The 56,318-nt window shown below is 72.6% G+C and carries 50 protein-coding genes and 1 tRNA gene (1 of these 51 running past the window's edge); 28 read left to right on the top strand and 23 right to left on the bottom strand.

Going from position 1 to position 56,318, the window contains the following annotated elements; genetic code table 11:
• Positions 1 to 774, bottom strand: the 5' portion of a protein-coding gene (locus ACWCXC_RS22505) for an MHYT domain-containing protein (protein ID WP_450681069.1). It extends 105 nt beyond the left edge of the window; 774 of the gene's 879 nt are visible here — the first part of the coding sequence; its start codon is at positions 772 to 774; its stop codon lies beyond the left edge, outside the window.
• Between the two features lie 230 nt (positions 775 to 1,004).
• On the opposite strand from ACWCXC_RS22505, the gene ACWCXC_RS22500 reads away from it, so the two are divergent.
• The 3 genes from ACWCXC_RS22500 (at position 1,005) to ACWCXC_RS22490 (ending at position 4,059) form a co-directional block, all read left to right on the top strand.
• Positions 1,005 to 1,976 (top strand): glycerophosphodiester phosphodiesterase, encoded by a 972-nt coding sequence (locus tag ACWCXC_RS22500; RefSeq protein ID WP_450890361.1) that lies wholly within the window; start codon positions 1,005 to 1,007, stop codon positions 1,974 to 1,976.
• Positions 1,977 to 2,027: 51 nt separating this feature from the next.
• On the top strand, positions 2,028 to 2,588 hold the full coding sequence (locus ACWCXC_RS22495; RefSeq protein WP_450681067.1) for a methylated-DNA--[protein]-cysteine S-methyltransferase: 561 nt from the start codon (positions 2,028 to 2,030) through the stop codon (positions 2,586 to 2,588).
• Positions 2,589 to 2,775: 187 nt separating this feature from the next.
• The gene (locus ACWCXC_RS22490) at positions 2,776 to 4,059 is read left to right on the top strand and encodes an MFS transporter (protein WP_450681066.1); all 1,284 of its coding nucleotides are present in this window, start codon (positions 2,776 to 2,778) and stop codon (positions 4,057 to 4,059) included.
• A 56-nt stretch (positions 4,060 to 4,115) separates the two neighbouring features.
• Here the strand turns inward: ACWCXC_RS22490 and ACWCXC_RS22485 are convergent, their stop codons facing one another.
• On the bottom strand, positions 4,116 to 4,478 hold the full coding sequence (locus tag ACWCXC_RS22485) for a cupin domain-containing protein (RefSeq protein ID WP_450681065.1): 363 nt from the start codon (positions 4,476 to 4,478) through the stop codon (positions 4,116 to 4,118).
• 153 nt (positions 4,479 to 4,631) lie between these two features.
• Here ACWCXC_RS22485 and ACWCXC_RS22480 point away from each other — a divergent pair, with 153 nt between their 5' ends.
• Together ACWCXC_RS22480 and ACWCXC_RS22475 are read left to right on the top strand one after the other, a co-directional pair.
• A complete protein-coding gene (locus ACWCXC_RS22480) occupies positions 4,632 to 5,576 on the top strand; it encodes a pseudouridine-5'-phosphate glycosidase (protein WP_450890360.1) in 945 nt (314 codons plus the stop codon).
• A complete protein-coding gene (locus ACWCXC_RS22475) occupies positions 5,573 to 6,484 on the top strand; it encodes a carbohydrate kinase family protein (RefSeq protein WP_450681063.1) in 912 nt (303 codons plus the stop codon). The genes ACWCXC_RS22480 and ACWCXC_RS22475 overlap by 4 nt, the downstream gene beginning before the upstream one ends.
• A 62-nt stretch (positions 6,485 to 6,546) precedes the next feature.
• Here the strand turns inward: ACWCXC_RS22475 and ACWCXC_RS22470 are convergent, their stop codons facing one another.
• Positions 6,547 to 7,200, bottom strand: coding sequence for a uridine kinase (locus ACWCXC_RS22470; RefSeq protein WP_450890359.1), 654 nt, complete (start codon positions 7,198 to 7,200; stop codon positions 6,547 to 6,549).
• Positions 7,201 to 7,346: 146 nt separating this feature from the next.
• Here ACWCXC_RS22470 and ACWCXC_RS22465 point away from each other — a divergent pair, with 146 nt between their 5' ends.
• The gene (locus tag ACWCXC_RS22465; protein WP_450681061.1) at positions 7,347 to 7,712 is read left to right on the top strand and encodes a nuclear transport factor 2 family protein; all 366 of its coding nucleotides are present in this window, start codon (positions 7,347 to 7,349) and stop codon (positions 7,710 to 7,712) included.
• Positions 7,713 to 7,767: 55 nt separating this feature from the next.
• On the opposite strand, the gene ACWCXC_RS22460 is transcribed toward ACWCXC_RS22465, so the two are convergent.
• Positions 7,768 to 8,259, bottom strand: a complete 492-nt coding sequence (locus ACWCXC_RS22460) for a cupin domain-containing protein (protein ID WP_450890358.1) — start codon at positions 8,257 to 8,259, stop codon at positions 7,768 to 7,770.
• A 123-nt stretch (positions 8,260 to 8,382) separates the two neighbouring features.
• Positions 8,383 to 9,054 (bottom strand): winged helix-turn-helix transcriptional regulator, encoded by a 672-nt coding sequence (locus ACWCXC_RS22455; RefSeq protein ID WP_450890357.1) that lies wholly within the window; start codon positions 9,052 to 9,054, stop codon positions 8,383 to 8,385.
• A gap of 84 nt (positions 9,055 to 9,138) precedes the next feature.
• Between ACWCXC_RS22455 and ACWCXC_RS22450 the strand changes: the two genes are divergently transcribed.
• A complete protein-coding gene (locus tag ACWCXC_RS22450) occupies positions 9,139 to 10,350 on the top strand; it encodes a pyridoxal phosphate-dependent aminotransferase (protein ID WP_450681058.1) in 1,212 nt (403 codons plus the stop codon).
• A 452-nt stretch (positions 10,351 to 10,802) separates the two neighbouring features.
• On the opposite strand, the gene ACWCXC_RS22445 is transcribed toward ACWCXC_RS22450, so the two are convergent.
• Positions 10,803 to 11,534, bottom strand: coding sequence for a DUF7873 family protein (locus ACWCXC_RS22445; RefSeq protein WP_450681057.1), 732 nt, complete (start codon positions 11,532 to 11,534; stop codon positions 10,803 to 10,805).
• 170 nt (positions 11,535 to 11,704) lie between these two features.
• On the opposite strand from ACWCXC_RS22445, the gene ACWCXC_RS22440 reads away from it, so the two are divergent.
• A complete protein-coding gene (locus tag ACWCXC_RS22440) occupies positions 11,705 to 12,229 on the top strand; it encodes a DUF3574 domain-containing protein (protein ID WP_450681056.1) in 525 nt (174 codons plus the stop codon).
• 119 nt (positions 12,230 to 12,348) lie between these two features.
• On the opposite strand, the gene ACWCXC_RS22435 is transcribed toward ACWCXC_RS22440, so the two are convergent.
• Complete coding sequence (locus ACWCXC_RS22435; RefSeq protein WP_450890356.1) at positions 12,349 to 12,891, bottom strand: HXXEE domain-containing protein; 543 nt, start codon at positions 12,889 to 12,891, stop codon at positions 12,349 to 12,351.
• Between the two features lie 112 nt (positions 12,892 to 13,003).
• Here ACWCXC_RS22435 and ACWCXC_RS22430 point away from each other — a divergent pair, with 112 nt between their 5' ends.
• Together ACWCXC_RS22430 and ACWCXC_RS22425 are read left to right on the top strand one after the other, a co-directional pair.
• The gene (locus ACWCXC_RS22430; RefSeq protein WP_450890355.1) at positions 13,004 to 13,606 is read left to right on the top strand and encodes a TetR/AcrR family transcriptional regulator; all 603 of its coding nucleotides are present in this window, start codon (positions 13,004 to 13,006) and stop codon (positions 13,604 to 13,606) included.
• 68 nt (positions 13,607 to 13,674) lie between these two features.
• Positions 13,675 to 13,983 (top strand): hypothetical protein, encoded by a 309-nt coding sequence (locus tag ACWCXC_RS22425; protein WP_450681053.1) that lies wholly within the window; start codon positions 13,675 to 13,677, stop codon positions 13,981 to 13,983.
• A gap of 27 nt (positions 13,984 to 14,010) precedes the next feature.
• Here the strand turns inward: ACWCXC_RS22425 and ACWCXC_RS22420 are convergent, their stop codons facing one another.
• The 3 genes from ACWCXC_RS22420 to ACWCXC_RS22410 all read right to left on the bottom strand — a co-directional run bounded on the left by ACWCXC_RS22420 (position 14,011) and on the right by ACWCXC_RS22410 (position 19,457).
• Positions 14,011 to 15,297 (bottom strand): SWIM zinc finger family protein, encoded by a 1,287-nt coding sequence (locus ACWCXC_RS22420; RefSeq protein ID WP_450681052.1) that lies wholly within the window; start codon positions 15,295 to 15,297, stop codon positions 14,011 to 14,013.
• A complete protein-coding gene (locus ACWCXC_RS22415; protein ID WP_450681051.1) occupies positions 15,294 to 18,242 on the bottom strand; it encodes an SNF2-related protein in 2,949 nt (982 codons plus the stop codon). Before ACWCXC_RS22415 ends, ACWCXC_RS22420 begins: the two co-directional genes overlap by 4 nt.
• 186 nt (positions 18,243 to 18,428) lie before the next feature.
• Positions 18,429 to 19,457 carry an SPFH domain-containing protein gene (locus ACWCXC_RS22410; protein ID WP_450890354.1) on the bottom strand — a complete coding sequence of 343 codons (1,029 nt, stop codon included), beginning with the start codon at positions 19,455 to 19,457 and terminating at the stop codon, positions 18,429 to 18,431.
• A gap of 269 nt (positions 19,458 to 19,726) precedes the next feature.
• Here ACWCXC_RS22410 and ACWCXC_RS22405 point away from each other — a divergent pair, with 269 nt between their 5' ends.
• Positions 19,727 to 20,071, top strand: coding sequence for a hypothetical protein (locus ACWCXC_RS22405; protein WP_450681049.1), 345 nt, complete (start codon positions 19,727 to 19,729; stop codon positions 20,069 to 20,071).
• A gap of 31 nt (positions 20,072 to 20,102) precedes the next feature.
• On the opposite strand, the gene ACWCXC_RS22400 is transcribed toward ACWCXC_RS22405, so the two are convergent.
• Together ACWCXC_RS22400 and ACWCXC_RS22395 are read right to left on the bottom strand one after the other, a co-directional pair.
• A complete protein-coding gene (locus ACWCXC_RS22400) occupies positions 20,103 to 20,798 on the bottom strand; it encodes a class I SAM-dependent methyltransferase (RefSeq protein WP_450681048.1) in 696 nt (231 codons plus the stop codon).
• Between the two features lie 78 nt (positions 20,799 to 20,876).
• Complete coding sequence (locus tag ACWCXC_RS22395; RefSeq protein ID WP_450681080.1) at positions 20,877 to 22,088, bottom strand: PucR family transcriptional regulator; 1,212 nt, start codon at positions 22,086 to 22,088, stop codon at positions 20,877 to 20,879.
• Positions 22,089 to 22,271: 183 nt separating this feature from the next.
• Here ACWCXC_RS22395 and ACWCXC_RS22390 point away from each other — a divergent pair, with 183 nt between their 5' ends.
• The 3 genes from ACWCXC_RS22390 to ACWCXC_RS22380 are packed head-to-tail and all read left to right on the top strand — an operon-like array spanning position 22,272 to position 26,296.
• The gene (locus tag ACWCXC_RS22390) at positions 22,272 to 23,186 is read left to right on the top strand and encodes an SGNH/GDSL hydrolase family protein (RefSeq protein ID WP_450681047.1); all 915 of its coding nucleotides are present in this window, start codon (positions 22,272 to 22,274) and stop codon (positions 23,184 to 23,186) included.
• A 3-nt stretch (positions 23,187 to 23,189) separates the two neighbouring features.
• Positions 23,190 to 25,181, top strand: coding sequence for a hypothetical protein (locus ACWCXC_RS22385; RefSeq protein WP_450890353.1), 1,992 nt, complete (start codon positions 23,190 to 23,192; stop codon positions 25,179 to 25,181).
• A gap of 38 nt (positions 25,182 to 25,219) precedes the next feature.
• Positions 25,220 to 26,296, top strand: coding sequence for a tyrosine-protein phosphatase (locus ACWCXC_RS22380; RefSeq protein WP_450890352.1), 1,077 nt, complete (start codon positions 25,220 to 25,222; stop codon positions 26,294 to 26,296).
• Between the two features lie 54 nt (positions 26,297 to 26,350).
• On the opposite strand, the gene ACWCXC_RS22375 is transcribed toward ACWCXC_RS22380, so the two are convergent.
• Positions 26,351 to 27,469: an ADP-ribosylglycohydrolase family protein gene (locus ACWCXC_RS22375; RefSeq protein WP_450890351.1), complete on the bottom strand. Its 1,119-nt coding sequence runs from the start codon at positions 27,467 to 27,469 to the stop codon at positions 26,351 to 26,353.
• A gap of 81 nt (positions 27,470 to 27,550) precedes the next feature.
• Between ACWCXC_RS22375 and ACWCXC_RS22370 the strand changes: the two genes are divergently transcribed.
• Positions 27,551 to 27,853, top strand: a complete 303-nt coding sequence (locus tag ACWCXC_RS22370; protein WP_450890350.1) for a DUF6343 family protein — start codon at positions 27,551 to 27,553, stop codon at positions 27,851 to 27,853.
• A 33-nt stretch (positions 27,854 to 27,886) separates the two neighbouring features.
• Here ACWCXC_RS22370 and ACWCXC_RS22365 read toward each other — a convergent pair whose 3' ends face one another.
• From ACWCXC_RS22365 to ACWCXC_RS22355, 3 genes are all read right to left on the bottom strand, one after another.
• Positions 27,887 to 28,255: a tetratricopeptide repeat protein gene (locus ACWCXC_RS22365; protein WP_450681042.1), complete on the bottom strand. Its 369-nt coding sequence runs from the start codon at positions 28,253 to 28,255 to the stop codon at positions 27,887 to 27,889.
• Between the two features lie 112 nt (positions 28,256 to 28,367).
• On the bottom strand, positions 28,368 to 28,973 hold the full coding sequence (coaE, locus tag ACWCXC_RS22360) for a dephospho-CoA kinase (RefSeq protein ID WP_450681041.1): 606 nt from the start codon (positions 28,971 to 28,973) through the stop codon (positions 28,368 to 28,370).
• A 45-nt stretch (positions 28,974 to 29,018) separates the two neighbouring features.
• Entirely contained in the window at positions 29,019 to 29,957 is a 939-nt protein-coding gene (locus ACWCXC_RS22355; RefSeq protein ID WP_450681040.1) for a PAC2 family protein, read from the bottom strand.
• A 318-nt stretch (positions 29,958 to 30,275) separates the two neighbouring features.
• Here ACWCXC_RS22355 and ACWCXC_RS22350 point away from each other — a divergent pair, with 318 nt between their 5' ends.
• Positions 30,276 to 31,235: a right-handed parallel beta-helix repeat-containing protein gene (locus ACWCXC_RS22350; protein ID WP_450890349.1), complete on the top strand. Its 960-nt coding sequence runs from the start codon at positions 30,276 to 30,278 to the stop codon at positions 31,233 to 31,235.
• A gap of 100 nt (positions 31,236 to 31,335) precedes the next feature.
• On the opposite strand, the gene rpsA is transcribed toward ACWCXC_RS22350, so the two are convergent.
• Positions 31,336 to 32,847, bottom strand: coding sequence for a 30S ribosomal protein S1 (gene rpsA / locus ACWCXC_RS22345; RefSeq protein WP_450681038.1), 1,512 nt, complete (start codon positions 32,845 to 32,847; stop codon positions 31,336 to 31,338).
• A gap of 399 nt (positions 32,848 to 33,246) precedes the next feature.
• On the opposite strand from rpsA, the gene ACWCXC_RS22340 reads away from it, so the two are divergent.
• Together ACWCXC_RS22340 and hrpB are read left to right on the top strand one after the other, a co-directional pair.
• Positions 33,247 to 34,059: a class I SAM-dependent methyltransferase gene (locus ACWCXC_RS22340; protein WP_450890348.1), complete on the top strand. Its 813-nt coding sequence runs from the start codon at positions 33,247 to 33,249 to the stop codon at positions 34,057 to 34,059.
• Positions 34,060 to 34,111: 52 nt separating this feature from the next.
• Positions 34,112 to 36,631: an ATP-dependent helicase HrpB gene (hrpB, locus tag ACWCXC_RS22335; RefSeq protein ID WP_450890347.1), complete on the top strand. Its 2,520-nt coding sequence runs from the start codon at positions 34,112 to 34,114 to the stop codon at positions 36,629 to 36,631.
• Here the strand turns inward: hrpB and ACWCXC_RS22330 are convergent.
• The 3 genes from ACWCXC_RS22330 to ACWCXC_RS22320 all read right to left on the bottom strand — a co-directional run bounded on the left by ACWCXC_RS22330 (position 36,618) and on the right by ACWCXC_RS22320 (position 39,690).
• Complete coding sequence (locus ACWCXC_RS22330) at positions 36,618 to 37,613, bottom strand: DUF3068 domain-containing protein (protein WP_450681035.1); 996 nt, start codon at positions 37,611 to 37,613, stop codon at positions 36,618 to 36,620. The genes hrpB and ACWCXC_RS22330 overlap by 14 nt on opposite strands.
• A 55-nt stretch (positions 37,614 to 37,668) precedes the next feature.
• The gene (locus ACWCXC_RS22325; RefSeq protein WP_450681034.1) at positions 37,669 to 37,806 is read right to left on the bottom strand and encodes an SPW_0924 family protein; all 138 of its coding nucleotides are present in this window, start codon (positions 37,804 to 37,806) and stop codon (positions 37,669 to 37,671) included.
• A gap of 189 nt (positions 37,807 to 37,995) precedes the next feature.
• A complete protein-coding gene (locus tag ACWCXC_RS22320) occupies positions 37,996 to 39,690 on the bottom strand; it encodes a lytic murein transglycosylase (RefSeq protein ID WP_450890346.1) in 1,695 nt (564 codons plus the stop codon).
• 242 nt (positions 39,691 to 39,932) lie between these two features.
• On the opposite strand from ACWCXC_RS22320, the gene ACWCXC_RS22315 reads away from it, so the two are divergent.
• Positions 39,933 to 40,799 (top strand): DUF4184 family protein, encoded by an 867-nt coding sequence (locus ACWCXC_RS22315; RefSeq protein ID WP_450890345.1) that lies wholly within the window; start codon positions 39,933 to 39,935, stop codon positions 40,797 to 40,799.
• A 38-nt stretch (positions 40,800 to 40,837) separates the two neighbouring features.
• Here the strand turns inward: ACWCXC_RS22315 and polA are convergent, their stop codons facing one another.
• On the bottom strand, positions 40,838 to 43,549 hold the full coding sequence (polA, locus tag ACWCXC_RS22310; RefSeq protein ID WP_450890344.1) for a DNA polymerase I: 2,712 nt from the start codon (positions 43,547 to 43,549) through the stop codon (positions 40,838 to 40,840).
• 189 nt (positions 43,550 to 43,738) lie between these two features.
• Between polA and ACWCXC_RS22305 the strand changes: the two genes are divergently transcribed.
• The 7 genes from ACWCXC_RS22305 to ACWCXC_RS22275 all read left to right on the top strand — a co-directional run bounded on the left by ACWCXC_RS22305 (position 43,739) and on the right by ACWCXC_RS22275 (position 52,898).
• Positions 43,739 to 46,036, top strand: a complete 2,298-nt coding sequence (locus ACWCXC_RS22305) for an FdhF/YdeP family oxidoreductase (RefSeq protein WP_450890343.1) — start codon at positions 43,739 to 43,741, stop codon at positions 46,034 to 46,036.
• An 89-nt stretch (positions 46,037 to 46,125) separates the two neighbouring features.
• Positions 46,126 to 46,596 (top strand): PaaI family thioesterase, encoded by a 471-nt coding sequence (locus ACWCXC_RS22300; protein ID WP_450681029.1) that lies wholly within the window; start codon positions 46,126 to 46,128, stop codon positions 46,594 to 46,596.
• 649 nt (positions 46,597 to 47,245) lie between these two features.
• Positions 47,246 to 48,460: a branched-chain amino acid ABC transporter substrate-binding protein gene (locus tag ACWCXC_RS22295; protein WP_450681079.1), complete on the top strand. Its 1,215-nt coding sequence runs from the start codon at positions 47,246 to 47,248 to the stop codon at positions 48,458 to 48,460.
• Between the two features lie 100 nt (positions 48,461 to 48,560).
• The gene (locus ACWCXC_RS22290; protein ID WP_450681028.1) at positions 48,561 to 49,490 is read left to right on the top strand and encodes a branched-chain amino acid ABC transporter permease; all 930 of its coding nucleotides are present in this window, start codon (positions 48,561 to 48,563) and stop codon (positions 49,488 to 49,490) included.
• 5 nt (positions 49,491 to 49,495) lie between these two features.
• Entirely contained in the window at positions 49,496 to 51,286 is a 1,791-nt protein-coding gene (locus ACWCXC_RS22285) for a branched-chain amino acid ABC transporter permease (RefSeq protein ID WP_450681027.1), read from the top strand.
• Positions 51,283 to 52,185, top strand: coding sequence for an ABC transporter ATP-binding protein (locus tag ACWCXC_RS22280; protein ID WP_450681026.1), 903 nt, complete (start codon positions 51,283 to 51,285; stop codon positions 52,183 to 52,185). Before ACWCXC_RS22285 ends, ACWCXC_RS22280 begins: the two co-directional genes overlap by 4 nt.
• Positions 52,182 to 52,898 carry an ABC transporter ATP-binding protein gene (locus ACWCXC_RS22275; RefSeq protein ID WP_383643738.1) on the top strand — a complete coding sequence of 239 codons (717 nt, stop codon included), beginning with the start codon at positions 52,182 to 52,184 and terminating at the stop codon, positions 52,896 to 52,898. The genes ACWCXC_RS22280 and ACWCXC_RS22275 overlap by 4 nt, the downstream gene beginning before the upstream one ends.
• Before the next feature lie 65 nt (positions 52,899 to 52,963).
• Here ACWCXC_RS22275 and ACWCXC_RS22270 read toward each other — a convergent pair whose 3' ends face one another.
• On the bottom strand, positions 52,964 to 53,620 hold the full coding sequence (locus tag ACWCXC_RS22270; protein WP_450681025.1) for an ANTAR domain-containing response regulator: 657 nt from the start codon (positions 53,618 to 53,620) through the stop codon (positions 52,964 to 52,966).
• Positions 53,621 to 53,715: 95 nt separating this feature from the next.
• Between ACWCXC_RS22270 and ACWCXC_RS22265 the strand changes: the two genes are divergently transcribed.
• Positions 53,716 to 53,790 (top strand) — tRNA-Leu (locus tag ACWCXC_RS22265).
• Positions 53,791 to 53,899: 109 nt separating this feature from the next.
• A complete protein-coding gene (locus tag ACWCXC_RS22260) occupies positions 53,900 to 54,664 on the top strand; it encodes a transcriptional regulator (protein WP_450890342.1) in 765 nt (254 codons plus the stop codon).
• 7 nt (positions 54,665 to 54,671) lie between these two features.
• Here the strand turns inward: ACWCXC_RS22260 and pyk are convergent, their stop codons facing one another.
• A complete protein-coding gene (pyk, locus tag ACWCXC_RS22255) occupies positions 54,672 to 56,105 on the bottom strand; it encodes a pyruvate kinase (protein ID WP_450681023.1) in 1,434 nt (477 codons plus the stop codon).
• Positions 56,106 to 56,318 lie beyond the last annotated feature (213 nt).

Genomic DNA, 56,318 nt, shown 5'->3' with positions numbered 1-56,318 from the left:
GGCCCGCGCGGCCGCCGGATCGTCCCAGTCGGGCGTGCCCATGACGACCAGCGGATCGAACATCACGACGACGGCGGCGAGCAGCAGGAAGCAGACCGGCCCGATCAGCAGGGGCACGAGGACCGAGCCCGCGCTGTCGCCCGCGGCGGGGGCGGCGGAGGACGCGGCGGGGTGGAGGTGGACCCGGAGCGCCGCCATCCCGGTGTAGTGCATGCCGCTGACCGCGACGCCCATGACCACGGCGGCGCCGAGGCTGGGCAGGAAGCCGTGGATGGAGACGGCGGCCCAGAGCGCGGCGGTGGCGGCGACCACGGCGACGACCACGGAGAGCGACACGGTGAACGTGTCGTACTCGAACCGCCCATCAAGCCGCATGCCCGCCATGCCGAGGTAGTGCATGGAGGCCACACCGAGTCCGGTGATCGTGCCTCCCGTCACCAGGGCCATCGGGGTGGCGCCGCGGTACCCGACCAGGAAGATCCCCACACCGACCATGACGATCGCGACCGCGAGGCCGGCGAAGGTGATCGGCTTGTCGTAGCCGATCGTCGTCTCCTCGACGGTGAACCCCACCATCGCGATGAAGTGCATCGTCCAGATGCCCGACCCTATGGAGGTCGCCCCGAGAGCGAGCCAGCCGGCCTTGAAGGAGCGTTCGGTACGCAGGGAGCGGGTGGTGCACCGCAGGCCCAGGGCGGCGCCGAGGCAGGCCATGAGAAAGGCGGCCACGGGGGTGACCGCCCCATAGCCGAAACCGTCGACAGTGCCCTGCATGTTCGTACGCCCTTCGCAGTAGCCCGGGTTCGGACGACCTTAAGGCGCAGGGCCCGGCAAACAAACAGAAGAGCTGCATTTTATCGGCCGGGGCGGTGGTCGGTGACCCGGTCCCCGTGCCCCGTTCATGTTGTGGCCACGCTTCTCCGGTCCCCCGTTCGGCGGCGACTGGGACCCTCGGGCCGTCGTCGTCGCGACGGCCGTCCGCCCTTCCGACGCAAGGAGTCCACGTGTACGCAGGCACCCCCACCGCCTCCGTCGCCGTCGCCGCCCTGCTGGGCGCCGGAACGCTGCTGATGTCCGCCGCGCTGACCGGTGCGCCGGGCCCTGACACCACTGGGGCGCGCCGCCCCGTCCCCGTGGCGCACACCGCCCCCGGCACCGGGGTCGGGACGGTGGGCGACCCGTCCCGGCGCCCGGGCGGCGCCCCGGTCGTCATCGCCCACCGGGGTGCTTCGGCCTACGCCCCGGAGAACACCCTGGCGGCCGTGGACCGGGCCGACGCCCTGGGGTTCGACTGGGTGGAGAACGACGTCCAGCTCACCCGGGACGGGGTGCCGGTCGTCGTCCACGACACCGCTCTGGAGCGCACCACGGACGCCGAGGAGGTCTTCCCGGACCGCTCCCCCTGGGCGGTCGCGGACTTCACGGCGGCGGAGATCGCCCGGCTGGACGCGGGGAGCTGGTTCGGCGCGCGGTTCGCCGGGGCCCGGGTGCCCACGCTCCGGCAGTACCTGCGGCGCCTCACGGAGAACGGGCAGAACCTGCTGCTGGAGATCAAGAGCCCGGAGCGCTACCCGGGCATCGAGGACGCGACCCTGGCGGTCCTGGGCCAGGAGGGGTGGCTGGACGCCCCGCACGTCCGCGACCGGCTGGTGGTCCAGAGCTTCGACGCGGACAGCGTCCGTACGGTGCACGCGCGGCGCCCCGACATCGTCACGGGGGTGCTGGGGGCCCCGCCGAGGGAGGAGCTGCCCGCGTACGCGCGGTTCACGGACCGGATCAATCCCTCGCACTCCTCGCTGACCGCCGGCTATGTGGCGGCGGTGCACGCGCTGAAGGGGCCGCACGGCATCCCGCTCCAGGTCGACGCCTGGACGGTCAACGACGCGCGGGCGGCGCTCCGCGTGAGCGGATTCGGTGTGGACGGCATCATCACCAACGCCCCCGACGTGGTGCGCGAGGCGACGACCACCGGCTGATCCGGGGCCGGCCACCGGGCGTTGTCAGTGGGCGGCCGTACGGTGGGGGCCATGAACAGCAACGGGGGCGTGAACGGCAGCGGGGTCGTCGAGTGGGCCGTCGTCGACAGCGACATCGGCCCGCTGATGCTGGCCGCGACCGATGCCGGGCTGGTGGCCGTGGTCTTCCACGCCCGGCCCCCGGTGCGGGACCGGATGGTGGAGCGGCTGCGGGCCCGGCTGGGCGCCGAGCCCGTGGAGGCGCCCGGATCGGCCCGGCTGGCCGAGCCGATACGCCAGCTCGCGGCGTACTTCGCGGGGACGCTGCGGGAGTTCTCCCTCGATCTGGACTGGTCGCTCACCGGCGGCTTCAACCGCCAGGTCCTGCGCGAACTGGCGACGGGCGTGCCGTACGGCGCGGTCGCGGGGTACGGGGAGCTGGCCGAGCGGGTGGGGCAGCCCGGGGCCGCGCAGGCGGTCGGCGCGGCCATGGGGGCGAATCCGCTGCCCGTGGTCGTGCCGTGCCACCGGGTGGTGGAGAGCGACGGGGGTCTCGGGGGCTTCGGCGGCGGGCTGGAGACCAAGCGGCGGCTGCTGGCGCTGGAGGGCGTGCTGCCGCAGCCGCTGTTCTGACCCCGGGCCCACGATGGCGGGCCGTCCCGGACGCGCCGGCCGCCTCGCCCCGGCTGCGCACCAGCTGCACGGCGGCGCACACCCCCGAACGGCACGACCGGGTCGTCGAGGCCCTCGCCGCAGAGGTCCCGGCCGGCGGCGGGCAGCGGCGTACTCGTACGTGCGTGCGGGCTGGCACACTGCCTCGGTGACCCACACTCTCGACAGCTCCGGCGGGACGCTGCCCGCGCCGCCGGCCCCGGTGGCCGATCTGCCCGGACTGCGGCGCAGGACCACCGCCGTGCTCATCGCCGGACAGATACTCGGCGGCCTGGGCGTGCCGATCGGCATCGCCCTGGCACCTGTGCTCGCCACGGAGGTCAGCGGTTCCGAGGCGCTGTCGGGGCTGGCACCCACGGCGTCGGTGGCCGGGACGGCCCTGCTGTCGCTGCCCCTGGCCGCGCTGATGACCGCGCGGGGCCGGCGTCCCGGGCTCGTACTGGCGTATCTGATCGGTGCGCTCGGCGCGGGGCTCGTGGTGCTGGCGGCCGTGGTGGAGAACTTCCCGCTGCTGCTCATCGGCATGGCCGCGTTCGGCGCGGGCTCCTCCGCCAATCTCCAGGCCCGTTTCGCGGCGGCCGATCTGGCGGAGCCGGACCGGCGCGGCCGGGCGATCTCGACGGTCGTCTGGGCCACGACGATCGGCTCGGTGCTCGGGCCGAACATCGCGGCCCCGGCGGGCCGGGTCTTCCGGGGCGGCTCCGTGCCGGAGACAGCCGGCCCGTTCGTCTGGGCGGCCGGGATCTTCCTGCTGGCCGCGGTGGTGATCGCGGTGCTGCTGCGGCCCGATCCGCTGCTCACGGCGCGGGCCCTTGCACCCCGGGAGAGCGTGTCGCCCCGGGACCGTTCGCTGCGGGCCGGGATCGCGGCCGTCCGGGCCTCGCCGATGGCCCGGCTCGCCCTGGTCACCGTGGTCGTCTCGCACACCGCCATGGTGTCGATCATGGTGATGACCCCGGTGGACCTCGGGCACCACGGCGCGGACCTCCAGCTGATCGGCCTGGTGATCAGCGGCCACATCGCCGGGATGTACGCCTTCTCCCCGGTGATGGGCCGGCTGTCGGACCGCATCGGTCGGCCGGCCGTCATCGGCCTCGCGGTCGGGCTGTTCTCGCTGGCCGCGCTGCTGGCCGGGACGGCGGGCGACGCGCACGGCCGGACCGCGGCCGGGCTGTTCGTCCTGGGGCTCGGCTGGTCCGCGGGGATGATCGCCGGTTCGGCGCTGCTCACCGATTCCGTGCCGCAGCCCGCCCGCGCCGCCGTCCAGGGCCTGTCGGACCTCACGATGAACGCGGCGGCGGGCGTCGGCGGGGCGGTCGCCGGGGTGATCGTCTCCCGGGCGGGCTACGGCTGGCTCAATCTGGCGGGCGTCTGCCTGCTGCTGCCCATGGGCGCGCTGGCCCTGCACAGGTCGCTCGGCCGCTCCGGGTAGGGCGACGGCCGGTGCCGGCGGACCGGCGCCGGCGGCCGTCGCGGAGCCGCGTTCCCTCAGAGGCTGATGTGGTACGCCTTGCGCAGCGTCTCGTGGACGGTCCACGTCGTCCGGTCGCCCTCGCGCAGCACGCAGGCGTCGCCGGGGCCGATCTCCAGGGTGGCGCCGCCCTCGACCGCCACGGTGGCGCGTCCGCCGACGACCACGAACAGTTCGTCGGCCTCGGTGTCCGTGACGACGCCCGGCGTGATCTGCCAGATCCCGCGCACCTGCTTGCCGTCGGCCGACTCCCAGAGCACCTTGCCGGTGACCTCGGGGGTGCCCTCGATGATCTGGGACGGATCCAGCGGCTCCGGTTCCAGCTCGGCATCGGCGATGTGGACGGAGAACGACGCGGGGGCGTGATCATTTGTGGTCATGGCCGGTCACTTTAGCGATCGATTCAAAGGCTCCACCCCCGGGTCCGCCTTTCGACGCAGGGGCGCACCCCGGCGTGAGGGCTGAGCGTCGGACCGAACCGCCGCACGCCCGCGGACGTTTGAGCCCACCCCGCGTGCGACAGGGATGTGGACATGTCACAGACTGAGTCCTTCGATCCCGCCCCGTACGCCCCGGCCCTCTCCGCGGAGGTGCGGGCCGCTCTCGCCACGGACCGGCCGGTCGTCGCCCTGGAGTCGACGATCATCTCGCACGGTCTGCCCCGCCCCCGCAATCTGCGGGTCGCCGAGGAACTGGAGGCCGTCGTACGGTCGCACGGCGCCGTTCCCGCGACGATCGCCGTACTGGACGGCCGGGCCAGGATCGGCCTGGACAAGGCCCAGTTGGAGCGCGTGGCGGAGGACGAGGGGCTGCGCAAGCTCGGTCACCGGGACCTCGCCCCGGCACTGGCGAGCGGGGCCAGCGGGGCGACGACCGTCTCCGCGACCGCCTTTCTCGCGGCGCGGGCGGGGCTGCGCGTCTTCGCCACGGGCGGGCTCGGCGGGGTGCACCGGGGCTGGACGGAGACCCAGGACGAGTCCGCCGATCTGCGGCTGCTGGCGCGCACCCGGATCACCGTGGTCTGCGCGGGGGTGAAGTCGATCCTGGACGTGCCCGCCACGCTCCAGCGCCTGGAGACGCTGGGGGTCGGGGTGCTCGGCTACGGCACCGACCGTTTCCCCGGCTTCTATCTGAGCAGTTCCGGCGAACCGGTCGACTGGACGGTCCGCTCCCCCGAGGAGGTCGCCGAGGTGATGGCGGCCCAGGACGCGCTGGGCGGCCCGGCGTCCGCGCTGATCGTCGCGCATCCCGTACCGGAGGCGGAGCAGCTCGATCCCGCGCTCCACGACCGGGTGCTGGCCGAGGCGCTGGCGGCGTGCCGGGAGCGCGGCATCACGGGGCAGGCCGTCACCCCGTATCTGCTGGGCCATCTGGTGCGGGCGACGGGCGGGGCCTCGCTGGAGGCCAACCTGGCGGCGGTCCGCGGCAATGCGGCACTGGCCGCGCGGATCGCCGCGGCCCGCGCGGCCGCCCGATGACCAGCGGTTCCGGCGGCCTGCTCGTCGTCGGGGACGTGGTGACGGACGTGGTGGCGCGGCACGGGTCCGCGCTGGCGCGGGGGACGGACACGGTGGCCGGGATCCGGACCCGGGCGGGCGGCGCGGGGGCGAACGTCGCCTGCTGGGCGGCGCGTTCGGGTTGCCGGGACGTCCGGCTGCTGGCCCGCGCCGGGGCCGACTCGGCGGACTGGCACCGGGGGCTGCTCGCGCGGGCCGGGGTGCGGGAGCTGCTGACGGTGGACGCGGAGGCGCCGACGGGTACCGTCATCGCCCTGGTCGACGCGTCCGCCGAGCGCACCTTCCTCACCGACAGCGGGGCCTCGCTCCGCCTCTCCCCCGAGGACTGGTCGCCGTCGATGCTCGACGGCGTCGCCCGGCTCCACCTCTCCGGCTACCTCTTCTTCGCGCCGTCGAGCCGGGCCACGGCGCTGCTGGCGCTGCGGGAGGCGGTCCGGCGGGGCATTCCGGTGAGCGTCGACCCGGCGTCCACCGGGTTCCTGGCCCGGCTGGGGGTCGACCGGTTCCTGTCCCTGGTCGAGGGCGCCGGACTGCTGCTGCCCAACGCGGACGAGGCGCGGACGCTGACCGGGCTACCGGAACCGGCGGACGCCGCCGCCACGTTGAGCCGGCTCGTCGGGGAGGTCGTCGTCACGCTGGGCGAGGACGGTGCGCTGCTGGCCACGGCGGGGACGGTGACCGACCGCGTCCCGGGGAACCCGGCGGGGGCGGCGGTGGACTCGACGGGGGCCGGGGACGCCTTCACCGGCGCCTTCCTCGCGGCCCGGCTCGCGGGCGCCACCGGCCCGGAGGCCGCGGCGGCGGGGTGCCGGGCGGGGGCGGAGGCCGTCCTGACCGTGGGCGGCCGGCCGCCCCTTCCGCCCGACTGAGCACACGGGCGCACGCCGGGGGAAAGGAAGCCCGCAGGGACGGCGGGACCGCCCTCGCCCCCTCACCCGTCCTCCCGGTTCCGCACCCCCGTCCACGCCGGATGGTGCGGGTCGTCGGCGCGGACGACGGCGTCCGCGTGCTCGGCGGGCGCCACCTCGTCCTCGTACCGGGCGAAGGCGGGCAGTGTCCAGCGCTCGTCCTCGTCCGTGCGCCGGCGCAGCGCCCCCGCCGAGAGCCGGACGTGGACGCTCAGGTCGAAGGGGAACCAGTGCCCCAGCAGGAACGGCCCGTGCAGCACCAGCACGCCGCCCTCGGGCAGTTCGCGGTAGGCGCTGCGCGTGGCCCGGTCGGTCTGCGGGTCCCAGAGGTCGGGCAGGACGCGCCCGTCGCCGTCCGGCTCCAGCGGTCCGAAGACCTCGCGCCACAGCGCCCCGGTGTCGAACCAGCTGCCGTAGTACGAGTCCGGGTCGCTTCTGCCGTACTCGTACCGCAGGCTGGCCGGGCGCAGGAACCCCTCCGTGGACACCGTGAGCACGGAACGGCCGCGCAGCCGCAGCGCCTGGCCGACGGCGTCGGCCAGGTCTCCGGTGCGGGCGGCCGGGGCGCCGTCGACGGCCACCTTGAGCCAGGGCCCGCCGTCGGCCGGTGTCAGCGCCTCGGCGTGCGCGGCCAGCGCGTCGGCCAGCCGTTCCCGGGTGATCGCTTCGAATCGCACGCGCCCATCATGGCCTGCCGGCGGGGACGGTCCGGCGGCGGAACCTCGTGCTCCGCAGCCCTCCGGGACGTCCCGTCCGTCCCACGGGACGCTCCTGCCACCGAGAAACCTGGCCGCGCGCCACGCGTCCGTCTACGGTCGTCGTCATGGATCTCGCATTCGCCCGTTCGTTCGCCGCGACCTGGCAGGACGACTGGAACTCCCATGACCTGGAACGCATCCTGACGCACTACCACGAGGACGTGACCTTCAGCTCCCCGATGATCGCGCGGTTCACCGGGGACGCCTCGGGCACCGTGCGGGGCAAGGCCGCGCTGCGCGCGTACTGGGCGCGCGGGCTGGAACTGATCCCCGACCTGAAGTTCGAGGTGATGGACGTGCGGGCGAGCGTCGACACCCTCGTCATCGACTACCGCAACCAGATCGGCGGCCGGGTCTACGAGGTGCTGACCTTCCGCGACGGCCTGGTCAGCGCCGGTCTCGGGGCGTACGGGGAGACGCTCGCCCGCTGACGGGCCCGCACCGCCGCCCCGGACGCCCTTTCGCCGTACACCCTTTCGCCGTACGTCACTTCCGGGGGCCGCAGTCCGCCGCTTCGGCGTCGTCGGAGAGTTCACTGCCCTCGGGCAGCAGATACGTCACCCACAGGACGACGGGCTCGCGGCCCAGGTTCTGTCCGATGTGCCGGTGCTTGACGCCGGACGGTTCGATGAACGAGGTACCGGCGGGGCTCACCTCGACCGCGCAGTCGTCGAGGGTGCGGGTCAGCGTCCCCGACTTGACCACCGCGATCAGCTGGCCCCGGTGGGTGTGCCAGCCGGTGGAGCCGCCCGGCTCGATGGTGATGGTCCGGAAGGTGACGTCGGTCCGCCCCTTCGGCGTCTTCACCTTGAGCTTCCCCGCCGAGGTGCCTTCCGCCACCACGGTGCCGCTGACCCCGCTGCCGGGTGTCGCGACGGCCGACGCCGGCACCAGGCCGAGCGCCGCCACACAGCCCCCGACGACCAGTGCCGTGCCCAGCCGCCCCGGCCGGCCCCTCGTTCCGCTGCGCGTTCCCACGGGTCACTCCTCTGGCTCGTCGTCCCGGTCATCCCAAATGACCGGACACTACCCCGAGGCCCGTCGCTCGAATCACGCCATCACGCACGATGCTTTCCCGCCGCTCCCGGACATCCGTTCGCCTCAGTCGCCGCGCAGTGCGCCCGCCAGCGGCCCGTCGCCGGACACCTCGATGCGGCCGTCCTCGACGGCCTCCGCGAAGGTCAGTTCGCCCCGGCCCAGCGCCAGGCAGACCTCCGCGTCCAGCGCGATCCGGGCGTCGGCGCGGTCGGCCGGGCCGTCCCCGTACACCGGCTCACCGGCCGCCGGCCGCCCCGTACGGACATGGAACTCGCCCTCGTCCAGGTGCACGTCGACCACCCCGCCGACGGCCGCGACCCCCTCCAGGGCGCGGAGCAGCGGAAGCGCGAACCAGTGCGCCCGGACCGCGTCCGTGGGACGCCGCTCGGCGAGCGCGGGCGCCCCCCACTCGGCGAGCGCGGCGAGGACGGGCAGCAGTCCGTGGCCGCGCTCGGTGAGGGCGTAGACGGTGGCGGCGGCCGGCGGGGGCAGTTTGCGGCGGACGACGAGACCGCCCTGCTCCATGTCCTTCAGCCGCGAGGCGAGCACGTCCGTGCTCACGCCCGGCAGATCGGCGTGCAGATCGGTGTAGCGGCGCGGGCCCGCCAGCAGTTCACGGACGATCAGCAGGGTCCACCGGTCGCCGACCGCGTCCAGGGCCCGCGCGCCGGCGCAGAACTGGTCGTAACTCCGGCGGCGGGCCGGGCGGGTGGAGGGCTGTGGCTGACGTGGCATGCGACGCAGTCTAGACATGTTGTTGGACTTTCCAAGCCCGAGCTTGGTAAAACCAAGTATCGCAATCGGGTCGGGAGGCACGGCATGGAGTTCCGCCAGTCCAGCAAGCTCAACGAGGTCTGTTACGAGATCCGGGGCCCGGTCATCGAGCACGCCAACGCGCTGGAGGAGGCGGGCCACAGCGTGCTGCGCCTGAACACCGGCAATCCGGCGCTCTTCGGCTTCGAGGCGCCGGAGGAGATCGTCCAGGACATGATCCGGATGCTTCCGCAGGCGCATGGCTACACGGATTCGCGCGGCATCCTCTCGGCCCGCCGGGCCGTGGCGCAGCGCTATCAGGCCATGGGCCTGACCGATGTCGGCGTCGACGACGTCTTCCTCGGCAACGGGGTGTCCGAGCTGATCTCGATGGCGGTCCAGGGGCTGCTGGAGGACGGCGACGAGGTGCTGATCCCCTCCCCTGACTATCCGCTGTGGACGGCGGTGACGACGCTGGCCGGCGGGAGGGCCGTGCACTACACGTGCGACGAGTCGGCGGACTGGAACCCGGATCTGGCCGATATGGCCTCCAAGATCACCGACCGCACCCGTGCCGTCGTGATCATCAATCCGAACAACCCGACCGGAGCCGTCTATCCGCGCGAGATCCTGGAGGGCATCCTCGATCTGGCCCGCCGGCACGGTCTGATGGTGTTCGCCGACGAGATCTACGACCAGATCCTGTACGACGACGCCGAGCACCACAGCGTGGCCGTCCTCGCCCCCGATCTGGTCTGCCTCACCTTCAGCGGACTCTCCAAGACGTACCGCGTGGCCGGGTTCCGCTCCGGCTGGATGGTGGTGTCCGGTCCCCAGCAGCACGCGCGCAGCTATCTGGAGGGGCTGACGATGCTGGCCTCGATGCGGCTGTGCCCCAACGCGCCCGCGCAGTACGCGATCCAGGCGGCGCTCGGCGGCCGGCAGTCGATCCGGGAACTGGTGGCGCCCGGGGGCCGGCTCCACGAGCAGCGCGACCGGGCCTGGGAGAAGCTGAACGAGATACCCGGGGTCTCGTGCGTGAAGCCGAAGGGCGCGCTGTACGCCTTCCCGCGCATCGATCCGCAGGTGCATCCGATCGTCGACGACGAGAAGTTCGTCCTGGACCTGCTGCTGCGCGAGAAGATCCAGGTCGTCCAGGGCACCGGCTTCAACTGGCCGCGGCCCGACCACTTCCGGATCCTGACCCTGCCGCACGCCGACGACCTCGACGCGGCGATCAGCCGTATCGGACGCTTCCTGGCCGGATACCGGCAGTAGGCGGGGGCGGGGCGCCCGCGCGGCGGCCGGGAAAAAGGAGCGGACCCGGGGGCGTAGCCGGCCCCCGGGCCCTGTGATTGCCGCCTGATTCGCACGCCGGCACTTTTAAGGGTCCGTGTCAGGTTGATGTCGTCGCGTCCTGCCTTTAGACGACCGCGGACCGAAGCTCCACGGGCCGGAGTCGAACCGGCATCTCGACGCCCACGGGCACGGGCCCGATTGATCCGGCGATAGGCGGCGCATGCTGAATCTGGAGCAAGAGTCTGAGATTGATCGCGGCCCGCCTCTGCCAGTTGGGCCACCCCGGCCCGCATCCGTACGGGGTACGGAAGTGCCGGGGGGAGGACTCGAACCTCCAACCGCACCGCGTCGTCACGACAAACTTCAGTGTCAGCTTTGCGCTCCTCGCGCACCCCGGTGGTTTCGACAGCCACCGGGGAATCCATGGTCGGTCACCCGAACAGGTAACCGAAGACCGCGTCACCCACCCGTCGGTCCGTCACCTCCACACCGTTGGCCTCCTCGCGGGCGAACTTGACCGCCTGCTGGAGCTTCTCCACCCGGTCGAGCAGCTCGTTGATCCGCCGCGCGGGCAGGGCTCCGGAGAACTTCACCGTCGTCCAGTAACCGATCGGGACGTCCTCGTAGTAGACCTCGACCTGGGCCGGGTGCTTCTCGGTGGCCTCCGCCTTCACGTGGTTGCGGGGCACCTTCTTCGTCCGCAGGGTCCGCACCGGCTCGGTCTTCCAGGCGTCCGTCGACGGGTCCTGGCTCCACGCCTCGGAGGCGTCGAGCACCGGGAGCTTGCGCACGAAGGTGTTGAGGTCCGTGAGCTGCTTCTCCAGGAAGAGGAGGTACGAGACGGGGACCCCGCTCACCAGCACCCGTCCCTCGACGGTGATGTCGGCGCGGGCCTCGCAGTTCGCCCAGTCCTTCGTGGCGGTGACGTCGAAGAGCCGGGTCAGGGTCGCCGCGGTGTCCCGCAGCACGTCCTCGGCCTTGATCTGCACCAGCGTCGACTCGGGCGGAAGCTGCTCGCCCTCCTCGTCCTTCGGCTGGTACGTCCGGGAGATCCCGGCCAGCAGACCGGCCTTCTGGAGGCCGTGATGCGCCGCCGTCAGGTCCTGGTGAGCCTTGGACTTGACGCCCTTCTCCACTGCGATGATCTGATTGAGTTTCGCCACGTCGGGGACGCTAGCAAGGCCAACCGACGCCCCACCAACGGTTTTTCCCGCCCGATCGGGTGGATCGGCGTGCGCCGCCCCCGCCGCGGCGCCCTCGGGCCGGTGCGGCTTGCCACAGTGGGCCGCGCGCCCGCGCGCACCGCCCCGCACCCGGAACGAAGGGTTCCCCCATGCCCCGTCCCCGTCTCCTCCCCGGCACCGGAGTCCCGGCCGACAGCCGTCCCCGTACGCGCCACCGCACGGCGCTCGCCGCAGCCGCGGCCGGACTCGCGGTCCTGGCCGCCGGCACGCCCGTCGCGTACGCCACGCTGGGCGCCGACTCCCCCGCCGATCCCCGCCCGGCGACCTCGACCGCCTCGCGCGGCAAGGCGTACATCGAGACACGGCTGCTGTTCGGCACCGAACGACCGGACGGCGGCCCGGCCGTGACGGACCGCCAGTTCATGGCCTTCGTCGACGCGGAGGTCACCCCGCGCTTCCCCGACGGACTGACCGTCCAGGACGGCCGGGGCCAGTGGCGGGACTCGCACGGCGTCGTCGAACGGGAACGCAGCTATGAACTGACGCTGCTCTACCCGGCCTCCGAGGCGCGGCAGCGCGATCCGCAGATCGAGCGGATCCGCACCGCCTACGAGGAGGCGTACGCGCAGGATTCGGTGGCCCGGCTGGAGGAGCGCACGACGGTCGACTTCTGAGCCCCGGGCGAGCCGGCCGCCGCCGCGCCCGCCCGCCCGCATCCGGGCGACCGGCCCCGTCAGGCGGCCCCTCCGCGTCGCCGACCCCGTCAGGCACCCCGGCCGCGTCGCCGGCCCCGTCAGGCGTTCCCGCCGCGCGGTCCGCTCAGCACGCGGGCCGCGGCGTGCGCCCCCAGGACCGCGACCGGCAGGAGCGCCAGCCCGGCCGCGCTCCGGCCCCCGCCGACCTCGACACCGGCCGCCCGGAGCCGGCGCAGCGCCCAGAGGGAGTACGGGACGACGACGGTCGGCGCGGTGGCGACGCCGGGGGTGTAGCCGCCGTACGCCGCCGACTGCGCCAGGTGGACCGCCCCGTGCACGCCGAAACCGACCAGGACGCCGCCGAAGAGCGGGCTGCGTCCGCCGGTGCGTGCCCCGTCCGCCGCGGCCACGGCGATCAGGCAGCCCATCAGGCCGATGGCCGTGGTGATCTCGCGCCGGCCGAGGTCGGTGCGCCGCCAGATCCGCTCGGGCACCCAGGGCAGGCGCTTCCTGAGCTCGGGCCGCGCGGTGCGCAGCCAGCCCGCCATCGTGGCGATCTCCTCCAGGTCGTTGGCCGCCCAGGCGGCCAGCAGTCCCCAGGTCACCGCCCCGGACACCGGTGCTCCCGCACGTTCCGTCATGGGTACCCCCTCGGTCGTTCCCACGGCGCTCCCGCTCCGGCCACGGGGCCGGGCGGCACCGCCGAAAGCACATAATGCAACGCAACGTCGCGTTGCATTTCTTGGAGGCACCATGCCGGACCAGACCGCCCGCCAGCGCCCGGACAAGGTCCCGGACAAAGGCCCCCGGGCCGCCGGGGCGATCCACGACGCCACGCTGCGCCTGCTCGCCGAGCGCGGGTACGCCGGGCTGACGATCGAGGCCGTCGCCCAGGAGGCCGGGGTCAACAAGACGACGATCTACCGGTGGTGGCCGTCGAAGGCCCCCCTGCTGCGGGCCGCGCTGCTGCGCTCCCGGGCACTGGACGTCTCGGTGCCCGACACGGGCTCGCTGCGGGGCGATCTGATCGCCCTCACCGAACAGATCGTGGCGCTGGTGACGGGGGCGCGCACCCAGGCGCTCGTCCGGGCCATGACGGCGGGGTCGGGGCTCCCCGACGACGAACTCGCCGCCCTGACCCGCGACTTCTTCGCCGACCGCTTCTCCCGCGAGCGGCCGGTGTTCGCGCGGGCCGTCGCACGCGGCGAACTCCCCCCGGACACCGACCCGATGCTGCTGCTCGACCTGATCGCCGGGGCCGTCTGGATGCGGGCCCTGCTGCGCAACCTGCCCGTACCCCCGGATTTCGCGACGTCCGTCGTGGACGCGGTGCTCCCCGCCCGGCCCGCCGGCTGAACCATCGGGTACTGTGCCGCCTCCGGTGCCGGGGGGCACCGGACGTCGACGAACAAGGAGCAGGCCGCATGGGCGCGCCCGTACGACAGTTCACCGCGACGACCGAGCGGGGGGAGGTCTTCACGGTCAACCTGGAACGCGACTTCCGGTACGACCCGTACCGTGACTTCCTCGTCTGCGCGCACTGCGACTGGGCGCCCTCGATGCTGACGACACGGCGGCTCGACGCCATGGCCGGGGAGCATCTGGCCGACGCCCACGGCGCGGGCGGGGCGCTCGTCCAGCAGGAGGACCCGTCCTTCCGCACGGCCCGGCTGATCGTGCTGCCCCTCGTCGCGGTGCTGCTGATCGTGCTGCTGGTCGTCGCGAGCGGCTGACGGGACACGCCCGGCGCGCCGGGCGGCTCAGCCGGCGCCGGTCAGTTCCAGGAGCGCGCCCACCGGGTCGGCGGCCGGGGCGGCTCGGGGCCACCATGCCTCCGCGCCCGGTTCGGACTCGTAGCCGTACCACCGGCCGTCGTGCCCGTAGCGGAGCTGGAGGGTGCCGCCGGGGTGGGTGAGGTGATTGTGCCACGGCTGGAAGCGGGGCCAGCCGGCCGCCGCGAGGGCGGGGCGGGCCCGGTCGAAGGGTCCGGCCGGGGGGTCCCAGGGCGTTTCCAGAACGGCGAGGCCCTCGGGACCGCCCTGCCTCCAGGCGGCGACGGCGCGGGCCAGATCGGTGGTGGTGCGGCCGGTGGCGGAGGCCAGCTCGCGGTAGAGGGCGCGGGTGGTGACGGTGAGTCCGGCCGTGGGGCGGGCCGCCGCGTGCCGGACGGCGTCCTGCCAGGCGGTGAGCCCGGCGACCGGGTCGGTGCCGGTGGTGAGCAGGGCGTGGGCCCGCTCGGCGGCGTCGGTGGCCAGCTGGTCGAGCCCGAGGGGGTCCCGGGCGCCCGGCAGCTCCGGATAGGCGGGCGGGCGGCCCGGATGGGGGTCCGCCGGGAAGGGTGCGGGCAGCGGCGGCAGGAAGCGGTCGGCGTACGCCTCGTCGGCGGGCACGGAGGGGGCGTCGGGCGCGGCGGGCCGTTCCCGCGCGGAGAGTGCCGCGTTGCGGTGGCCCAGGTCCGCGAGGATCTCGCGCTCGCCCCGGCCGCGCAGCAGCAGGAGGACGAACGGATCGGCGTCCAGCAGCCGGGCCGTCTGGTAGCAGAGGGCCGCCACGTGCTTGCAGGGCCGGCCGCGGTCGGGGCAGGTGCAGGTGGGGTCCAGATCGCCGGCCTCGGGGAGCAGCGCGATGCCCTGGGCGGCGGCCGTGTCCGCCAGGGAGTGCGGCATCTCCTTGGCGAGCAGGGCGGCGAGGTGCCCCGGGCGCTCGGCCACCGCGCCGAGGAAGGTCTCCCAGTCGGGATCGCCGAGGGTGCGCAGCCGCAGCTCCGCGCGGTAGGGGCGGGGGCGGCTGCCGTGCACGTACGCGACGACACGGCCCGGGGTGACGGTGATCGCGGCGACGTTCCCGCTGTCCGCGTACGCGCGCCCCCGGGCCAGTCTCGGGCCGTCCGTCGAGCGGGACTCCAGGGCCGTCACCCAGGCCCGGCCCCACCAGCTGTCCGCGAACGGCTCGTCGTCCCCGGTGGTGCGGGCGGGCACGGCCTCGAAGGTGCGCCGCAGATCGTCGGGGCCGGGCCGGGGGCGGACGGCGGGCGGACGGGGACTCATGACGGCCTCCGGAGGGAGACGAGGTCGGCCAGGTCGCGGTCGCTCAGCTCGGTCAGGGCGGCCTCCCCGCCGCCGAGCACGGCGTCGGCGAGGGCCCGTTTGGCGAGCAGCATCTCGCCGATGCGGTCCTCGACGGTGCCCTCGGCGATGAGCCGGTGCACCTGGACGGGCTGGGTCTGGCCGATGCGGTAGGCCCGGTCGGTGGCCTGTTCCTCCACCGCCGGGTTCCACCAGCGGTCGTAGTGGATGACATGGGAGGCGCGGGTGAGGTTGAGTCCGGTGCCCGCGGCCTTGAGGGAGAGCAGGAAGACGGGCACCTCGCCCTCCTGGAAGCGGTCCACCATCCGCTCGCGCTCGGCCACCGGCGTTCCCCCGTGCAGGAGCTGGGAGGGGATCGCGCGGGCGGCGAGATGCGCGGAGAGCAGCCGGGCCATCGTCACGTACTGGGTGAAGACGAGCACGGAGCCGTCCTCGGCGAGGATCGTGTCGAGCAGTTCGTCGAGGAGGGCGAGCTTTCCGGAGCGTCCGGAGAGCCGGGCCGGGTCCTCCTTCAGATACTGCGCGGGGTGGTTGCAGATCTGCTTGAGCGAGGCGAGCAGCTTCATGATCAGGCCGCGCCGGGCGATGCCCTCGGACGCCTCGATGTACGCCATGGTCTCGCGGACCGTGGCCTCGTAGAGCGTGGCCTGCTCCCGGGTGAGGAAGACCGGGTGGTCGGTCTCCGTCTTGGGCGGCAGCTCCGGGGCGATACCGGGGTCGGACTTGCGGCGGCGCAGCAGGAAGGGGCGGACCAGCCGGGAGAGCCGTTCGACCGCTTCGTCGTTGGCGAAGCCGGCGGCGGTGCCGGTGTTCTCGGCCGTACGCGCGTGGCGGGCGCGGAATGCCTTGAGGGGGCCGAGGAGTCCGGGGGTGGTCCAGTCGAGGAGCGCCCAGAGCTCGGAGAGGTTGTTCTCGACGGGGGTGCCGGTGAGGGCGACACGGGCCGGGGACGGGAGGGTGCGCAGCGCCTTGGCGGTGGAGGAGTGCGGGTTCTTCACGTGCTGGGCCTCGTCGGCGACGATCAGCCCCCAGCGGTGGGCGGCCAGCTCGGCGGCGCTGGAGCGCATCGTGCCGTACGTGGTAAGGACGAAGCCGGCGTCGGCCCCGGCGAGGCTGCGGCCGGTGCCGTGGAAGCGGCGGACGGGGACGCCGGGGGCGAAGCGGTTGATCTCCCGGTGCCAGTTGCCCAGCAGGGAGGCGGGGCAGACGACCAGGGTGGGGGCGGGGTGGGCGCGGTGGAGGTGGAGGGCGATGAGGGTGATCGTCTTGCCGAGGCCCATGTCGTCCGCGAGGCAGCCGCCGAGGCCGAGCGAGGTCATCCGGTCCAGCCAGGCCAGGCCGCGCAGCTGGTAGTCGCGCAGCGTGGCGGCGAGGCCGGGCGGCGGCGCGATCGTGGCGGTGTCGTCGGTGATCCGGGCGCGCAGCTCGGCCAGGGCGCCGATGGGCACCGCCTCGACCTGCTCGCCGTCCACCTCGGCGGTGCCGGTCAGGGCGACGGCGAGGGCGTCCACCGGGTCCAGCAGGCCCAGCCCTCGTTTGCGCGCCTTGCGGACGAGCGCGGGATCGACGACGACCCACTGGTCCCGCAGCCGGACGACGGGGCGGTGGGCCTCGGCGAGCACGTCCATCTCCGCCTCGGTGAGCTTCTGGTCCCCGAGGGAGAGCTGCCAGTCGAAGGAGAACAGCTGTTCGGCGTCGAAGAACGCGGTGCCGTCGGTGGCGGATCCGGGGGCGGGGCGCACGACGGCCGCCGCGGTGAGGGAACGGGCCAGCTCCCTGGGCCAGTGGATGTGGACCCCGGCCGCCGCGAGCCGTGCCCCGGCCGCGCCCAGCAGGTCCTGGAGCTCGTCCTCGGCGAGGGCCAGGACGTCGGGGACGGGCTGTTCCAGCAGCCGTTCGAGCGGGGGCCAGACGCGGGCGGCGCGGCGCAGCGCGAGGACGGCGTCGATCCGGGACCGGGGGCCGAAGGGCTCGCCCGCGGTGCCGTTCCACAGGGCCGCGGCATCGATGACGTAGGTGGGGTCGGCGAGGCTGTGCACCTGGGTGACGGCCGCCCCGGCGTGCCGGGCGGGGGCGGGAACGGCTCCGCCGCCTGCGTGCTCCGGGGCGTCGGCCGTCCCGGGGGCCGGGGTGGTGTCGAAGAGTTCGTAGGCCGAGAGGTCCAGGCGCAGCGACACCCGTACGCCCGCGTCGAGCCCGGAGGCGACCTCCACGGCCCATTCCCGGGCGCCGGGCAGCTGCCGGCCCTCGCGGGCGGCGAAGGGGGCGCCCATGGCGAACGCGGCGGCGGGGGTGCGGGGCAGGGTGTCGGCGACCGCGTCGAGGAAGGCGGAGACCAGCGCCTCGGGCTCGGGGAGGCGCAGCGGGGAGCGGCCCGGGACGGGCACGGCGTGGCCCTCGGGGGGCAGGGCCGCCGCGACGGCGCGCAGATGGGCGACGTCGTCGGCGTCGCGCGGTCCGGCGCGCCAGGCGTCGTGGTCGTCGGCCGTCAGTCCGGGGAGGAGGCGGCCCCGGGAGACCAGATGGAGCGCGTGCAGCGCGGCGGCGCCCCAGCAGCGGGCGGCCGGGTGGGCGGAGCGCAGATGGCGGGCGCGGACCAGCAGCGGCAGGGCCTCCGCGACCGGCACGAGCAGCGCGGGCACGGTGTCGGCGCGCGGGCCGCCCGTGCCGTCAGGGCGGCGGACGACCGTGATCTCGGCGGTCCGGACACCCGAGCCGTCCGCCTCGGCGGGCCCGCCCTCGTCGGCGCGCGCGTCCCAGATGCCGTCCGGGTCCGCCGGCGGATGCCCCTCGGGGTCCCAGAACGCGACGAGGCCCCGGCGCGGGAGCGGATCGGGCAGGAAGACGGGGGCGCAGCGCAGCAGCCGGGCCACGGCCGCGTCCCGCGACGACGGTGCGGTGTCCATCCTGCCTCCCCTCCCCATCCTGCCGGGCCCGCCGGGCCCGTACGCCTCGGCCTCCGTGCCTGGTCAGCGCGGACGCCCTCGGAATCACTCCGACTCCGGCGAGTCTAGGCGGGGGGTCCGACAACGCTGCGGCCGCCGCCGGACCCGCAGCTCGTACGGGACCGGCGGCGACTGGGTCCCGGCCGCTCAGTGGCTGACCAGCGGAGGCTTCGCGGGGCCGCCGGTCGCGGGGCCGGCCCCGTTCGCGGAAGAGGAGGAGGTGGTGGCCGGGGAGCCGGACGGTTCCGGTTCCGGCTCCGTCGCGGCACGGGCCGGCTGCGGTTCCGCCGTCCGCTCCGGGTCCGACCCCGGCGCCTGCCCGTCCTTCGGCCCGGGTTCCGGCCCGTCCGTCGGCCCGGGGGTCCGCCCGTCGCCGGCCGGGGCCACCGCCTGAGGCGGTCCGGACGGGGTCTGTGCCTGCTGGGCCCGTTCCAGGAAGCGCAGCAGCTCCACCGGGAACGGCAGCACCAGCGTGGAGTTCTTCTCCGCCGCCACGGCCACCACGGTCTGCAGCAGCCTGAGCTGGAGGGCCGCCGGCTGCTCGGACATCTCGGACGCCGCCTCGGCCAGCTTCCTGGACGCCTGGAGCTCCGCGTCGGCGTTGATCACCCGGGCCCGCCGCTCACGGTCGGCCTCGGCCTGCCGCGCCATGGACCGCTTCATGGTCTCCGGCAGCGAGACGTCCTTGATCTCGACCCGGTCGATCTGCACGCCCCAGCCGACGGCCGGGGAGTCGATCATCAGCTCCAGGCCCTGGTTGAGCTTCTCTCGGTTGGAGAGCAGATCGTCCAGATCGCTCTTGCCGATGATGGAGCGCAGCGAGGTCTGGGCCATCTGCGAGACGGCGAAGCGGTAGTCCTCCACGGCGACGACCGCGCTCGCCGGGTCGACCACCTTGAAGTAGATGACCGCGTCCACCCGCACGGTGACGTTGTCGCGGGTGATGCCGTCCTGGGCCGGCACCGGCATGGTGACGATCTGCATGTTGACCTTGCGGAGCCGGTCGATGCCGGGGACCAGCATGGTGAACCCGGGTCCGCGCACATCGTCGCGGAGCCGCCCCAGCCGGAGCACCACGCCTCGTTCGTACTGCTTGACGACGCGGGCCGCCGCGGCCGTGTACACCGCGGCCGCCGCGAGGACCGCGATCACCGCGATCAGGAGCACCTGGACCATGACGGCCCCCTGCCAGCCGGAGGAACCGGCACACCGGAGGTACCGGAACGTCTGCCTCACGCCCTCTCGGGCCTAATACCACGGTATGCCCCATACGGACAGCGGGCGAACGGCTGCCCGGACCGCCGTCCCCCGCCCGGCGGCCTCCCGGATGCCGGGCCCGCCGGCAGCGGGCAGGGTGACCAGCGTCAGCACGTCCCGCCGTGGCGCACGGGGGGCGTGACGGAGTGCGTACGGATGAGCCGGACGAGACAGACGAGGAACCGCCCATGCCCGTGATCGACCACCGCCGCCGCCGTCTCGGCGTCGCCGCCCAGGCCGTGCTCCTCACCCTCACCGTCGCCGGCTGCTCGGGCCTCGGCCGGACCGCGGTCGGGCCGGTCACCTACACGACGGAACGGGATGCCGTGATCATGGTGAACAGCCCCTCGGTGAAGGGCTGCCACCGGATCCTGCCGGGTGCCAAGGAGGTCTCCAACGGCACCCTGATCGACATCATCCTGTATCGCACACGGGACTGCACCGGGCCGGGCACGACCTATCTCGCGACCACGTTCTCCGACGTGAAGGCGCCCAGCGCGCTGCCCTGGCGCAGCTTCAGCACCGTCCACTGACCCCCGCCGCCGGGCACGCCCCGGGGCCGTGTCACACGGGCACGGCGCGCACCCACACCCCGTCCGGTGTCAGACAGCGGTCCACCCGCAGGCCGGCCGTCTCCAGATGGCCCTCGAACTCCTCCCGTGTCAGGGGGCGCGCGAGGAAGGTCTGGGTCCACCGGGCGTCCTCGAAGTCGTACTCCGCGCGCACCGAGCGCACCCCGTCGCCGACCGGCTCCGAGGAGACGATCCGGACGGTGTACCCGGCGGGGTGGATCCGCTCGCGCGGCAGGTCCGCGTGGTAGTCCTCGCCCTCGCGCTGGAGGAGGACCACGCCGCCGTCGCGCACATATCGGCGGCAGGTGCGCAGCAGCCCGTCCCGGACGAGGGGGTCGCCCGCGTGCACCAGGAACGAGGCCAGCATCACCACGTCGAAGGTCTCGTCGCCGAGGTCGAGGGATTCGATGGGGGCGCACACCGTCCGGGCCCCGCGCACCCGCTCCAGCATTGCCGCCGACTCGTCCACGGCCGTGACGTCGAAGCCGCGCGCGACCAGTGGGTGGGTGACGCGGCCGGCTCCGCAGCCCAGTTCGAGAATGCGCGCGCCGGGCGGGACCGCCGCGGCGATGACGTCGGGCTCGTCGCCGACGGCCAGGCGCGCGTACAACTCGACGGCGCAGCCGTCCGGGGTGATGTCCCCGGGGCCCGTCCCTGAATACCCCTCACGTACCAGTCGTCCGCTCATACCAGGCCGAACGAACGGTCGACCGAGGCCGTTCCCGACCGGGTGCCGCGTCCCCCGAAGGGGTGCTTCCGCCGGGCGCTACACGGAACGGCGGGCGACCAGGGCCGCGTTGAGGTGCTGGAGGTCGGCGGGGCGGGCCGGGGAGAGACCGGTCAGGCCGCCGATGCGGCGGATCCGGTAGTCGACCGTGTTGGGGTGGACGTGCAGGGCGGCGGCAGCCGCCCTGCGGTCCAGGCCGTGGGCGAGGTACGTCTCCAGGGTGTGGAGCAGTTCGGGCTTGGCCTCCAGCGGGGAGAGCAGTCTGGCCAGTCCGTCGAGGGCCTCGCTGGGACGGCTCAACTGGTACTCCAGCAGGACGTCGTCGAGCCGGTAGAGGCCCGCCGGCCGTCCGGTGCGGGCGACGAGGCCGACGATCTCCGCGTTGCGGGCCACGGCCGCGGGCACCCCCTCGGGCGCGACGGTCTCCGCCGCCGCCGTGACGGGGACCCCGGCCGCGAGGGCGGCCTCCTCGACCAGCTCGCACAGCCCGCCCGGCCCGTTCCAGGGCGGCGGTTCGGCCACCGGCAGAAGCACGGTGCCGCCGCCCGCGTCGAGCGCCGTCAGCGCCGGGACGCCGCAGAACCGGTCCAGGGCGGTGCGGATGCGCCGGATCTTGCGCCGGGCCGCCACATCGGCCCCGGAGCCGGGGGTCTGTCCGCGCTCGTCGTCGTGCGGGGCCAGGGCGAGCGTCATCGTCAGATAGCGGGCGGCGGGCCGCAGCCCGGTGCGCCGGGTGAAGCGGTCCAGGTCCTCGCCCGCGAGCAGCGCCGCCATCAGGGCGTGCCGGCCGCCGTGCTCCTGGCTGTCCAGGATCTGCCGGGCCTCCAGGTAGGCACCGCTCACGGCGGAGGTCAGCTGCTGCTGGAGGACCATGATGCGGTCCATGATCTCCAGCACGGCGGGGAGGTCCCCGGGCCCCGCGTCCCGGGCCGTCTCCTCCCAGCACATGGCGATCCCCACCTGGTAGGCGGTGAGGATGGCGTCCAGGGGGACGCCCTCCTCGGCGCGCTGGGCGGAGGAGTCGCGCTGCTGGGCGAGTTCGGCGTCGGTGGCCGGTCTGCGCTGCTCGACGACGTCCGCGAAGAGGCGCAGATTGTGCTGGACGATGTCCGCGATGTCGCCCGCGATCTCCTCGTGGGGCAGTTCCGCGTAGACCGGCAGATCGCTCAGGAGCCGGGCGACGACCCGGGCGGTCAGGGCGGGGACCCGGGCCCGCAGCCGGCCCGCCACCGGATGCCCGCCGATGCGCAGCGGGAGCGGCTCCGCCCCCCGCCGGGCCCCGGGCCCGCCCGCGCGGCAGGACCGCTCGTTGTCACGCGTCACAAAAGCCCCCGGGGAAGTCTGCGTTACCCACCAGTTAAACGACGGCGTTCGAGTCTGCATGATGACCGGCGACACACGCCATGCCCCGCCCGCCCCACACCGGAGGACGCCGTGAACCAGTCGTACAGCAAAGCATTCTGTCGGATCGTCAGAAGCCGTGGCGCACGGCTGTCGGTCGCGGCGGCGGCCCTGGCCGGACTGGCGGTCGGCACCGGGGCGCCGGGGGCCTCGGCGGCCACCGACGACGCCGTGTCGTACGTCGCGCTCGGCGACTCGATGGCCTCCGGGCCGCTGATCCCGGACATCACCGGGCCGGTCGCCTGCGGGCGTTCCACGCACAACTACGCGCACGAACTGGCCGCGAGCATCGGGGCGTCGCTGCGCGACGTCACGTGCAGCGGGGCCAAGTCCAAGCACATGACGGAGAAGCAGTCGCTCTCGCTGCTGGACATCCCGATGGGTTCGGCGCCCCCGCAGTTCGACGCGCTGCGCGCCGACACCGATCTGGTGACCCTGACGATCGGCGGGAACGACGCCGGTCTCGTCGGCATCGCACAGGACTGCATGCAGCTCGACCCCACCGCCGCCCCCTGCAAGGACAAGCTGACCGAGGGCGGCGTCGACCAGGTGGCCCAGCGCATCGCGGAGTTCGGGCCGCGCCTCGGAGCCGTACTGGACGGGATCCACCAGCGCTCGCCGCAGGCCCGGGTCCTCGTCACGGGGTACGGCCTCTACATCAAGCCGGGCGGCTGCTGGCCGTTGCAGCCTGTGCTCCCGGTGGACGCCGACTACCTCCAGGGCAGCGTCGACCGGATGAACGCGGTGATCGCGGAGCAGAGCGCCGCGCACCGCGCCGAGTACATCGACGTGGCCACGCCCAGCAAGGGCCACGACGCCTGCCAGGCGCCCGCCGACCGGTGGGTCGAGGGCTATGTGCCGACCGCCCTGGCCGCGCCGCTGCACCCGAACAAGCAGGGTGAGGCCGCCTACGCGCGGATCATCGGCGCGCACCTCCAGGGGAGCTGACCCGTGCGGCAGCGGATGCTCCACGCACTGCTGGCGGTGGCGCTCGGCGCCGCCGCGCTCCTCGCCCCGCCCGCCCACGCGGCACCGGCGGCCCCCTCCCCGGCGCGGGGCTGCGACCCGCTGGCGCCCGAGGAGTGTCTGCTGCCGTTCCCCAACGACTGGTACACCCGGCCGGACCCGCGCACCGACACGGGCCGCCGGGTGGCCTTCGACACCGCCCTGCTGCCCCGCCCGGTGACCGGGCTCCCGGTCGACCCCGCGGCATGGAACCGGAGCGACGGCTTCTCCCCGGGCTCCACGCTCATCGCCCAGGTGCCGGGGCTCGACACGGAGGCGACCGGCGCGGCGCCGCTCACCGACATCGGGCGCTCCCTGGACCGGAACGCCCCGATCGTCCTGCTGGACACCACCACCGGGGAGCGGTGGCCCTACTGGGCGGAGCCCGATGCCAACGCCACCGATCCGGCGCGGCGCGCGCTGCTGATCCACCCGGCGCGCAACTTCCTCGACGGACACCACTACGCCGTGGCGCTGCGCGGGCTCAGGGACGGCGCGGGCCGGCTCCTCCCGGTGCCCGGAACGTTCGCGTCCGTGGCCGGGAAGCGGCTGCCCGCGCACCATCCGCTGCGGGCCCGGCAGGACGCGCTGCGCCCGGCCCTGTCCGCGCTGCGCCGGGCCGGGGCGGGCGGCGAAGGGCTCCAGCTGGCCTGGGACTTCACCGTCGCCTCCACCCGGAGTCTGACCGGTGACCTGTTCACGATCCGCGACGACGCGTTCCGCCGCCTCGGCGACCGCTCCCCCGCGTTCGCCGTCACCGGGGTCACCGACTTCACCGAGGCCCAGGACGCCAGGATCGGGCGCGAGGTCACCGGGCGGATCACCGTGCCCGGCTACCTCTCGCCGCCCGGCGGCCCGCCCGGCTCGGTGGTGAACCGCGACGGCTCCGGCGTACCGCGCCGGCTGCCGCTCTCCACCCAGACCGCCGAGTTCCGCTGCGAGATCCCGCGCTCGGCCTTCCGCGCCCCCTCCCGCCCCTCGCTCTACGGGCACGGGCTGCTGGGCTCCCGCAACGAGGTGGGCGCGGGCAACGTCAAGGACATGGCCGCCGAGCACAACTTCACGTTCTGCGCGACGGACTGGATCGGCATGGCCAGGGACGACGTCCCCGTCGTCCTCGCCGCACTCGCCGATCCCGGCCTCTTCCCGGCGGTCCCCGAACGCAGCGAGCAGGGCATGCTCAACGCCCTGTTCCTCGGCCGGGCCCTGGTCCACGCCCGGGGGTTCACCGGCGACCCGGCGTTCCGCACCGCCGACGGCCGTCCGCTCGTGGACGTCCGGCACGGTCTCGCGTACGACGGCAACAGCCAGGGCGGCATCCTGGGCGGCGCCCTGGTGGCGGCCTCGCCGGACATCCGGCGCGGGGTGCTGGGCGTCACCGCGATGAACTACGGGCTGCTGCTCAACCGCAGCGCCGACTTCGCGCCGTTCCAGCAGGTCCTGGACGTGGCCTACCCGGACAAGCTGCGTCAGCAGCTCGTCCTCCAGCTGTTCCAGATGGTGTGGGACCGCGGTGAGACGAACGGGTACGCCAACCACCTCACCGACCGCCACCAGGTGCTGATGCACATCGCGTACGGGGACCACCAGGTCGCCAACGCCGCGGCGGACGTCGAGGCGCGCACCATCGGCGCCCGGCTGGTGTCCCCCGCGCTCGCCCCGGGGCGCAGTCCGGACACCGTCCCGTACTGGGGCATCCCCCGGATCGGCGCGGACCGGTTGCCCCACCGAGGCTCGGCCATGACGGTCTGGGACAGCGGGACCCCGACGCCCCCGCTCACCAACACCCCGCCCACCGGGCCCGCGTACGGGCACGACCCGCACGAGGACCCCCGCAACTCGCCCGCCGCGCGACAGCAGAAGGCCACCTTCCTGACCACCGGCCGTGTCATCAATGTCTGCGGCACCACCCCGTGCACCGCCACACCGACCTCCTGACGCCTCCCCTGCCTCGCAGGGACCTGACAAGGAGCACCATGCGTACGCACCGCATCGCCGGAGCCGCCCTCGCGGCCGCCCTTCTCGCCGGTACGGCCCTGGCCCCCTCCGCGTTCGCCGCGCCGCCCGCGGCCGACGCCACGGCCCAGGCCGCCGTCCCGTTCACCTCGGCCACCGCCGTGCGCGCGGCCGACGGCGGTCACACGCTGTCCTGGGCCTCCCCGGCCGCCTCGGTGACCGTCACCGCCGTCACCGCGCCCGACGCCACCACGGGCGTCGCCCTCGGCTCGGCGCCCGGCACCGGCTCGCTGACCGTTCCGGCCGGAACGCTGCCCGAGGCGGGCCGCTGGTACTTCCGGCTGGTCCCGGACGGCGGGAGTCCGCTGGTCGTCGCCGACCGTTCGCTCGGCCTGGAGTCCGCCCGCAACTTCCGCGACATCGGCGGCTACCGCACGACGGACGGGCGCTGGGTGCGCTCCGGGCTGGTCTACCGCTCCAACAAGCTCAACAAGCTCACCGACGCCGAGCAGCAGCGGCTCGTCTCCCAGCGCCTCACCCTGGACATCGACCTGCGCAACATCCAGGAGCGCCTGGACGCCCCGGACCGGCTGCCGGCCGGGGTGGCGTACCAGGTCGCGGACGTCGTCTCGCTGAGCCACGGCATCCGCTTCCACGACTCGGCGCTGATGACGCTGGCCGAGGCCCTCGCCGCCGGTCTCTTCTCCGGCTCCTCCGACCTGGGCCAGTCCATCGGCTATCCGTTCATGGTCAACTTCGTGGGCGCGGACTACGCCTTCCGGGATCTGGTGACCGCCGTCGCGAACAACTCCTCGGGGTCCACGGTCTTCCACTGCAGCGCCGGCAAGGACCGCACCGGCTGGGGCACCGCCGTGCTGCTCACGCTGCTCGGCGTGCCGCGCGCCACCGTCGAGGCGGACTTCCTGGCCAGCAACCAGTACACCGGCGACCCGAAGGCCGTCGAACTCAGCTGGCTGCGCGCGGCGTTCGACGAGGTCGACCACATCTACGGCGACTTCGACACCTATGTGCGCGACGGGCTGAAGCTCGACGCGGCGACCGTGCAGAAGCTGCGCGACAAGATGCTGACCGCCTGACGCGGGCGAGCGGCGGGGGCCGGTGACCGGGGCGGTCACCGGCCCCCGGCCGTCTCAGCAGCCCGGGTAGCGCCCCTGCGGCCAGTCGACGGGCCCCGTGAACTCCAGCGCCAGGTCGTCGGCCACCTCGGCGATGACCGCCCGCCCTTCGGTACGCACCAGCCAGGAGGGCGGGAGGTGCGCCTCGCCGTGCCGGGCGCCGAGGAGGTTGCCGCAGACCGCGCCGGTGGAGTCGCTGTCGCCCGAGTGGTTCACCGACAGCAGCAGCGCCTGCCCGGTCTGCTCGGGGCGGGGCAGGACGAGCGCGCAGTAGACGGCGATGGCCAGGGCCTCCTCCGCGACCCAGCCGGCCCCCAGGCTCTCCACCTTCTCGGCGCTCGGCCCGCCCCGCCCGGCCAGGTCAACGGCGGCCCGCAGCGCGGCCGTCGTCTCCTCGTGCCCGGGGTGGCGGGCCAGCAGGTCCATCGCCCGCAGGACCGCGCCGGGCAGCGAGTCGCCCTCCAGCAGATGGGCGGTGACCGCCGCCAGCGCCCCGGCGGCGTAGGCCCCGGTGGGGTGGCCGTGGGTGAGCCGCGCGCAGCGGGCGGCCAGGGCGAAGGCGTCCGCCGGGTCCTGCCCGGTCAGTCCGAAGGGCGCGGAGCGCATCACGGTGCCGCAGCCCTTGGAGTCGCTGTTGACCGGTCCGCGTGCGCCGAGGGGGGCGGCGGGGTCGGGAACGTGCCCGGAGGCGAGGCCGGTGAGGCAGGCGTTCCCGGGGGCGCGGCGCGCGTACAGCCAGGGCTCGTGGCGCAGCCGGCCGGTGCGGATCTCGTCGTCGCCGCCCCGGGCGGGCGGCCCGGGGTGATTCTGGGTGTCCAGCCAGCGCAGATAGGCGTTCCTGAGGACCGTGGTCTCGGCGCCGCCGATACCCTCGGTCCGGGCGCGGACGTGCGCGCGGATCAGGCCCTCGGCGGTGAAGAGGGTCATCTGGGTGTCGTCCGTGACCCGCCCGGTCACACCGTCCTCGTCGGGGGTGAGCCCCTGGACGCCCTCCTCGCCGTGCGCCCGGCGGATCCCGGCCAGGGACAGGAACTCCACCGGATTGCCGAGCGCGTCCCCGATCGCCCCGCCCAGCAGACACCCCCGGATCCTCGCCCTGCGGCCTTCGACGCTCCCCCACGCTGTGCCGTTCACGGCCCCGCCCCCACTCTCTCCCGTCGGAACGCCGCATCGGTGGCGTCGTGGGTCCATGCTGGTAGGAGAGGCGGGTGAGCCATGCGTACCGGTAATGAACCGACGAGCGCCCGCAGTCCTCTGCGGATGCGGCTCTGGCTGAGTCTATGGGGCCTGGCCTGGGCGGTCTTCGGCGTGACGGCGTTCGCCGTGGCAGGCAGGCCGGGGTGGGCGGCGGCCTGCGGGCTGCTGCTCGTGCTGGTCCTGGCGGATCTGATCGTGGTCGTCCGCCGTCTGCGCCAGGGGGCCCATTACCAGCCGGGCCGTACGGTCCCGCCGTACGAGCCCGACCACGGCGACGGGCGGTCGCGGGAGCCGCGCGGACGCCGGCCGTACAGGCCCTGAGTGCCCGCTCCCGCCCCTTCTCGGCGCCCGGGGTCAGTCCTCCGTGTCGAAGCGGGCCGCCCGCAGATACTCCGGGTTCGGGTCGAGCGCCGCCGCGAGCCGGAAGTGGCGCCTGGCGCGCTCGGACTGGCCGGAGCGCTCGAAGGTGCGGGCCAGCGCGAAGTGCGCGAAGGCGTTGTCCGGCTCCCGCTCCAGCACCAGCTCGAACTCCAGCTCCGCCGGGCGCAGTTGCGCGGCGGCGAAGAAGGCGCGGGCGCGCAGCAGCCGGGCGGCGGTGTTCTCCGGGTGGTGGGCGATCACCGAGTCGAGCAGCCGCACCGCGCCCCGGGGGTCGCGCGCGGCCAGCAGGTGTTCGGCCGCGCGGAAGTCGATGACATGGGTTTCCGGGTTCCGTTCGGGCACAGTCGCTTCCTTCCCTCGCCCACGCAGGGTGAACGCCCCGCCGCCCGGGGAACGCCGCCCCGGCGGCCGGTATTCCGCACCGGTGTTCCGCGTACGGGAGCGGCGCGGGCTCTCAGCCGGTGGTCGCGGCCCGGCGGGTCAGCTCCGCCCAGACCTCGCGGACCCGGGGCTCCAGCGCCTCGATGGGCCCGTCGTTGTCGATGAGCAGATCGGCCACGGCGCGGCGCTGCTCCCGGGTCGCCTGGGCGGCCATCCGGGCCCGCGCCTCCTGCTCGGTCATGCCGCGCAGCCGCACGAGGCGGTCGAGCTGGGTCTCCGGCGAGGCGTCGACCACGACGACCAGATCGTAGAGCGGGGCGAGGCCGTTCTCGGTGAGCAGGGGCACGTCGTGGACGACGACCGAGCCGGGGGCGGCGGCCGCCTCCAGTTCGGCCGAGCGGGCGCCCACCAGCGGGTGGACGATCGCGTTGAGCGCGGCCAGGCGCGCGCTGTCGGCGAAGACGATCGCCCCGAGTCCGGCCCGGTCCAGGGTCCCGTCGGGGGCGAGGATCCCGGTGCCGAACTCCTCGACGACGGCGGCGAGCCCGGGGGTTCCGGGCTCCACGACCTCGCGGGCGATCCGGTCCGCGTCGATCAGGACGGCCCCGTAACCGGCGAGCAGCCGGGACACTTCACTCTTGCCGGCGCCGATACCGCCGGTCAGGCCCACTGTCAGCATGAGCCGCAGCTTAGGGGGTGGCACCGGGCCGGGGACCGGCGGCCGTCAGCCGTCCCCCTCGCGCTCGGCGAGGAACCGCTCGAATTCGAGGCCGATCTCGTCGGCCGAGGGCAGGTCCACCGGCTCGGCGACCAGATTGCCGCGCGTCTCGGATCCGGCGACCGCGTCGTACTGGTGCTCAAGGCCCTCGACGAGCGCGACCAGTTCCTCGTCCCCCTGGTCGACCTGGCGGGCGATCTCCGTCTGGGTGCGGTGCGCCTCGGTGCGCAGCGCGTGGGCGACGGTGGGCAGGACGAGGCCGGTCGCCGCGGTGATCGACTCCAGCGCGGTGAGCGCGGCGTCGGGGTAGGGCGAGCGGGCGACGTAGTGCGGCACATGGGCGGCGACGCCGAGCACATCGTGTCCGGCCTCCATCAGCCGGTACTCCACGAGGGCGGCGGCGGAGCCGGGCACCTGCGCCTCGTCGAAGGGGCTGCGGTGGCCGGGCATCAGGTCGGTGCGGTTGCCGTGCGGGGTGATGCCGACCGGGCGGGTGTGCGGAACGCCCATCGGGATGCCGTGCGCGGTGACCGAGAGCCGGACGCCGAGCCGCTCCACGATCTCCTCGACGGCGGCGGCGAAGCGCTCCCACTCCACGTCCGGCTCGGGCCCGGACAGCAGCAGGAAGGGGGCGCCGGTGGCGTCCTGCACCACGCGGACCTCCAGCGTCGGCGTCTCGTACGCCGACCAGCGGTCGCGCTTGAACGTCAGCAGCGGGCGCCGGGCGCGGTAGTCCACGAGGCGGTCGTGGTCGAACCGGGCCACGACCTGGTGGGGCAGCGAGTCGATCAGCCCGTCGACGATCTGCTCACCGGTCTCGCCCGCGTCGATGTATCCCTCGAAGTGGTAGAGCATGACCAGGCCGGCCGACTCCTGGGCGAGCGCCATGTCGACGACAGCCAGGCCCTTCGGCTCCCATTCGTACAAACTCTGCGGATCAGGCACGGTTACCGCTCCTCCTTGTGTTCCTGAAGAAGAACGTCCCGAGGGGCGCGGGCATTCCCCTCCGTGCCTCTTCTCCTCACGTGTACCCACGCATCCGGGCGGGCAGTGCCCCGTGTGCGAAGTGTGCGTCAGCTCCCGGCGCCCCGAAGGGGGTTCGCGCGGGAGCCCTCCTCGCGCACCGCCTCGGGACAATGGTCCAGACCTTGACATGAACACCCCGCATCCCTACCGTCACTGGGCAGCGAAGTTCAGATTCTCGCCCCACATTCATGTACGAGAACCACCTGGACGCTCCTTTCACCCACGGGAAGGCACCCCATGCGCACCCGCACGCTGCTCCCCGCCCTGGCCGCCGCGCTCGCCACCGCCTCCTGCGCCCTCGCCTCCGCCGCACCGGCGAGCGCGGCCGGGGTCATCGAGGTGACGACCGCCTCCCAGCTCAAGGCGGCGCTCGCCTCGGTCGCCCCGGGCGGCACGATCCATCTCGCGGACGGCACCTACACCGGCAACTTCAAGGCGTACACCCCCGGCACCGCCTCCGCCCGCATCACCCTCACCGGCTCGTCCGGGGCCGTCCTCACCGCCGGCGGCGGCTACGGACTGCACCTCAACGGCGCCTCGTACTGGACGGTGAAGGGCGTCACCGTCACCGGCGGCCAGAAGGGCATCGTGACCGACGGGGCCGACGGGGTGGTCATCGACTCCGTGACCGTGCACGACCTCGACATGGAGGGCGTGCACTTCCGCTCCTCCAGCAGCGACGGCGTCATCCGCGGCTCCCGGATCTACGACACCGGTCACAACGGACGCGGCATGGGCGAGGGCATCTACGTCGGCACGGCCGGGGACCTCTCCGACCGCAGCGACCGGGTGCAGATCCTCGACAACGTCATCGGGCCGGGGGTCGGCGGCGAGAACGTCGACATCAAGGAGGGCACCACCGGGGCCCGGATCATCGGCAACACCTTCGACGGCAGCGGGCTCACCGGCGCCAACTACGACGACTCCTGGGTCGATGTGAAGGGCAACGGCGTCCTCGTCGAGGGCAACCACGGCACCCGTACGACCAACAACGGCTACGAGACCCACACCCAGCAGAGCGGCTGGGGCTGCGGGACCGTCTTCCGGAACAACACTTCGGACCTGTCCGGGGCGACGGGCGACCGGCGCCTCGCGTTCCACATCACCAACTACGGCGCTGGCTGCCCCACGACGGTCTACGCGAGCAACACCGTGACCGGCGGCAACGGGCTGGCCGACATCCCCGTCACCCCGTGACACCCGGCCCCGGACGCGCGTGAGGCCCGCTCCCCGGAGGGAGCGGGCCTCACCCGTCGACTACCTACCGCGACCGGAGACCGGCCGGAGGGTCAGAGCGTCAGCTCTGGCCGCCCGCCAGCTTCTCGCGCAGGGCGGCGAGCGCCTCGTCCGACGCCAGGGCGCCGGAGTTGTCCGTCGACTCCGAGGAGTACGAACCGCCGCCGGTGCCACCCGAGGCGGCCTGACCGCCACCCACCGGGGCGGCAGCGCCCTCGGCGGCAGCGGCCTCGTCGGCCTCGCGGGACTTGATGACCTGGGCCTGGTGCTGCTCGAAGCGCTGCTGCGCCTCGGCGTACTGGGTCTCCCAGATCTCGCGCTGAGCCTCGAAGCCCTCGAGCCAGTCGTTGGTCTCGGGGTCGAAGCCCTCGGGGTAGATGTAGTTGCCCTGGTCGTCGTAGGACGCGGCCATGCCGTACAGGGTCGGGTCGAACTCGACCGAGGCCGGGTCGCCACCGAAGGACTCGTTGGCCTGCTTCAGCGAGAGGCTGATGCGGCGGCGCTCCAGGTCGATGTCGATGACCTTGACGAAGATCTCGTCGTTGACCTGAACGACCTGCTCCGGGATCTCCACGTGGCGCTCGGCCAGCTCGGAGATGTGGACCAGGCCCTCGATGCCCTCGTCGACGCGGACGAACGCACCGAACGGAACGAGCTTGGTGACCTTACCGGGAACGACCTGCCCGATCTGGTGCGTACGGGCGAACTGCTGCCACGGGTCTTCCTGCGTCGCCTTGAGCGACAGGGACACGCGCTCGCGGTCCATGTCCACGTCGAGGACCTCGACGGTGACTTCCTGGCCGACCTCGACAACCTCGGAGGGGTGGTCGATGTGCTTCCAGGACAGCTCGGAGACGTGCACGAGACCGTCGACGCCGCCGAGGTCCACGAACGCACCGAAGTTGACGATCGAGGAGACGACGCCGGAGCGGACCTGGCCCTTCTGCAGGGTCGTGAGGAACGTCTGGCGCACCTCGGACTGGGTCTGCTCCAGCCAGGCACGGCGGGACAGGACCACGTTGTTGCGGTTCTTGTCCAGCTCGATGATCTTGGCTTCGAGCTCCTTGCCCACGTACGGCTGGAGGTCGCGGACGCGGCGCATCTCGACCAGCGACGCCGGCAGGAAGCCGCGGAGGCCGATGTCGAGGATGAGACCACCCTTGACGACCTCGATGACGGTACCGGTGACGATGCCGTCCTCTTCCTTGATCTTCTCGATGGTGCCCCAGGCACGCTCGTACTGAGCACGCTTCTTCGAGAGGATCAGGCGGCCTTCCTTGTCCTCCTTCTGGAGAACCAGGGCCTCGATCTCGTCGCCGACCTTGACGACCTCGTTCGGGTCGACGTCGTGCTTGATCGAGAGCTCGCGGCTCGGGATGACACCTTCGGTCTTGTAACCGATGTCGAGGAGAACCTCGTCCCGGTCAACCTTGACGATGACACCGTCAACGATGTCGCCGTCGTTGAAGTACTTGATCGTCTCGTCGATCGCCGCGAGGAACGCGTCCGCGTCGCCGATGTCGTTGACCGCAACCTGCGGAGTGGTGGCGGTGGTCTCGGTGCTGCTCGTCATGTGGGAAAGGGCTCCGGTACGGACAGTGAGTCGTAGGTACTGCTACGCCGAGAACCCGTATCGCCTCTGCGGAAGCCGGACAGCCCGGGAAGCGCCGATCCCGCGGACCCGGGAGGCGCCTCTCGTGAACCGAGGGGACTTACAACAGACGCGAGCGCGGCCTGCTAGGTCTGAGGAGCGCAGGCTCGCAGCGCAACTTGTAGCATACGGGGGCAGCAGGGCACGGTCAATGCGCGAAGGCGGACACCACCGACGGAACGCCCCATATCCGGCACAACTCGGGTTCACCGAGGCCAGATCCGCTCCGGCGCGGTCCGGACACACGGCTTCCGCACTTCACGGGCCCCTTGGTACGGACCGCGTACGACGGGGTGAAGGCAAACTACAACGACGGGCACGATGAGCCAAGAGATCTACGCCGCCGAACCCGAGGCGACGCGCCGCACCGCGGGGAGCGCCGAGAGCAGCCGGGCCAGCCGCGGCTGGTGGGACCGGAACGCCGACGAGTACCAGACCGATCACGGCGCCTTCCTCGGCGACGACCGCTTCGTCTGGGGCCCGGAGGGGCTCGACGAGGCCGAGGCCGCCCTGCTCGGCCCGGCCGCCTCGCTGCGCGGTCTGGACGTCCTGGAGATCGGTGCCGGGGCCGCGCAGTGCTCGCGCTGGCTGGCCGCGCAGGGCGCCCGGCCCGTCGCCCTGGACCTCTCCCACCGCCAGCTCCAGCACGCCCTGCGCATCGGCGGGGACGTGCCGCTGGTCGAGGCGGACGCCGGGACACTGCCCTTCCGCGACGGCTCCTTCGACCTGGCCTGCTCGGCCTACGGCGCGGTGCCCTTCGTCGCCGACCCGATCCGGGTGTTCCGCGAGGTCCACCGGGTGCTGCGCCCCGGCGGACGCTGGGTCTTCTCCGTCACCCACCCGATCCGCTGGGCCTTCCCGGACGAGCCGGGGCCCGAGGGCCTGTCGGTGGCCGCCTCGTACTTCGACCGCACGCCGTACGTCGAGCAGGACGAGCGGGGCGAGGCGGTGTACGTGGAGCACCACCGCACCCTCGGCGACCGGGTGCGCGACGTGGTGGCGGGAGGCTTCCGGCTGATCGATCTGGTGGAGCCGGAGTGGCCGGACTGGAACGGCCAGGAGTGGGGCGGCTGGTCCCCGCTGCGCGGCCATCTGATCCCGGGGACCGCGATCTTCGTCTGCGTGCGGGACTGAGCGGCCGGACCGCAGTGAACGGTTCGCGCCCCCGCCGTACGAGACTGGGGGCGTGATCCGTACCGACGCCCTGGACCGGCTGCCCGTCCGCTCCGCCGTGCCCGCGCTGCGGCGGGCGCTCGACGACCGCGGTGCGGCGGTGCTGTGCGCGCCGCCCGGCACCGGCAAGACGACGCTCGTTCCGCTGGTCCTGGCCGGGCTGACCGGTGACGGACCGGTGCGCCGGGTGGTGGTGGCCGAGCCGCGCCGGATCGCCGCCCGCGCGGCGGCCCGGCGGATGGCGTGGCTGCTCGGCGAGCGGACAGGTGAGCGGGTCGGTTTCACCGTGCGCGGCGAGCGGTCGGTGGGCCCGGGGACGGTGGTGGAGGTGGTCACCACAGGGGTGCTCCTCCAGCGGCTCCAGCGCGACCAGGAACTCTCCGGCGTCGACACGGTGATCATCGACGAGTGCCACGAGCGCCATCTCGACGCGGACACCGTGGCCGCGTTCCTGCTGGACGTGCGCGCGGCGCTCCGCCCCGAGCTGCGGCTGGTGGCGGCCTCGGCGACGACCGACGCCGAGGGGTGGGCGCGGCTGCTCGGTGACGTCCCGGTGGTCGAGGCGCAGGGCGTCTCGCATCCGGTGGAGGTGGTGTGGGCGCCGCCCGTGCGCCCGGTGCGGCCGCCGCACGGGATGCGGGTCGATCCGGCGCTGCTCGGCCATGTCGCGTCCGTGGTGCGGCGGGCACTGGCCGAGCGGGACGGCGACGTGCTCTGCTTCCTGCCCGGGGTCGGCGAGATCGGCCGGGTGGCGGGGCAGCTGTCCGGGGTGGCGGCCGAGGTGCTCCAGGTCCACGGGCGGGCCCCGGCCGCCGTGCAGGACGCGGTCCTCGCGGGTTCGTCCACGGGCCGCCGGGTGGTGCTCGCGACCTCGGTGGCGGAGTCCTCCCTGACCGTGCCGGGGGTGCGGACCGTGGTGGACTCCGGGCTCGCCAGGGAGCCGCGCACCGACCACGCGCGCGGGCTGAGCGCGCTGACGACGGTACGGGCCTCGCGGGCGGCGGGCCGGCAGCGCGCCGGCCGGGCGGGCCGCGAGGCGCCCGGGACGGTGTACCGCTGCTGGGAGCAGGCCGAGGACGGGCGGCTGGCCGCGTTCCCCTCCCCCGAGATCACGGTGGCCGATCTGACCGCGTTCGCCCTCCAGGCGGCCTGCTGGGGCGATCCGGACGCCTCGGGACTCGCGCTGCTGGACGCACCGCCGGCCGGGGCGCTGGCCGCCGCCCGGGAGGTGCTGACGGCCGTCGGGGCCGTGGGCCCGGACGGCCGGGTGACCGGGCGGGGCGCGCGGATGGCGCGGCTGGGGCTCCATCCCCGGCTGGCCAGGGCGCTGCTGGACGGCGCGGACCGGATCGGCGGACGGCGGGCGGCCGAGGTGGTGGCGCTGCTGAGCGAGGAGCCGCCGAGGGAGTACGGCGACGATCTGGCGGCGGCGTTGCGTACCGCGCGCCGGGGCCGGGACGGGTACGCGGCGCGCTGGCGCCAGGAGGTGCGGCGGCTGTCGTCCGCGCCGGAGGGCGGGGCGGACGCGCGGCGCGCGGAGTCCGGCGGGTCCGGCACGGACGACGCCGCGGTCGGCCTGGTGGCGGCCCTGGCGTTCCCCGAGCGGGTGGCGCGGGCCCGGGGCCAGGGGGCGTTCCTGATGGCCTCGGGCACCGGCGCGGAGCCCCGGGAGGGCTCGGTGCTGCGGGGTGCGGCCTGGCTGGCGGTCGCGGTCGCGGACCGGCCGGCGCACGCGGCGTCGGCACGGGTCTCCCTGGCCGCCGTGATCGACGAGGACACGGCGCGGCTGGCCGCCGGTCATCTGCGGTTCGCGGGCGAGGAGGTCCGCTGGGACGGCCGGGACGTGGTGGCGCGGCGGGTGGAGCGTCTGGGGGCGGTGGAGCTGTCGGCGCGCCCGCTGAAGGACCCGGATCCGGCCCTGGTGCGCGAGGCCCTGATCGAGGGGGTGCGCCGGGAGGGGCCGGGGCTGCTGCGCTGGAGCAGGGACGCGGGGCAGTTGCGGGAGCGGCTGGCCTTCCTCCACCGGGAGCTGGGCGCGCCCTGGCCGGACGTGTCGGACGAGGCACTGCTGGCGGATCCGGGGAGCTGGCTGGAGCCTGAGCTGTCGCGGGCCCGCCGCCGGGCGGACCTGGCGGGGATCGACGCCGGCCAGGCGCTGCGCCGGCTGCTGCCGTGGGCGACGGGCGAGGCGGCGCGGCTGGACGAGCTGGCGCCGGAGCGCATCGAGGTGCCGAGCGGTTCCCGGATCCGGGTGGAGTACGGCGGGGAGCGGCCGGTGCTCGCGGTGAAGCTCCAGGAGCTGTTCGGGCTCCGGGAGACCCCGGTGGTGGCGGGGGTTCCGGTCCTGGTGCATCTGCTGTCCCCGGCGGGCCGTCCGGCGGCCGTGACGGCGGATCTGGCGTCGTTCTGGCGCGAGGGCTACCGGGCGGTCCGGGCGGAGCTGCGCGGCCGGTATCCCAAGCACCCGTGGCCCGAGGACCCCACGACCGCGGCGGCGACCCGGTTCACCACGGCCCGGCTCAGGCGGGGGTAGGGGCCGGCTCGGGCGCGGGCCCGGGTGCCGTCGCGGCGGGCCTGCGGGAGCGGGCCTCCAGCCACAGCGCGAGGGTCAGCAGCACGGCGCCGAGGGCGAGGAATCCCCAGGGCAGGTACGAGGTGAGCAGCAGGATCAGGACCCGCTGGGACGTGACGGTGTCGCCGATGGAGACGATGTAGTCCTCGCGCATCTTCACATGGCCCGCGAACACGGTGACGGTGTCCTCGGACATGCCCATGGCCTTGGCGTTGCGCAGCTCCTCGCGGTGCACCTCCTCGCCGTTGACGGGCGCGCCGGTGACCGGGTCCACCCAGAACATCCGCTTGGTGGTGTACCAGCGGGTGACACCGGTCTTGGCGATCTGCTCGGCGGTGATGCCCTTGATGGGCATGGACTTGGGCATGGGGACCTTGGTCCAGGGGATGGTCTGCTCGAAGTAGTAGACCTCCATGCCCCGGAAGGTGCGGGTGCCCTTGTAGTGGATGGGCGAGCTGGTGCGGGTCTGGGCGTCGAAGTACTCGTAGTCGCGCTTCTCGGTGAGGAAGGGCCACTTGTACTCGATGCCCTCGCGGCTGACCGGGTCGCCGTCGACCATCTCCCCGGTGGCGTGGACGGGGGCCTGGCTGTGGGCGTCGAAGATGTAGCGCTCGGGGATCTTGGAGACCATCTTGCCGTCGGGGCCCTGCACGTAGGAGAGGGCGTCCCAGACGACGACGTCGCGTCCCGCGCTGCGTTCGATCTTCTCGGACTCCTCCACGTTGCCCTTGAGGGTCTGCACGATGGTGATCCGGTCGACCTTCTTCGCCTTGAGGGTGGTGTAGTCGAGGAGGGTGGCGGGCTTCGCCTCCAGCACGGTCTCCTGGTACTGGTTCGGCGGGATCTTCGCGAGCCGGGGGAAGGCGTACCACCGCAGCAGGGGTGACAGCGCAGCGAAGAACACGGCGAAGGCCAGGAGTACGAGGCCGGCTCGGCGGCGCATGGGTGCCTCCCTCTGCTCGCGGGTGCGGGCGGTGGTGTGCTCGGTGCGGTGCGGCTTACCGCTGGGGGGACGGGACCGTGGTCAGCAGGGGTTTGGGCGAGGTCTCGCCGGGCGGGGCGCCGATCGCGCTGACGGTGAGGACGAGGGCGAGGGCGGCGGCCAGTCCGATGGCGGCGGCGACGAGGGCACGCATGGTCGGCCTCCCGGGAGCACGGAACTGATGGGTCGTCAGGGCTGGGGCACCGTAGCAACCCGGGCCCGAGATGAGAACACGTAGACCCCGATCCGCCGGTCGGGCCCGGGGCCGCGCGGGCGCGCACGGCGACAGCCCCCGGCCGGGGTCCCGGTCGGGGGCTGTCGGTGGGCCGGTGCGGGCCCGGGGTCAGGCGGGAGGTGCCTCCACGGTCAGTTCGATGACGACCGTGGCGCCGCCCTCGGTGGTGAGGCGCAGCTTGTACGTGCCCGCCGCGCCGTCCGCGTAGATCTTCGGCAGGGCGACCGTGCCGTCGGCGTCGGTGGTCAGCTCCAGGGTGCGGACCGGGTCGCCCTCGTCGTCCGTGAAGTACGGCCCCTTGTCGTTCTCGGCCGGCTGCTCGTCGTCGGTGATCATCGTGGCGGTGACGGCGACCCGGGCGGCGGCGGCGCCCTTGTACGTGGCCCGCGCGGTGATGTCCGCGAACTCCTGGCCGGCGACGGCGGTCAGCTCCTCGGTGCCGGTCCTGGCGAGGGCGTCGGCCTGCCGGGCGGTGACGGTCGCCGGGTAGGAGACGGCGGGCAGCGAGGTGCCGGTGGCCGTGGCGCGCACGGTGAAGTCACCGGTCTTCTCGCCGGCCGTGAGCACCGGGGCGGTGGCCGTGCCGTCGGCACCGGTGAGCACCGTGACCGTGCTCTTGCCGCCGAAGGAGGCGTCGGTGTCCCCGGTGACGGTGAAGGTGACGGACACCGTGGCGAGCGGGGTGCCGAGGTTGCTGCGCGCCCGGACCTTGATCCGCTCGGCGAAGGGGGCGCCGGCGGTGGCGGTCAGGTCGCCGGTGCCCGCGTCGCGCACGGAGGCGAGCGACGGGGTCGGGGTGGGCTCGGGCTTCGGCGCCGGGGACGTCGAGGTGCCGGGGCGGCCCGGGTCCGAGGGCGAGGGGGTCGGCTTCGCCGGGGGCTTCGGGGAGGCCGAGGCCGATCCGGACGGCGAGGGCGAGGGAGACGTCGACGCCGACGGCGACGGGGTGCGGTCCGGGGTGCGGCTGCCGGGGCGCCGCCCGTCGCTGCTGCCGACGGGCAGGATGCCGGTCCCGTCGGGCACCTCGTGGGTGCCGCGCTTGTAGTACTCGAACCAGGAGCGGACGGTGCGCAGGTACTCGTCCGAGTGGTTGTAGCTCAGGACCGCCCGGTCCAGGTCCGCGGCGAGGGCCAGATCGCGCGATCCGGCGCACAGGTAGCGGCCCGCGGCGAGCGCGGCGTCGTAGATGTTGTTGGGGTCCTTGCGGCCGTCCCCGTTGCCGTCCACGCCCCAGACCGCCCAGGTGGACGGGATGAACTGCATGGGGCCGACGGCGCGGTCGTGCGTACGGTCCCCGTCGTAGGCGCCGTTGTCGGTGTCCTTGATGAGGGCGAAGCCCTGGCCGTTGAGGGCGGGGCCGAGGATCGGGGAGAGCGTGGTGCCCTGGGCGTCGACCCGGCCGCCGCGCGCCTGGCCGGACTCGACCTTGCCGATCGCGGCGAGGAGCTGCCACGGCAGCCGGCAGGCGGGGTCCGTGCCGGCGACGGTCTGCTCGGCCTTCTTGTACGCCGCGAGGATCGAGGCCGGTATGCCCGATTCGACGCTTCCGGTCACCGGAAGGTTGACGGAGGTGCCGGGCTTGTCCGGCGTCGCCAGCGGCGGCAGGTCCGTGAAGTAGGGCGAGTTGCCCGACGCGGCCCCGTCGCCCGAGGGTGTCGCACCGGCGGTCGGCTGCTCGCCGCCCTCGGAGGCCACCAGCGGCGAACCGGGGGCCTGGGACGCGGAGAGCGCCGCCACGGCGGCAGCGGCCACGGCCGTGGTCGCCGCCCCCCTGCGCAGTCGGCGACCGAATTGCGCTGCCATAACGTGTGGCCCCTCCCCTTCGTCGGCCGGCCCCTCTCCCCTGGGCCCGGACTCACGCGACCCTACGGCAACTTCCGGCGCCCGCACACAGTGACCCGGACGCTTCTCACCGCTTTTTCACGTTCCGTTCCGCAAACCGTCCGGCGGACTGCGCTCGTCCGCGTCTCCCCCTCGCCCCGGCCCGGGGCGACAGTCCCAGGGGGCCGCCGGGCCGCGGCCCCCGCTCACGCATACTTCCCGGCATGCCGTTCACGCTCAGCCACGCCGCCGCCGTCCTGCCCGGAATCCGCCGCGACGGGACGGGGCGCGGCCCTCTCCTCGCCTCCGCGCTCGTCGCCGGATCCTTCGCCCCCGACCTGACGTTCTACGCGGACACGGTGATTCCGGGCGCCATGGAGTTCGGGCAGGTCACCCACGCCTGGTGGGGCGTGCTCACCGTCGACGTCCTGATCACGGCGGCGGCCGCGGCGCTCTGGCTGCTGCTGCGCGACCCCCTCGTGGCGCTGCTGCCCACGGGCCGTCAGGGGCGGGTGCACGGCTGGCTGGGCGGGGAACGCCGCGTGCCGCCGCGGGGCCCCGGGGCGGTGCGCGCCGCGCTGTGGTTCGCGATCGCGGCCGTCATCGGGGCCGGGACGCATGTCGTCTGGGACGCCTTCACCCACCACGACCGGTGGGGGGTGCGGCTGGTCCCGGTCCTCGGACGGAGCGTGGCGGGACATCCGGTGTTCCAGCTCGCGCAGTACGGCACCTCGGCGCTGGCCCTGCTGGTCCTCGCCCGGTTCGTGGTGGCGGGGCTGCGGAGCACCCCGGACCGGCCCGCCCCGCCCGCTCTGCCGGTCCTGGACCGGCGGGCCCGGTGGTGGTCGGTCTCGCTGCTCGCCCTGTGCGCGCTGACCGGCCTCGTCCACCGCTGCGCGCGCTGGTACGCCTACCACGGGCGCCCGGACACACCGCTGGACATCATCCCGACCGCCTGCTTCGGCGCGGGCGCCGGGCTGGCGGCCGGACTGGTGCTGTACGCGGCCGGGGTGCGGCTGCGCCACCGCCGCGGCGGCCCCACCGCACCGCCCGCCGCTCCGGCCCGGTCGTCGGGCCGCAGCGGCGGCTGAACCGGGGAACCGGGGGCGAGGCCCCCCGGACCCCGGTCTCAGTGCGCGGCCGACTCCCAGTCGGTGCCCACGCCGACCGACACGTCCAGCGGGGCGCGCAACCGCACGGCGGTGGACATCTCGTGGCGCAGGATCTCCTCCACCCGCTCCCGCTCGCCCGCGGCGATCTCCAGGACGATTTCGTCGTGGACCTGGAGCAGCATCCGGGAGGTCAGCCCGGCCTCCGTCAGCGCCCGGTCGACCTGGAGCATCGCGACCTTGACGATGTCGGCCGCGGTGCCCTGGATCGGGGCGTTGAGCGCCATCCGCTCGGCCGTCTCGCGGCGCTGGCGGTTGTCGCTGTTGAGGTCGGGCAGATAGCGGCGGCGGCCGAACACCGTCTCCGTGTATCCGGTGGCCCTGGCCTCCTCCACCACCCGGTGCAGATAGTCGCGCACCCCGCCGAACCGCTCGAAGTACGTGTCCATCAGGACCCGGGCCTCGCCCGCCTCGATGTTCAGCTGCTGGGAGAGGCCGAACGCGGAGAGCCCGTACGCCAGGCCGTAACTCATGGCCTTGATCTTGCGGCGCATCTCCGGGTCGACGGCGGACTTCTCGACGCCGAAGACCTGCGAGGCGACCGTGGTGTGCAGGTCCTCGCCGGACATGAACGCCTCGATCAGGCCCGCGTCCTCGGAGAGGTGGGCCATCACGCGCAGCTCGATCTGGCTGTAGTCCGCGGTCATCAGGGTCTCGAAGCCCTCGCCGACGACGAAGCCGCGGCGGATCGCCCGGCCCTCGTCCGTGCGCACCGGGATGTTCTGCAGATTGGGGTCGGTGGAGGAGAGCCGGCCGGTCGCCGCCACCGTCTGGTTGAACGTGGTGTGGATGCGGCCGTCCGCGGCGATCGTCTTGACCAGGCCCTCGACCGTGACCCGCAGCTTGGCCTGCTCGCGGTGGCGGAGCATGATCACCGGCAGCTCGTGCTCGGTCTGCGCGGCGAGCCAGGCCAGCGCGTCGGCATCCGTCGTGTACCCGGTCTTGGTCTTCTTGGTCTTGGGCAGGCCCAGCTCGCCGAAGAGGACCTCCTGGAGCTGCTTGGGCGAACCGAGGTTGAACTCCCGGCCCACCGCGGCGTGCGCCTCCTTCACCGCCTGCTGCACCGCACCGGCGAACTGCTGCTCCATGCCTTCGAGATGGGCCCGGTCGGCCGCGATGCCGTGGCGCTCCAGACGGGCCAGCAGCGCGGAGGTGGGCAACTCCATCTCCTGGAGGAGCCGGGTCGCCCCGACCTCCTCCAGCCGGGTCGCGAACGCGTCCCCGAGGTCCAGGACCGCGCGGGCCTGCGCCATCAGCGCGTCGGCCTCCGCCCGGTCCTCCGCGCCGAAGGCCAGCTGCCCGTCCGCCGCGGCCGCCGGGGCCAGCTCGCGTCCCAGGTACTCCACGGCCAGGGCGTCCAGCGCGAAGGAACGCCGGCCGGGCTTGACGAGATAGGCGGCGAGCGCGGTGTCCATGGAGACGCCCTCGACCCGCCAGCCGTGCTCGGGGAAGACCCGCATGGCGCTCTTCGCGTTGTGCATGACCTTGGGCCGGGCCGGGTCCGCGATCCACCGCGCGAACGCCTGCTCGTCGGAGGCGTCCAGCTGCGCCGGGTCGAACCAGGCGGCGGCGCCGCCGGCCGCGGCGAGCGCGATCTCCGTGACCGTGCCGATGCCCAGCGCCCAGGTGTCGACCGAGGCGACGCCGAGGGGCTGCCCGCCGTGCTCCTCCAGCCAGGGCGCCAGCTCGCCCGCGCCCAGCACCGCACCGTCCAGCTCGACACCCGCGGCGGGGGCCGGGGCCTCGTCCTCCGCCGTGCCGGGGTCGACCGCCAGCAGCCGCTCGCGCAGACTCGGATTGCGGATCTCCAGCACGTCCAGCACACCGGTGACCGCCGTACGGTCGTAGGGGGCGCGCTCCAGATCGGCCGGCGTCTTGGGCAGCGCCACGTCCCGGACCATCTCGGTCAGCACCCGGTTCATCCTCACCGCGTCCAGATGGTCGCGGAAATTCTGGCCCGCCTTGCCCTTGACCTCGTCGGCACGCTCCACCAGCTCGTCGAAGGAACCGAACTGGTTGATCCACTTCGCGGCCGTCTTCTCGCCGACCCCGGGGATGCCCGGAAGGTTGTCCGACGGGTCGCCGCGCAGCGCGGCGAAGTCCGGATACTGCCGGGGGGTGAGTCCGTACTTCTCGACGACCTTCTCCGGGGTGAACCGGGTCAGCTCGGAGACGCCCTTGGTCGGATACAGCACGGTCACGTTGTCCGTGATCAACTGGAAGGAGTCCCGGTCGCCGGTGACGATCAGGACCTCGAAGCCGGCCGCCTCGGCCTGGGTGGCCAGCGTGGCGATGATGTCGTCGGCCTCGAAGCCCTCCACCGCGAACCGGTCCGCGCGCATCGCGTCCAGCAGCTCGCCGATCAGCTCGACCTGGCCCTTGAACTCGTCGGGGGTCTTCGACCTGTTCGCCTTGTACTCCGGGAACTCCTGGGAGCGCCAGGTCTTGCGGGACACGTCGAACGCCACCGCGAAATGCGTGGGCGCCTCGTCACGCAGCGTGTTCGCCAGCATCGACGCGAAGCCGTACACCGCGTTCGTCGTCTGGCCCGCCCCGGTGGTGAAATTCTCCGCGGGCAGAGCGAAGAACGCCCGGTACGCCAAGGAGTGCCCGTCCATCAGGAGCAGGCGCGGTCGGTTGTCTGCCGTCTTCTTCGATGCCGTCTCAGCCACACCCCGATCCTGCCACGGACCACTGACAATCCCGACCGGCCACCGCCGGGGACCCCGCCCGGCCCCCCGGTGCGCGCCCTCGCCGGGCGCCGCACCCCCCACGCGTGCCAGGATCGAAGGCAAGAGACCACCAGGAGCGGACCACGCGCGGACCGCGCACGGCCCGCAGCAGGCCCGAAGGGGAGCACGATGGCCACCAAGCCGCCCACCGGAGACCCGGTCCAGGACGCCCCCCGGGTCGAACCCGCCCAGCACTCCGCGGCGGGACTCCCCGCCGTCGCCCACAGCCTGCGCGTCGCCCAGCGGCAGATGGGGGTGGCACGCGCCGCCCGGACCCTCCTCAAGGTCAACCAGAAGGACGGCTTCGACTGCCCCGGCTGCGCCTGGCCAGAGGGCGACAAACGGCACACCGCCGAATTCTGCGAGAACGGCGCCAAGGCCGTCGCCGAGGAAGCCACGCTGCGCCGCGTCACCCCCGACTTCTTCGCCGCCCACCCCGTGGCCGACCTCGCCCGGCGCAGCGGCTACTGGCTCGGCCAGCAGGGCCGCATCACCCAGCCCGTGTACCTCCCCGAGGGCGCCGACCGGTACGAGGCCGTCACCTGGGAACGCGCCTTCGAGATCATCGCCGAGGAACTGCGCGCCCTCGACTCCCCCGACGAAGCGCTCTTCTACACCTCGGGCCGCACCAGCAACGAGGCCGCGTTCCTCCTCCAGCTCTTCGCCCGCGAGTTCGGCACGAACAACCTGCCCGACTGCTCCAACATGTGCCACGAATCGTCCGGCTCGGCGCTCACCGAGACCATCGGCGTCGGCAAGGGATCCGTCTCCCTGGAGGACCTGCACCACGCCGACCTGATCATCGTCGCCGGACAGAACCCGGGCACCAACCACCCCCGGATGCTCTCCGCCCTGGAGAAGGCCAAATCGGCCGGAGCCAGGATCATGTCGGTGAATCCGCTGCCCGAGGCCGGGATGGAGCGGTTCAAGAACCCGCAGACCCCGCACGGCATGCTGAAGGGCACCCCGCTCAACGACCTCTTCCTCCAGATCCGCATCGGCGGCGACCAGGCCCTCTTCCGGCTCCTCAACAAACTGATCCTCGCCACCGAGGGCGCCGTGGACGAGACCTTCGTCGCCACCCACACCCACGGCTTCGACGCGTTCGCCGCCGCGGCCGCCGACGCCGACTGGGACGAGACGCTCACCGCGACCGGACTCGACCGGGCCGCCATCGAACAGGCCCTGGAGATGGTCCTCGCCTCCGAACGCACCGTCGTGTGCTGGGCCATGGGCCTCACCCAGCACAAGCACTCCGTGCCGACCATCCGCGAGATCGTCAACTTCCTCCTGCTGCGCGGCAACATCGGCCGCCCCGGCGCCGGCGTCTGCCCGGTGCGCGGCCACTCCAACGTCCAGGGCGACCGGACCATGGGCATCTTCGAACGGCCCGCGCCCGCCTTCCTCGACGCCCTCGACAAGGAATTCGGCATCACCTCGCCGCGCCACCACGGCTACGACGTGGTCCGCTCCATCCGCGCCCTGCGCGACGGCGACGCCAAGGTCTTCTTCGCCATGGGCGGCAACTTCGTCGCCGCCACCCCCGACACCGAGGTCACCGAGGCCGCGATGCGCACCGCGCGCCTCACCGTCCACGTCTCCACCAAGCTCAACCGCTCCCACGCCGTCACCGGCACCCGGGCGCTGATCCTGCCCACCCTCGGCCGCACCGACAAGGACGTCCAGGCCACCGGACGGCAGTTCGTCACCGTCGAGGACTCCATGAGCATGGTGCACGCCTCCCGGGGCAACCTCACCCCCGCGAGCCCCCACCTGCTCTCCGAACCCGCCATCGTCGCCCGGCTCGCCCGCGCCGTCCTCGGCCCCGGATCGGCCACCCCCTGGGAGGAGTTCGAACGGGACTACGCCACCATCCGCGACCGGATCTCCCGCGTCGTCCCCGGCTTCGAGAACTTCAACGCGCGCGTCGCCCACCCCGGCGGATTCACCCTCCCCCACGCACCGCGCGACTCCCGCCGCTTCCCCACCGCCACCGGCAAGGCAAACTTCACCGCCGCCCCCGTCGAGTTCCCCGAACTCCCCGAAGGACGCCTGCTGTTGCAGACCCTGCGCTCCCACGACCAGTACAACACCACCGTCTACGGCCTCGACGACCGCTACCGCGGCATCAAGGGCGGCCGCCGCGTCGTCCTCGTCCACCCCGACGACGCCACCGCCCTCGGCCTCCCCGACGGCGCCTACACCGACCTCGTCAGCGAATGGAAGGACGGCAGCGAACGGCGCGCCCCCGGCTTCCGCGTCGTCCACTACCCCACGGCCCGCGGCTGCGCCGCCGCGTACTACCCCGAGACGAACGTCCTGGTCCCGCTCGACTCCACCGCCGACACCAGCAACACCCCGGCCAGCAAGTCCGTCGTGGTGCGCTTCGAGAACACCGGCCGGCCCCACCCGGGGGACGCGCACTAAGCATCCGCTCAGCCGTCTGATAGGAACAGTGCACACCACCCGGAGCGGGGCCGCGGCCCCGCTCCGCCGCAGACGATCGGAGCCGGCCCATGGGCGAGCACACCGCACCCACGTTCCCCCAGGAGATCATCGACGAGTACGCCGCCCTCGGCGTCGACCTCCCCGCCCTCTTCTCCGCCGGCCACCTCGGCGAACGCATGGGCGTCACCATCGTCGAGGCGTCCGCGGACCGCGTCGTCGGCACCATGCCCGTCGAGGGCAACACCCAGCCCTACGGCCTGCTGCACGGCGGCGCCTCCGCCGTCCTCGCCGAGACCCTCGGATCCGTCGGCTCCATGCTCCACGGCGGCCCCGCCAAGCTCGCCGTCGGCGTCGACCTGAACTGCACCCACCACCGAGGCGTCCGCAACGGCCTCGTCACCGGCGTCGCCACCCCCGTACACCGCGGCCGCACCACCGCCACGTACGAGATCGTCATCACCGACGAACACGACAAGCGCGTCTGCACCGCCCGCCTCACCTGCCTGCTCCGTGACGCCCCCGCCCCCGACGCCGCCTGACCCCCCGCACCCCCCCTGCCCGGCCGGAACCCATTCCGGCCGGGCAGTGTCATACCCGGGCACAACCACCGCCGCACAGACCGGACTTGCGCGACACACAGCACAACGCCCTTGACCCGCAGGCGCGTTCCATGGCCCACTCGACAGCCACACCCCCTCCCACTCCCACCCCCCACCCGGCACACCGCGTCGACCGCCACGCCCCAGACGTCACACTGCGTAACAAACACGCAAGGTCCACGAAACCTCGCGCACCCCACACCGACCCGGACCGCGGTCACCGGGCGATTCCGCACGCCCTCCGGGGGCTCCCCGCGCCCCCCGACCGGCGACAGCACCAAGATCACCCCAAGCCCCTTAGCAGAGCTGCGCGTTCTCACCATGCGGTCACTTCCCCGTCCGGTAAAAAAACCGGACATGTCAGCACAGCCACCTCAAGCCTTGCTCAAGGGCATAACAAGACAGTCACATCCTGCGCCACCCCCACCCCCGACCCCCACCCCTGCCCTTAGAGTCACGGCCAGTCACCGCGCCGCCGGGCGCGTCTGCAGCACGGCCCTGTACCAACCAGTACGGCCCGGCGAACGACACGGCACCTCAAGCAGAGGAGGCCGCGCCAGGGAAAGGACTTTTCGTGCGACACCGTTCTTTGCTCATCCTCACCACAGTGCTCACGACAGGAGCACTGACACTCACCGCCTGCGGGTCGCGCGACGACGACAAAAAGGGCAGCGGGGACGGCGGCGGCAACCAGACCGTCGTCATCGGCGTCGACGCCCCCATCACCGGTGACCTCTCCGCCCTCGGCCTCGGCATCAAGAACTCCGCCGACCTCGCCGCCAAGACGGCCAACAAGCTGAAGACCGTCCCGGGCATCACCTTCGAGGTCAAGCCGCTCGACGACCAGGCCCAGCCCTCCGTCGGCCAGCAGAACGCCACCAAGTTCATCGACGACAAGCAGGTCCTCGGCGTCGTCGGCCCCCTGAACTCCGGCGTCTCCCAGTCGATGCAGAAGCCGCTCAACGACGCCGGCCTCACCCAGGTCTCCCCCGCCAACACGGGCACCGAGCTGACCCAGGGCGACAACTGGAAGACCGGCGACAAGAAGCGCCCCTTCAAGACCTACTTCCGCACCGCCACCACGGACCAGATCCAGGGCGCCTTCGCCGCGAAGTACCTCTACAACAACGCGAAGATCTCCCAGGTCTACCTCATCGACGACCAGAAGCCCTACGGCGCCGGTCTCGCGGCCTCCTTCAAGACCACCTTCACCGGCCTCGGCGGGAAGATCGTGGGCTCCGACCACGTCAACCCCGACGACCGCGACTTCAACGCCGTCGTCACCAAGGTCAAGAAGTCCGGCGCCAAGGCCGTCTACTACGGCGGTGAGTACCCCGCCGGCGCCCCCCTGAGCCAGCAGCTCAAGGACAGCGTCCAGATCCCCCTCATGGGCGGCGACGGCATGTACAGCGCCGACTTCATCAAGCTCAACAAGAAGGCCCAGGGCGACATCGCCACCTCCGTCGGCAAGCCCGTCGAAGAACTCGACTCCGCCAAGAAGTTCATCGAGGACTACAAGACGGCCGGCTACAAGGACGCCTACGAGGCCTACGGCGGCGGCACCTACGACGCCACCTGGTCGATCATCGAGGCCGTCAAGATCGCCGTCGCCGAGAACGACGGCAAGCTCCCCGACGACGCCCGCGCCAAGGTCCTCGAAGCCATGGCCAAGGTCAAGTTCGACGGCGTCACCGGCCCCGTCTCCTTCGACCAGTACGGCGACACCACGAACACCATGATGACCGCCTACCAGGTCGACGGCGGCAAGTGGGTCTCCAAGCTCAGCGAGGCCTACAAGCCGTAACCCGCTCCCGGTCGCTCACCGACTGACCCCAGACCGCGCGGGAGCGCTACGAGCACTCCCGCGCGGTGCCATATCCGAACCACTCCACGGAGGCCCTGCGGTGCACGAACTGCCGCAACAGCTGGCCAATGGACTCATCCTCGGCGCGATGTACGGACTCATCGCGATCGGCTACACGATGGTCTACGGAATCATCCAGCTCATCAACTTCGCCCACGGCGAGATCTTCATGATCGGAGGCTTCGGAGCTCTCACCGTGTACCTCTGGATGCCGGCCGGATCCAACCTCCTCGCGATCGTCCCCCTCATGATCGTCGGCGGCGTCATATGCTCCGTCGCCGTCAGCGCCGCGGCGGAACGGTTCGCCTACCGCCCCCTGCGCAACGCCCCCCGCCTCGCCCCGCTGATCACCGCGATCGGACTCTCCCTCGCCCTCCAGCAGGCCATCTGGAAGTGGTACCCCAACGCCACCAAGGACCGCCCCTTCCCCCAGTTCAAGGGCGACGCCTTCGACCTCTTCGGCGCCCACATCCAGCGCGGCGACCTCTTCGTCCTCATCTCCGCCCCGATCTGCATGATCGCCCTCGGGCTCTTCGTCTCCAAGACCCGCACCGGCCGCGGCATGCAGGCCACCAGCCAGGACCCCGACACCGCCAAGCTCATGGGCATCAACACCGACCGCATCATCGTCATGGCCTTCGCCATCGGTGCCGCGTTCGCCGCCGTCGCCGCCGTCGCCTACGGGCTCAAGAACGGCCAGATCGGCTTCAAAATGGGCTTCCTCATGGGCCTCAAAGCCTTCACCGCAGCCGTACTCGGCGGCATCGGCAACATCTACGGAGCCATGCTCGGCGGCGTCGTCCTCGGCATCGCCGAATCCCTCGCCACCGGCTACATGAGCGACGTCCCCGGCATGGACCTCTTCGGCGGCGGCGCCTGGAAGGACGTATGGGCCTTCGTCCTCCTCATCGTCGTCCTGCTGCTCAGGCCCCAGGGCCTGCTCGGCGAACGCGTAGCGGACAGGGCGTGATACCGATGACCACCACCCGCACCGCACTCCTCCCCCTGCCCGCCCCCGCCGCCCGCATCGCCACCCTCGCGGGCGCCGCGGCCGCACTCGCCGGCACCTTCCTCCCCTGGACCTGGACCTCCGAATTCCCCGGCGACCTCACCGTCACCGGTTACCCCGGCGGCCTCCAGATCCTCACCCTCACCGCCGCCGTCCTCACCCTGCTGTTCACCCTCACCGGATACGGCATCCCCGGACTGCGCTGGCTCACCCCCGGCGGCACCAACAGCCCCGTCCGCCTCCTCGCCCTCGCCACCCTCGGCACCACCGGCTACGCCATGGGCGCCATCTCCTACGAGCTCGGCGGCGTCGTCAACCTCGAACCCGGAGCCTGGATCAGCGGCATCGGCGCCCTCGTCGCCGTCCTCGCCTCCCTCGGCCTCCCCGACGACCAGCCCCTCCCCGACGACGGCCGCGAAGCCACCGTCCGGCGACGCTTCCGCAACAGCCTCGCCGCCCCCTCGGCACCCCGCGCCAAGGCCCTCCCCTCCTGGGCCGAGATCCTCGTCATCGCCGTCGCCTTCGGAGTGGCCCTCTACCTCTTCACCTACGGCATCGACATCCCCACCGAGGACTCCGAACAGTTCATCGGCTTCCTCATCACCGCGGCCTTCGCCTTCACCGCGCTCACCCGGGCCGGCCTCATCGCCCGCATCACCGCGCTGACCGCCAAGCACCGCAACGTCACCCTCACCGCCGCCCTCGTCGCGGCCCTCTGCTTCCCCTTCACCCAGGACACCGCGGAATACGCCCTCATCGGCGCGAACATCCTCATCTTCGCCACGGTCGCCCTCGGCCTGAACGTCGTCGTCGGCCTCGCCGGCCTCCTCGACCTCGGCTACGTCGCCTTCCTCGGAGTCGGCGCCTACACCGCCGCCCTCGTCTCCGGCGCACCCCTCTCCGCCATCGGCGTCCACTTCCCCTTCTGGGCCGCCGTCCTCACCGGAGCCGTCGTCTCCCTGGTCTTCGGCGTCCTCATCGGCGCCCCGACCCTCCGACTCCGCGGCGACTACCTCGCCATCGTCACCCTCGGCTTCGGAGAGATCTTCCGCGTCACCGTCAACAACCTCAACGGCAACAGCGGACCCGACCTCACCAACGGCTCCCAGGGCATCCCCAGCATCCCGGACCTCAACCTCTTCGGGATCGACTTCGGACTCACCCACGACATCGGCCCCTTCACCCTCAGCAGGCCCGCCAACTACTACCTGCTGATGCTCGTCGTCACCGCCGTCGTGGTCCTCGTCTTCCGCCGCTCCGGGGACTCCCGCATCGGCCGCGCCTGGGTCGCCATCCGCGAGGACGAGACCGCCGCCACCGCCATGGGCATCAACGCCTTCCGGCTCAAGCTCCTGGCCTTCGCCCTCGGCGCCACCCTCGCCGGCCTCGCCGGCACCGTACAGGCACACGTCAACTACACCGTGACGCCCGAGCAGTACCAGTTCGCCGGCTCCGTGCCCCCGAACTCCGCGTTCCTCCTCGCCGCCGTCATCCTCGGCGGCATGGGAACCCTCAGCGGCCCCTTCGTCGGCGCCGCACTGCTCTACCTCATCCCGGCCAAGCTGCAGTTCATGCAGGACTACCAGCTCTTCCTCTTCGGCATCGCACTCATCCTCCTGATGCGCTTCCGCCCCGAAGGCCTGGTCGCCGACCGCCGCAAGCAACTCGAATTCCACGAGAACGACGAACCCATCGACGTACCCGAACCACGGCAGTCCGAAGACAGCGACGCCGGCATCGCCAAGGCGGGGGCGTGACCACCATGACCACCACCACGACCGCGACCACCGTCCTCGACGCCAGCGGCGTCACCATGCGCTTCGGCGGCCTCACCGCCGTACGCGGCGTCGACCTCACCGTCAACGCGGGCGAGATCGTCGGACTCATCGGCCCCAACGGCGCCGGCAAGACCACCTTCTTCAACTGCCTCACCGGCCTCTACGTCCCCACCGAGGGAACCGTCAGCTACAAGGGCACCGTCCTGCCCCCCAAGCCCCACCTCGTCACGGACGCCGGCATCGCCCGCACCTTCCAGAACATCCGGCTCTTCGCCAACATGACCGTCCTGGAAAACGTCCTCGTCGGACGCCACACCCGCACCAAAGAAGGCCTCTGGTCCGCCCTCCTGCGCCTCCCCGGCTACAGCAAGGCGGAGAACAGCAGCCGCGAACGCGCCATGGAACTCCTGGAGTTCATCGGCCTCCAGGACAAGGCCGACCACCTCGCGCGCAACCTCCCCTACGGAGACCAGCGCAAACTGGAGATCGCCCGCGCCCTCGCCAGCGACCCCGGACTCCTCCTTCTGGACGAGCCCACCGCCGGCATGAACCCCCAGGAAACCCGCGTCACCGAAGAACTCATCTTCGCCATCCGGGACCAGGGCATCGCCGTCCTCGTCATCGAGCACGACATGCGCTTCATCTTCAACCTCTGCGACCGCGTCGCCTGCCTCGTCCAGGGCGAGAAACTCGTCGAAGGCACCGCGTCCGAGGTCCAGAGCGACGAACGCGTCATCGCCGCCTACCTCGGCACCCCCTTCGAAGGCGCCCCCGGCGCCGAAGAAGTCGCCGAGGTCGAAGCCGCCGAAGCGGAAGCAAGCACGCACACGTCGGGCACGAGCGACAGCACGAGCACCGAAGAGGAGGACAACCGATGACCGCGCTCCTGGAGGTCGAGGACCTCCGCGTCGCCTACGGCAAGATCGAAGCCGTCAAGGGCATCTCCTTCACCGTCGACGCCGGCCAGGTCGTCACCCTCATCGGCACCAACGGCGCCGGCAAGACGACCACCCTGCGCACCCTCTCCGGGCTCCTCAAGCCCCTGAGCGGCCGCGTCCTCTTCGAAGGCAAGCCCCTCACCAACGTCCCCGCCCACAAGATCGTCTCCCTGGGCCTCGCCCACTCCCCCGAGGGACGCCACATCTTCCCCCGGCTGACGATCACCGAGAACCTCCTCCTCGGCGCCTACCTCCGCAACGACAAGGCAGGCATCGAGAAGGACGTCCAGCGCGCCTACGACCTCTTCCCCATCCTCGGGGAACGCAGAAAACAGGCCGCCGGCACCCTCTCGGGCGGCGAACAGCAGATGCTCGCCATGGGCCGCGCCCTCATGTCCCAGCCCAAACTCCTCATGCTCGACGAACCCTCCATGGGCCTCTCCCCGATCATGATGCAGAAGATCATGGAGACCATCGTCGAACTCAAGGCCTCCGGCACGACGATCCTCCTCGTCGAACAGAACGCCCAGGCCGCCCTCTCCCTGGCCGACCAGGGCCACGTCATGGAGATCGGCAAGATCGTCCTCTCCGGCACCGGAGCCGACCTCCTCCACGACGAATCCGTCCGCAAGGCCTACCTCGGCGAGGACTGAGCCCACCCACACGAAAGGCCCGCGCCTGGTGGCGCGGGCCTTTCCCCGTTCTCCGGACGCGAGACCTACTCGGCCGCCCGCTTCTTCTCCTCGGCATCCGCGATCAACGCCTCCGCCAACTGCTGCATCGACAGCCGACGGTCCATCGACGTCTTCTGGATCCACCGGAACGCCGCCGGCTCCGACAGCCCGTAATCCGTCTGCAGAATGCTCTTCGCCCGGTCCACCAGCTTCCGCGTCTCCAGCCGCTGCGCCAGGTCCGCGACCTCGCTCTCCAGGGCCTTCAGCTCCGCGAACCGCGACACCGCCATCTCGATGGCCGGCACCACGTCGCTCTTGCTGAACGGCTTCACCAGATACGCCATCGCCCCGGCGTCCCGGGCCCGCTCCACGAGGTCCCGCTGCGAGAACGCGGTCAGCATCAGCACCGGCGCGATGGACTCCTCGGCGATCTTCTCGGCCGCCGAGATGCCGTCGAGCACCGGCATCTTCACATCCAGGATCACCAGATCCGGCTTGTGCTCCCGGGCCAGCTCGACGGCCTGCTGCCCGTCCCCGGCCTCCCCGACGACGGAGTAGCCCTCCTCCTCCAGCATCTCCTTGAGGTCGAGACGGATCAGCGCCTCGTCCTCCGCGATGACGACGCGGGTCGTCAGCGGCGGGACGTGCGACTTGTCGTCGTCGGCGGCGTCTACGGGCTGGGGCGACTCGGGGGTGGTCACGGGGCTCCTTGTTCAGGGCATACGTCTCTCCACGAGGGTACCTAGCTACGGTAAGCTGTAGCCACACGGGGCAGTGCTCGCCCTTACTTTCTAAGGCCCCAGTACTCCAACTGGTCAGAGAGGCCGCTCTCAAACAGCGGACAGTGTGGGTTCGAATCCCACCTGGGGCACTTTTCCTTCGATTTCAAGGTCGCATCACAACGATTCGAGTTCACGTGATCGTGTGACTTCTCCGCCGATTCAGACAATGGATGCGCGGAGTTCTCCAAGCTCGACCATGTGTACGACCTTGAAACGCGCAGACACGCACTGGATCTCCTCGATCAAGGCCTCAGCCAGAATGCCGTGAGCAAGCGGACGGGCATTTCCCGAGCCGCCATCCGGTCCTGGCTCGTACGGATAGAGCCTCTCGAATACGCACGCGGTCGGGGCTGCCCCCGATGCGGTTATACGCCCGAATCACCCGAAGCTCCGGCCCCGTACTCGTACTTGCTCGGCCTCTACCTCGGCGATGGGTGCATCAGCGCGAACCATCGTGGCGTGTACTCCCTCCGCATCGCATGCGCGGATGCCTGGCCGGGCCTCATCGACGCCTGCGTCGAAGCCGTGCAGATTGCGCGACCTGCCAACAAGGTGTGCCTGGTAGCAAGTCCGGGCTGCCAGTACGTCACCTGCTTCAGCAAACACTGGCCCTGCCTCTTCCCTCAGCACGGCCCCGGCAAGAAGCACCACCGAGAGATCGCTCTTGCCGAGTGGCAGCAGACCATCGTCGACGCCCACCCCTGGGAGTTCATCCGCGGTCTCATCCACTCCGACGGCTGCCGCGTCACCAACTGGACGACTCGCCTCGTCCGCGGCGAGCGCAGACGCTACGAGTACCCGCGCTACTTCTTCACCAACCTGTCGACCGACATTCTGAGGCTTTACACCGACACCCTCGACAAGCTCGGCGTCGAGTGGAAGGCCACCAACGGCAAGAACATCTCCGTAGCCCGACGGGCATCCGTCGCCCTCATGGACGCACACGTCGGGCCGAAATACTGAGCCGCCCCTACTTCGGGCTGTCGTCCTCGCCGATGTGGTGGACGCGGACCAGGTTCGTGGAGCCCGCCACGCCCGGCGGGGAGCCCGCGGTGATGACCACCACGTCGCCCTTCTGGCAGCGGCCGATCTTGAGGAGTTCCTCGTCGACCTGGGCGACCATCGCGTCCGTGGAGTCGACGTGGGGGCCGAGGAAGGTTTCGACGCCCCAGGTCAGGTTCAGCTGGGAGCGGGTGGCGGGGTCGGGGGTGAAGGCGAGGAGGGGGATGGGCGAGCGGTAGCGGGAGAGCCGCTTGACGGTGTCGCCGCTCTGGGTGAAGGCGACGAGGAACTTCGCGCCGAGGAAGTCGCCCATCTCGGCCGCCGCGCGGGCGACCGCGCCGCCCTGGGTGCGGGGCTTGTTGCGTTCGGTGAGGGGAGGGAGGCCCTTGGCGAGGATGTCCTCCTCGGCGGCCTCGACGATGCGGGACATCGTGCGGACGGTCTCGATCGCGTACCTGCCGACGCTGGTCTCCCCGGAGAGCATGACGGCGTCCGTGCCGTCGATGACGGCGTTGGCGACGTCGGACGCCTCGGCGCGGGTGGGGCGGGAGTTGTCGATCATCGAGTCGAGCATCTGGGTGGCGACGATGACCGGCTTGGCGTTGCGCTTGGCGAGCTTGATGGCGCGCTTCTGGACGATCGGTACCTGTTCCAGCGGCATTTCGACGCCGAGGTCGCCGCGGGCGACCATGATGCCGTCGAAGGCGGCGACGATGTCGTCGATGTTGTCGACGGCCTGGGGCTTCTCGACCTTGGCGATGACGGGGAGGCGGCGGCCTTCCTCGTCCATGACGCGGTGGACGTCCTCGATGTCGCGTCCGCTGCGGACGAAGGAGAGGGCGATGATGTCGGCGCCGGTGCGCAGGGCCCAGCGGAGGTCGTCGATGTCCTTCTCGGAGAGGGCGGGGACGGAGACGGCGACGCCGGGGAGGTTGAGTCCCTTGTGGTCGGAGACCATGCCGCCTTCGATGACGGTGGTGTGGACGCGGGGGCCGTCGACGTGGGTGACTTCGAGGGTGACGCGGCCGTCGTCGATGAGAATGCGTTCGCCGGTGGTGACGTCGGCGGCGAGGCCGGTGTAGGTGGTGCCGCAGGTGTGGCGGTTTCCTTCCATGGGTTCGACGGTGATGGTGAAGTCGTCGCCGCGTTCGAGTAGTACGGGGCCTTCTTTGAAGCGGCCGAGGCGGATCTTCGGGCCTTGAAGGTCGGCGAGGATGCCGACGCTGCGGCCGGCTTCGTCGGAGGCTTTGCGGACGCGGTGGTAGCGCTCTTCGTGTTCGGCGTAGCTGCCGTGGCTGAGGTTGAGGCGGGCGATGTCCATTCCGGCGTCGACCAGGGCTTTGATCTGGTCGTATGTGTCGGTGGCGGGTCCCAGGGTGCAGACGATTTTGGCTCGGCGCATGGTTCGAGCCTAAACCTTACCTATGGGTAGGCAATTGGCTCCGGATGACTGTCCAACCACCTTTGTATGAAGGGTTATTGACAAGTGTTGAATTGTGCGGCGGCGGGGGCGGGTGTGGGCGCCCCCGGGGGGGGGGGGGGGGGGGTTGGGGATATGCAACATCAGAAAAACACACAAACAAAAAAAAATATAGGTTTGGGGGTTTGGGTTTTT

This window comes from Streptomyces sp. NPDC001515, assembly GCF_053597115.1.
This window is presented reverse-complemented; position numbering and strand designations above follow the sequence as displayed.

Bases quoted from the DNA above. Each gene is read 5' to 3' on its own strand.
- ACWCXC_RS22330 (WP_450681035.1), bottom strand. From the start codon at position 37,613: ATGCGCCGCCGAGCCGGCCTCGTACTCCTGGCCTTCGCCGTGTTCTTC.
- ACWCXC_RS22325 (WP_450681034.1), bottom strand. From the start codon at position 37,806: ATGCGTGCCCTCGTCGCCGCCGCCATCGGACTGGCCGCCGCCCTCGCC.
- ACWCXC_RS22420 (WP_450681052.1), bottom strand. From the start codon at position 15,297: ATGAGTCCCCGTCCGCCCGCCGTCCGCCCCCGGCCCGGCCCCGACGAT.
- ACWCXC_RS22410 (WP_450890354.1), bottom strand. From the start codon at position 19,457: ATGGTCCAGGTGCTCCTGATCGCGGTGATCGCGGTCCTCGCGGCGGCC.
- ACWCXC_RS22340 (WP_450890348.1), top strand. From the start codon at position 33,247: ATGAGCCAAGAGATCTACGCCGCCGAACCCGAGGCGACGCGCCGCACC.
- ACWCXC_RS22480 (WP_450890360.1), top strand. From the start codon at position 4,632: ATGTCACAGACTGAGTCCTTCGATCCCGCCCCGTACGCCCCGGCCCTC.
- ACWCXC_RS22370 (WP_450890350.1), top strand. From the start codon at position 27,551: ATGCGTACCGGTAATGAACCGACGAGCGCCCGCAGTCCTCTGCGGATG.
- ACWCXC_RS22275 (WP_383643738.1), top strand. From the start codon at position 52,182: ATGACCGCGCTCCTGGAGGTCGAGGACCTCCGCGTCGCCTACGGCAAG.
- pyk (WP_450681023.1), bottom strand. From the start codon at position 56,105: ATGCGCCGAGCCAAAATCGTCTGCACCCTGGGACCCGCCACCGACACA.
- ACWCXC_RS22435 (WP_450890356.1), bottom strand. From the start codon at position 12,891: ATGACGGAACGTGCGGGAGCACCGGTGTCCGGGGCGGTGACCTGGGGA.
- ACWCXC_RS22440 (WP_450681056.1), top strand. From the start codon at position 11,705: ATGCCCCGTCCCCGTCTCCTCCCCGGCACCGGAGTCCCGGCCGACAGC.
- ACWCXC_RS22405 (WP_450681049.1), top strand. From the start codon at position 19,727: ATGCCCGTGATCGACCACCGCCGCCGCCGTCTCGGCGTCGCCGCCCAG.
- ACWCXC_RS22425 (WP_450681053.1), top strand. From the start codon at position 13,675: ATGGGCGCGCCCGTACGACAGTTCACCGCGACGACCGAGCGGGGGGAG.
- ACWCXC_RS22495 (WP_450681067.1), top strand. From the start codon at position 2,028: ATGAACAGCAACGGGGGCGTGAACGGCAGCGGGGTCGTCGAGTGGGCC.
- coaE (WP_450681041.1), bottom strand. From the start codon at position 28,973: ATGCTGACAGTGGGCCTGACCGGCGGTATCGGCGCCGGCAAGAGTGAA.
- ACWCXC_RS22300 (WP_450681029.1), top strand. From the start codon at position 46,126: ATGGGCGAGCACACCGCACCCACGTTCCCCCAGGAGATCATCGACGAG.
- rpsA (WP_450681038.1), bottom strand. From the start codon at position 32,847: ATGACGAGCAGCACCGAGACCACCGCCACCACTCCGCAGGTTGCGGTC.
- ACWCXC_RS22430 (WP_450890355.1), top strand. From the start codon at position 13,004: ATGCCGGACCAGACCGCCCGCCAGCGCCCGGACAAGGTCCCGGACAAA.
- ACWCXC_RS22455 (WP_450890357.1), bottom strand. From the start codon at position 9,054: ATGCCACGTCAGCCACAGCCCTCCACCCGCCCGGCCCGCCGCCGGAGT.
- ACWCXC_RS22315 (WP_450890345.1), top strand. From the start codon at position 39,933: ATGCCGTTCACGCTCAGCCACGCCGCCGCCGTCCTGCCCGGAATCCGC.
- ACWCXC_RS22320 (WP_450890346.1), bottom strand. From the start codon at position 39,690: ATGGCAGCGCAATTCGGTCGCCGACTGCGCAGGGGGGCGGCGACCACG.
- ACWCXC_RS22450 (WP_450681058.1), top strand. From the start codon at position 9,139: ATGGAGTTCCGCCAGTCCAGCAAGCTCAACGAGGTCTGTTACGAGATC.
- ACWCXC_RS22305 (WP_450890343.1), top strand. From the start codon at position 43,739: ATGGCCACCAAGCCGCCCACCGGAGACCCGGTCCAGGACGCCCCCCGG.
- ACWCXC_RS22380 (WP_450890352.1), top strand. From the start codon at position 25,220: ATGCGTACGCACCGCATCGCCGGAGCCGCCCTCGCGGCCGCCCTTCTC.
- ACWCXC_RS22350 (WP_450890349.1), top strand. From the start codon at position 30,276: ATGCGCACCCGCACGCTGCTCCCCGCCCTGGCCGCCGCGCTCGCCACC.
- ACWCXC_RS22475 (WP_450681063.1), top strand. From the start codon at position 5,573: ATGACCAGCGGTTCCGGCGGCCTGCTCGTCGTCGGGGACGTGGTGACG.
- ACWCXC_RS22400 (WP_450681048.1), bottom strand. From the start codon at position 20,798: ATGAGCGGACGACTGGTACGTGAGGGGTATTCAGGGACGGGCCCCGGG.
- ACWCXC_RS22415 (WP_450681051.1), bottom strand. From the start codon at position 18,242: ATGGACACCGCACCGTCGTCGCGGGACGCGGCCGTGGCCCGGCTGCTG.
- ACWCXC_RS22285 (WP_450681027.1), top strand. From the start codon at position 49,496: ATGACCACCACCCGCACCGCACTCCTCCCCCTGCCCGCCCCCGCCGCC.
- ACWCXC_RS22485 (WP_450681065.1), bottom strand. From the start codon at position 4,478: ATGACCACAAATGATCACGCCCCCGCGTCGTTCTCCGTCCACATCGCC.
- ACWCXC_RS22465 (WP_450681061.1), top strand. From the start codon at position 7,347: ATGGATCTCGCATTCGCCCGTTCGTTCGCCGCGACCTGGCAGGACGAC.